The sequence below is a fragment of the bacterium genome, from assembly GCA_035295165.1.
Taxonomy (GTDB): Bacteria; Sysuimicrobiota; Sysuimicrobiia; order Sysuimicrobiales; family Segetimicrobiaceae; genus JAJPIA01.
The window spans coordinates 1-57,278 of record DATGJN010000117.1 but is presented as its reverse complement, the minus strand read 5'-3'; the positions used below and the strand labels follow the sequence as shown (position 1 = coordinate 57,278).

53 protein-coding genes and 1 tRNA gene (1 of these 54 running past the window's edge) are annotated in these 57,278 nt (G+C 69.8%); 44 read left to right on the top strand and 10 right to left on the bottom strand.

The window, feature by feature from the left end; translation table 11 throughout:
* From VKZ50_21420 to VKZ50_21410, 3 genes are all read left to right on the top strand, one after another.
* Positions 1 to 56 (top strand) — tRNA-Ile (locus VKZ50_21420) (it extends 21 nt beyond the left edge of the window).
* Between the two features lie 709 nt (positions 57 to 765).
* Complete coding sequence (locus tag VKZ50_21415) at positions 766 to 1,287, top strand: hypothetical protein (protein ID HLJ62289.1); 522 nt, start codon at positions 766 to 768, stop codon at positions 1,285 to 1,287.
* A gap of 310 nt (positions 1,288 to 1,597) precedes the next feature.
* Entirely contained in the window at positions 1,598 to 1,918 is a 321-nt protein-coding gene (locus tag VKZ50_21410; GenBank protein ID HLJ62288.1) for a GYD domain-containing protein, read from the top strand.
* Between the two features lie 45 nt (positions 1,919 to 1,963).
* Here VKZ50_21410 and VKZ50_21405 read toward each other — a convergent pair whose 3' ends face one another.
* The 4 genes from VKZ50_21405 to VKZ50_21390 form a co-directional block, all read right to left on the bottom strand.
* Complete coding sequence (locus VKZ50_21405; GenBank protein ID HLJ62287.1) at positions 1,964 to 3,454, bottom strand: glycosyl hydrolase family 79 C-terminal domain-containing protein; 1,491 nt, start codon at positions 3,452 to 3,454, stop codon at positions 1,964 to 1,966.
* A gap of 442 nt (positions 3,455 to 3,896) precedes the next feature.
* The gene (locus VKZ50_21400) at positions 3,897 to 7,640 is read right to left on the bottom strand and encodes an error-prone DNA polymerase (GenBank protein ID HLJ62286.1); all 3,744 of its coding nucleotides are present in this window, start codon (positions 7,638 to 7,640) and stop codon (positions 3,897 to 3,899) included.
* A gap of 4 nt (positions 7,641 to 7,644) precedes the next feature.
* On the bottom strand, positions 7,645 to 9,153 hold the full coding sequence (locus VKZ50_21395) for a DNA polymerase Y family protein (GenBank protein HLJ62285.1): 1,509 nt from the start codon (positions 9,151 to 9,153) through the stop codon (positions 7,645 to 7,647).
* Positions 9,131 to 9,754, bottom strand: a complete 624-nt coding sequence (locus VKZ50_21390) for a recombinase A (GenBank protein ID HLJ62284.1) — start codon at positions 9,752 to 9,754, stop codon at positions 9,131 to 9,133. The genes VKZ50_21395 and VKZ50_21390 overlap by 23 nt, the downstream gene beginning before the upstream one ends.
* Before the next feature lie 307 nt (positions 9,755 to 10,061).
* Here VKZ50_21390 and VKZ50_21385 point away from each other — a divergent pair, with 307 nt between their 5' ends.
* From VKZ50_21385 to VKZ50_21315, 15 genes are all read left to right on the top strand, one after another.
* Complete coding sequence (locus VKZ50_21385) at positions 10,062 to 11,414, top strand: extracellular solute-binding protein (protein HLJ62283.1); 1,353 nt, start codon at positions 10,062 to 10,064, stop codon at positions 11,412 to 11,414.
* A gap of 60 nt (positions 11,415 to 11,474) precedes the next feature.
* Positions 11,475 to 12,404 (top strand): sugar ABC transporter permease, encoded by a 930-nt coding sequence (locus VKZ50_21380; GenBank protein HLJ62282.1) that lies wholly within the window; start codon positions 11,475 to 11,477, stop codon positions 12,402 to 12,404.
* Positions 12,401 to 13,303, top strand: coding sequence for a carbohydrate ABC transporter permease (locus VKZ50_21375; protein ID HLJ62281.1), 903 nt, complete (start codon positions 12,401 to 12,403; stop codon positions 13,301 to 13,303). The genes VKZ50_21380 and VKZ50_21375 overlap by 4 nt, the downstream gene beginning before the upstream one ends.
* Positions 13,304 to 13,437: 134 nt before the next feature.
* Positions 13,438 to 14,382, top strand: a complete 945-nt coding sequence (locus tag VKZ50_21370; protein HLJ62280.1) for a sugar ABC transporter permease — start codon at positions 13,438 to 13,440, stop codon at positions 14,380 to 14,382.
* Positions 14,379 to 15,245: a carbohydrate ABC transporter permease gene (locus VKZ50_21365; GenBank protein ID HLJ62279.1), complete on the top strand. Its 867-nt coding sequence runs from the start codon at positions 14,379 to 14,381 to the stop codon at positions 15,243 to 15,245. Before VKZ50_21370 ends, VKZ50_21365 begins: the two co-directional genes overlap by 4 nt.
* A 92-nt stretch (positions 15,246 to 15,337) precedes the next feature.
* Positions 15,338 to 15,847 carry a fasciclin domain-containing protein gene (locus tag VKZ50_21360; GenBank protein ID HLJ62278.1) on the top strand — a complete coding sequence of 170 codons (510 nt, stop codon included), beginning with the start codon at positions 15,338 to 15,340 and terminating at the stop codon, positions 15,845 to 15,847.
* Positions 15,848 to 15,877: 30 nt separating this feature from the next.
* Positions 15,878 to 16,531 (top strand): hypothetical protein, encoded by a 654-nt coding sequence (locus tag VKZ50_21355; GenBank protein ID HLJ62277.1) that lies wholly within the window; start codon positions 15,878 to 15,880, stop codon positions 16,529 to 16,531.
* 214 nt (positions 16,532 to 16,745) lie between these two features.
* The gene (locus tag VKZ50_21350) at positions 16,746 to 19,202 is read left to right on the top strand and encodes a PBP1A family penicillin-binding protein (protein ID HLJ62276.1); all 2,457 of its coding nucleotides are present in this window, start codon (positions 16,746 to 16,748) and stop codon (positions 19,200 to 19,202) included.
* Positions 19,203 to 19,346: 144 nt separating this feature from the next.
* On the top strand, positions 19,347 to 20,087 hold the full coding sequence (locus tag VKZ50_21345; protein HLJ62275.1) for a YebC/PmpR family DNA-binding transcriptional regulator: 741 nt from the start codon (positions 19,347 to 19,349) through the stop codon (positions 20,085 to 20,087).
* 14 nt (positions 20,088 to 20,101) lie between these two features.
* Positions 20,102 to 20,563, top strand: coding sequence for a DinB family protein (locus tag VKZ50_21340; protein ID HLJ62274.1), 462 nt, complete (start codon positions 20,102 to 20,104; stop codon positions 20,561 to 20,563).
* Between the two features lie 107 nt (positions 20,564 to 20,670).
* The gene (gene ruvC / locus VKZ50_21335; protein HLJ62273.1) at positions 20,671 to 21,180 is read left to right on the top strand and encodes a crossover junction endodeoxyribonuclease RuvC; all 510 of its coding nucleotides are present in this window, start codon (positions 20,671 to 20,673) and stop codon (positions 21,178 to 21,180) included.
* Positions 21,177 to 21,812, top strand: a complete 636-nt coding sequence (gene ruvA / locus VKZ50_21330) for a Holliday junction branch migration protein RuvA (protein ID HLJ62272.1) — start codon at positions 21,177 to 21,179, stop codon at positions 21,810 to 21,812. Before ruvC ends, ruvA begins: the two co-directional genes overlap by 4 nt.
* A 23-nt stretch (positions 21,813 to 21,835) precedes the next feature.
* Positions 21,836 to 22,888 carry a Holliday junction branch migration DNA helicase RuvB gene (ruvB, locus tag VKZ50_21325; protein ID HLJ62271.1) on the top strand — a complete coding sequence of 351 codons (1,053 nt, stop codon included), beginning with the start codon at positions 21,836 to 21,838 and terminating at the stop codon, positions 22,886 to 22,888.
* Positions 22,889 to 22,890: 2 nt separating this feature from the next.
* Complete coding sequence (locus VKZ50_21320; protein ID HLJ62270.1) at positions 22,891 to 23,100, top strand: DUF2905 domain-containing protein; 210 nt, start codon at positions 22,891 to 22,893, stop codon at positions 23,098 to 23,100.
* Entirely contained in the window at positions 23,097 to 24,242 is a 1,146-nt protein-coding gene (locus VKZ50_21315; protein HLJ62269.1) for a SpoIID/LytB domain-containing protein, read from the top strand. The genes VKZ50_21320 and VKZ50_21315 overlap by 4 nt, the downstream gene beginning before the upstream one ends.
* Here the strand turns inward: VKZ50_21315 and VKZ50_21310 are convergent.
* Positions 24,236 to 24,835 (bottom strand): methylated-DNA--[protein]-cysteine S-methyltransferase, encoded by a 600-nt coding sequence (locus VKZ50_21310; GenBank protein HLJ62268.1) that lies wholly within the window; start codon positions 24,833 to 24,835, stop codon positions 24,236 to 24,238. The genes VKZ50_21315 and VKZ50_21310 overlap by 7 nt on opposite strands.
* Positions 24,747 to 26,321 (bottom strand): AlkA N-terminal domain-containing protein, encoded by a 1,575-nt coding sequence (locus VKZ50_21305; GenBank protein ID HLJ62267.1) that lies wholly within the window; start codon positions 26,319 to 26,321, stop codon positions 24,747 to 24,749. Before VKZ50_21305 ends, VKZ50_21310 begins: the two co-directional genes overlap by 89 nt.
* A gap of 116 nt (positions 26,322 to 26,437) precedes the next feature.
* Here VKZ50_21305 and VKZ50_21300 point away from each other — a divergent pair, with 116 nt between their 5' ends.
* A complete protein-coding gene (locus VKZ50_21300) occupies positions 26,438 to 27,463 on the top strand; it encodes a DMT family transporter (GenBank protein ID HLJ62266.1) in 1,026 nt (341 codons plus the stop codon).
* Here VKZ50_21300 and VKZ50_21295 read toward each other — a convergent pair whose 3' ends face one another.
* Positions 27,464 to 28,405: a ring-cleaving dioxygenase gene (locus VKZ50_21295; GenBank protein HLJ62265.1), complete on the bottom strand. Its 942-nt coding sequence runs from the start codon at positions 28,403 to 28,405 to the stop codon at positions 27,464 to 27,466.
* A gap of 73 nt (positions 28,406 to 28,478) precedes the next feature.
* Positions 28,479 to 29,405 (bottom strand): LysR family transcriptional regulator, encoded by a 927-nt coding sequence (locus tag VKZ50_21290; GenBank protein ID HLJ62264.1) that lies wholly within the window; start codon positions 29,403 to 29,405, stop codon positions 28,479 to 28,481.
* 107 nt (positions 29,406 to 29,512) lie between these two features.
* On the opposite strand from VKZ50_21290, the gene VKZ50_21285 reads away from it, so the two are divergent.
* Positions 29,513 to 31,789: an aconitate hydratase gene (locus tag VKZ50_21285; GenBank protein ID HLJ62263.1), complete on the top strand. Its 2,277-nt coding sequence runs from the start codon at positions 29,513 to 29,515 to the stop codon at positions 31,787 to 31,789.
* A 44-nt stretch (positions 31,790 to 31,833) separates the two neighbouring features.
* The gene (gene queA / locus VKZ50_21280) at positions 31,834 to 32,856 is read left to right on the top strand and encodes a tRNA preQ1(34) S-adenosylmethionine ribosyltransferase-isomerase QueA (protein HLJ62262.1); all 1,023 of its coding nucleotides are present in this window, start codon (positions 31,834 to 31,836) and stop codon (positions 32,854 to 32,856) included.
* 4 nt (positions 32,857 to 32,860) lie between these two features.
* Here queA and VKZ50_21275 read toward each other — a convergent pair whose 3' ends face one another.
* A complete protein-coding gene (locus VKZ50_21275) occupies positions 32,861 to 33,382 on the bottom strand; it encodes a hypothetical protein (protein ID HLJ62261.1) in 522 nt (173 codons plus the stop codon).
* Positions 33,383 to 33,474: 92 nt separating this feature from the next.
* Between VKZ50_21275 and tgt the strand changes: the two genes are divergently transcribed.
* The 13 genes from tgt to VKZ50_21210 all read left to right on the top strand — a co-directional run bounded on the left by tgt (position 33,475) and on the right by VKZ50_21210 (position 46,761).
* Positions 33,475 to 34,590 (top strand): tRNA guanosine(34) transglycosylase Tgt, encoded by a 1,116-nt coding sequence (gene tgt / locus VKZ50_21270; GenBank protein ID HLJ62260.1) that lies wholly within the window; start codon positions 33,475 to 33,477, stop codon positions 34,588 to 34,590.
* A gap of 111 nt (positions 34,591 to 34,701) precedes the next feature.
* On the top strand, positions 34,702 to 34,992 hold the full coding sequence (gene yajC, locus VKZ50_21265; GenBank protein HLJ62259.1) for a preprotein translocase subunit YajC: 291 nt from the start codon (positions 34,702 to 34,704) through the stop codon (positions 34,990 to 34,992).
* Positions 34,993 to 35,007: 15 nt separating this feature from the next.
* Positions 35,008 to 35,724, top strand: a complete 717-nt coding sequence (locus VKZ50_21260; GenBank protein HLJ62258.1) for an HD domain-containing protein — start codon at positions 35,008 to 35,010, stop codon at positions 35,722 to 35,724.
* A gap of 455 nt (positions 35,725 to 36,179) precedes the next feature.
* Positions 36,180 to 37,394 (top strand): Xaa-Pro peptidase family protein, encoded by a 1,215-nt coding sequence (locus tag VKZ50_21255; protein ID HLJ62257.1) that lies wholly within the window; start codon positions 36,180 to 36,182, stop codon positions 37,392 to 37,394.
* 62 nt (positions 37,395 to 37,456) lie between these two features.
* Positions 37,457 to 38,236, top strand: coding sequence for an alpha/beta fold hydrolase (locus VKZ50_21250; GenBank protein ID HLJ62256.1), 780 nt, complete (start codon positions 37,457 to 37,459; stop codon positions 38,234 to 38,236).
* Positions 38,217 to 39,401, top strand: a complete 1,185-nt coding sequence (locus tag VKZ50_21245) for a Xaa-Pro peptidase family protein (protein HLJ62255.1) — start codon at positions 38,217 to 38,219, stop codon at positions 39,399 to 39,401. Before VKZ50_21250 ends, VKZ50_21245 begins: the two co-directional genes overlap by 20 nt.
* 19 nt (positions 39,402 to 39,420) lie before the next feature.
* Positions 39,421 to 40,659, top strand: a complete 1,239-nt coding sequence (locus VKZ50_21240) for a Xaa-Pro peptidase family protein (GenBank protein HLJ62254.1) — start codon at positions 39,421 to 39,423, stop codon at positions 40,657 to 40,659.
* Between the two features lie 16 nt (positions 40,660 to 40,675).
* Entirely contained in the window at positions 40,676 to 41,398 is a 723-nt protein-coding gene (locus tag VKZ50_21235) for an isochorismatase family protein (protein ID HLJ62253.1), read from the top strand.
* A gap of 93 nt (positions 41,399 to 41,491) precedes the next feature.
* Positions 41,492 to 43,087: a peptide ABC transporter substrate-binding protein gene (locus VKZ50_21230; GenBank protein ID HLJ62252.1), complete on the top strand. Its 1,596-nt coding sequence runs from the start codon at positions 41,492 to 41,494 to the stop codon at positions 43,085 to 43,087.
* A gap of 52 nt (positions 43,088 to 43,139) precedes the next feature.
* Positions 43,140 to 44,060: an ABC transporter permease gene (locus tag VKZ50_21225; GenBank protein ID HLJ62251.1), complete on the top strand. Its 921-nt coding sequence runs from the start codon at positions 43,140 to 43,142 to the stop codon at positions 44,058 to 44,060.
* Positions 44,029 to 44,937: an ABC transporter permease gene (locus VKZ50_21220; GenBank protein HLJ62250.1), complete on the top strand. Its 909-nt coding sequence runs from the start codon at positions 44,029 to 44,031 to the stop codon at positions 44,935 to 44,937. The genes VKZ50_21225 and VKZ50_21220 overlap by 32 nt, the downstream gene beginning before the upstream one ends.
* Positions 44,934 to 45,929: a hypothetical protein gene (locus tag VKZ50_21215; protein ID HLJ62249.1), complete on the top strand. Its 996-nt coding sequence runs from the start codon at positions 44,934 to 44,936 to the stop codon at positions 45,927 to 45,929. Before VKZ50_21220 ends, VKZ50_21215 begins: the two co-directional genes overlap by 4 nt.
* Positions 45,930 to 45,933: 4 nt before the next feature.
* Complete coding sequence (locus VKZ50_21210; GenBank protein ID HLJ62248.1) at positions 45,934 to 46,761, top strand: creatininase family protein; 828 nt, start codon at positions 45,934 to 45,936, stop codon at positions 46,759 to 46,761.
* Positions 46,762 to 46,781: 20 nt separating this feature from the next.
* Here the strand turns inward: VKZ50_21210 and VKZ50_21205 are convergent, their stop codons facing one another.
* Complete coding sequence (locus tag VKZ50_21205) at positions 46,782 to 47,534, bottom strand: creatininase family protein (protein HLJ62247.1); 753 nt, start codon at positions 47,532 to 47,534, stop codon at positions 46,782 to 46,784.
* A 184-nt stretch (positions 47,535 to 47,718) separates the two neighbouring features.
* Here VKZ50_21205 and VKZ50_21200 point away from each other — a divergent pair, with 184 nt between their 5' ends.
* The 10 genes from VKZ50_21200 to VKZ50_21155 all read left to right on the top strand — a co-directional run.
* Positions 47,719 to 48,336 carry a helix-turn-helix domain-containing protein gene (locus VKZ50_21200; protein HLJ62246.1) on the top strand — a complete coding sequence of 206 codons (618 nt, stop codon included), beginning with the start codon at positions 47,719 to 47,721 and terminating at the stop codon, positions 48,334 to 48,336.
* 109 nt (positions 48,337 to 48,445) lie between these two features.
* Positions 48,446 to 49,687, top strand: a complete 1,242-nt coding sequence (gene hemA, locus VKZ50_21195; protein ID HLJ62245.1) for a glutamyl-tRNA reductase — start codon at positions 48,446 to 48,448, stop codon at positions 49,685 to 49,687.
* On the top strand, positions 49,684 to 50,646 hold the full coding sequence (gene hemC / locus VKZ50_21190; GenBank protein ID HLJ62244.1) for a hydroxymethylbilane synthase: 963 nt from the start codon (positions 49,684 to 49,686) through the stop codon (positions 50,644 to 50,646). The genes hemA and hemC overlap by 4 nt, the downstream gene beginning before the upstream one ends.
* The gene (locus VKZ50_21185) at positions 50,643 to 51,476 is read left to right on the top strand and encodes a uroporphyrinogen-III synthase (GenBank protein HLJ62243.1); all 834 of its coding nucleotides are present in this window, start codon (positions 50,643 to 50,645) and stop codon (positions 51,474 to 51,476) included. Before hemC ends, VKZ50_21185 begins: the two co-directional genes overlap by 4 nt.
* A gap of 83 nt (positions 51,477 to 51,559) precedes the next feature.
* Positions 51,560 to 52,540, top strand: coding sequence for a porphobilinogen synthase (hemB, locus tag VKZ50_21180; GenBank protein HLJ62242.1), 981 nt, complete (start codon positions 51,560 to 51,562; stop codon positions 52,538 to 52,540).
* Positions 52,537 to 53,907 carry a glutamate-1-semialdehyde 2,1-aminomutase gene (gene hemL / locus VKZ50_21175; GenBank protein HLJ62241.1) on the top strand — a complete coding sequence of 457 codons (1,371 nt, stop codon included), beginning with the start codon at positions 52,537 to 52,539 and terminating at the stop codon, positions 53,905 to 53,907. Before hemB ends, hemL begins: the two co-directional genes overlap by 4 nt.
* Before the next feature lie 96 nt (positions 53,908 to 54,003).
* Positions 54,004 to 54,711: a glycosyltransferase family 2 protein gene (locus VKZ50_21170; GenBank protein ID HLJ62240.1), complete on the top strand. Its 708-nt coding sequence runs from the start codon at positions 54,004 to 54,006 to the stop codon at positions 54,709 to 54,711.
* Positions 54,693 to 55,376, top strand: coding sequence for a bacillithiol biosynthesis deacetylase BshB1 (gene bshB1, locus VKZ50_21165; protein HLJ62239.1), 684 nt, complete (start codon positions 54,693 to 54,695; stop codon positions 55,374 to 55,376). Before VKZ50_21170 ends, bshB1 begins: the two co-directional genes overlap by 19 nt.
* Positions 55,373 to 56,938 (top strand): hypothetical protein, encoded by a 1,566-nt coding sequence (locus VKZ50_21160; GenBank protein HLJ62238.1) that lies wholly within the window; start codon positions 55,373 to 55,375, stop codon positions 56,936 to 56,938. Before bshB1 ends, VKZ50_21160 begins: the two co-directional genes overlap by 4 nt.
* A 9-nt stretch (positions 56,939 to 56,947) precedes the next feature.
* Positions 56,948 to 57,278, top strand: a 331-nt coding sequence (locus VKZ50_21155) for an ATP-binding cassette domain-containing protein (GenBank protein ID HLJ62237.1), incomplete at its 3' end; no start/stop codon positions are given.

Sequence of the window (57,278 nt, the reverse complement as noted above, 5' to 3'; positions counted from 1 at the left end):
AGAGCGCACCCCTGATAAGGGTGAGGTCCGTGGTTCGAGTCCACGAGGGCCCACCATCTTGGTAGCGTGCACTACATACACTGCGGCTCCCATTCCCGGTACCACGGGAACCGTGAACGCGGCCACCGCGCCGACCACGTGAGGGACACTGAACACGGCGTGGCACAGCGTGGCGACAAGCGGTGCACATCCGATCATCCAAACCGGCCACACCAGCATGAGTAGACCGACTCTTCCCGCTGTCGCGAGCGTATGTCGCATGTCGTCGCCCTCCAATCGTCCTGGCGCGTTCGATCGTAGCGGGCGACGGTATCGACAACAATGAACCCGTTCACCACGCCATCGTGACGTGGATCACATGGAGGGCTGCGCGGTCCGGCGCAGGGCCGCGACCGGCGGGATCGCTTGGAGATCGCTCGCGACATCCCGCGTCACCGCTCGATACCGTTCCTAGTTCTGTGGACAACTGAGACAAGTGCAGGTGTCCACGACGTCAGCCGAACAGTGCTGCTGACGGTTCGCGTGCCGGGATCCCACCGGCAGCGGGCGAACTGATCACACACCGGGCCGGGTGTGCTGCCGGCGAGGATCGGGCCGCGTGAGGAATCGGGGAAAGCACGTGTGGTCGTTCTCGCGCCAGGTCGCACGGCGGGAAGCGGCGCTTACAGCGCGCGGTGCGGCCGGGCCCCGAACCCCTCGTTACGGGAAGGGTACGGTCCTCGGGTGTGCGAAAGATGGGCACGAGTTCGAAGAGGGGATCCGTTGATGAAGCTCGTGGCGATCGTATGCGCCGCAATGCTGTTTGCCGAAGTAGGAATCGGCGTCGCGCAGCAATCTGCACCGGCGGGCTTCCTCATCTTTCCCGGCCAGAGCATCGGTCCGCTCCACATCGGGATGGCCATCGCCGACGCGATCAAGGTGATGGGGATGCCCAAGAGTACCGAACCGTCCGGGCAGGGCGGGGTCGTCGTATTTCGATGGTACGACGCGAATCCGAGTGCGACCGCGCCGCAAGCCGGCGGACTGTATGTCGCCGCAGATTTCTCGGGCCAGATCCTCCGAGTGACCGCACACAATGATCCGCGGAGTGTCACGCCGAACGGGGTGCACGACGGCATGACGGAACCCCAAGTCAAAGCCGCCATGGGTGCGCCCACGAGCATCGAACCGATTGGCAAGACCGCCCACGATCTCGTCTACGCATCCGGGATCCGCTTCACGGTCGTGGACGACGCAAACATCGAGGGGTACCGGACCGTCACCGAAATCACCGTGTTCGCCCCGTAACCGTCAAATCGCGTAGCCGGCGCGCTGCGGCACCCCTCCTCAGACCGTAGCCTGGCCGCCGCGTTCTCGGTTCGACCCCATGGTGGGATGCGAGGAGAGCGTCAGGCCGTCGGTCGCAAACACCGGGGATCGATGCGGTCTGCTGCCGCCCGTGCGAATCTGCCCGCACCGCAGGTGGGTCGAGCGCACCCTGGACACGGGACACGGACGTATCGATCTGTTCGACGGAGGATCCGCGACAGTCGACGGGAAGTTTTCCCGCGAGCCGAACGCGCTCGGCCCAAGAAAGTGCATCCACGGGAGGTGTGAGATGCCTAAGTACCTCATCGAAGCGGCATACACATCACGAGGCGCCACCGGGATCGTGTCGGGCGGAGCCACCGCGCGCCGGAAGGCCGTGCACGAAATGATGCAAGGCCTCGGTGGATCCGTCGAGGCGTTGTACTATGGGATCGGCGGCGTGGAGGCCTACGTGATCGTGGATGCACCCGACAACGTGAGCATGGCGGCGGTGTCCTTGGCGGTTAGCAGTGCCGGCGGGGCCACCCTGCGGACCATCCCGCTCCTGACCGTGGACGAGATGGATGAGGCCGCCAAGAAAGTGGTCGTGTATCGCGCTCCCGGCGAATAGGAGACACTCGGCTCGGCCGCTCGCTTGCGTCTCCTGGGCGCCCGGTTACTTTGACAGCGTGAGCACCGCGGCACTTGCGCCGGGGAGGTCGAGTCGCGCCACCCCACCGGCGAACGCCACCGGTTCCGGCGGGTCCATGGTCAACGTCCCGTCTGCGGCCACGACGCTGCCGCCGAGGGTCACGCCTTCCGTGGCGTCGAGCGACGGACCGAGCAGGCGGATGAGGGACCCCGAACTGTCGGCGGCCGCGTCGATGACGCGGATCCGGACCGTCGCCACCTGGACGCCGAAGTTGACGACGGTGATCCGGGTCAGGCCGTCGGCGCCCCGGGTGGCGTACGCGGTCACGCGCGCGTTCGGGGCGACTTTCGTCGGGATGAACCGGCCCTGCGCGGCCACATGGAACAGCAGCAGCGCGTAATAGTTGGGCTGGACGTGGAACCGGTCCGCCTGTGCATCGGCGCGCGTCGGCGCACAGATCGGTGTATAGCCGCCGCACCGGTCGAGCGTCGCGTGCAGGTTGATGCCGATCACGCCGAGCTGGGCGATGCGGAACATGTAGTCCACCGTCCACAGGGCGCCGGCGACTGTGTCGCTGACGCCGTGCTTGCCCCCGCCGAATACGGAGTTGGTCTCGGTCAGACGGAGCGACTGGCCGACCTCCGTGACGGTCCGCACCCACCCCCCGATTTCCTCGACCTCCCGCGCCCGGAGCGCGGGCGAGACCAGATTGGAAATGCTCGCGTACGCGGGCGAATGGAGATCGGTGATCGGTGCCCCCAACGGGTAGTGATGCGATGTGGCGAACTCGATCTCGTTGTGTTCTGCCTCGGCGAGCTGCCGCAGGATCTCGACGCCGCCCGCCGTGCCGGCGATGCTCGGGCCGACCACCCGCGCGTTCGGCACGCGGCGCCGCACCGCCCGGAGGTACTCCTGCCACTCACGCAGGTACTCCGGCACGCCGTACGAGGATGGACGCAGGGCCCCGGCGTAGGTGCGGACGTACAGGTCGGGCTCGTTGCCGAACTCAAAGGCGTCCAGCGACCCGGCCCCGAGGAGCGTGGCCGTCGCCGCTTCGTCGGCCGCGGCCTCGGGATCGTAGTGGCCGAGGTCCAGGCCGAGCAACACCTTCCAGCCGGTTTGCCGAGTGAAGTCAAACATGCGCTGCAGATCGGCCGGGGTCACGGTCGACGTGGCGCCCTCAAAGACGCCGGCGGGTGTCCAGGCCGACTGGTCGAGCGTGTTGCCGCCAAATCGGGCGACGCCCGTGCCGAGATTGGCGAACAGTCGAATCAGTACCGGGCGATCCGCGGCGAACTCGTCATCGTCCAGGGCGGTCGTCTCGAAGCTCAAGCCGAGGAACTCGTCTGGCACCTCCGCGCCGAGCGGGATCCCGCTCACGAGCACCGAGATGTCGCCCCGTCCGCCGGCCTCCGACGGATCGCCCGTCGCGGGCGATGGGCTGCCGCTGAGACACACCACAAACACCACGGCGATCGCGGCCGCCAGGTATCGAAGCCTTCCGCTCGCACACATTGCGTTTCGCCCCCCGGTGGCCGGCCCGCCGCTCCGCCGGGGCCGGATCTGTTTCCGCGTGATCGGGTGGATCGCCGATCCAGATCGTACCATGCCGTCGGCCGGAACGGCACGGGCGGCGACAGGAAGTGTGGCGCCCGACAGGGTAACGGAACGCAGCGCGGGTTGCATCCCGGCCGCGTGAACGGGTGGCGACGAGGCGCGCGTGTGGATGTCACGCCTGGGGAGGACGTGAGTGCCGCGTCTGAGTGCTGACGCACCGGATCGTCACGCCGCGCGCCGCGACGTGAGCCGCGCGAAGCGTCGCGGAATGCAGGTGTCCGGCCGCTCGGTCCGCGTGCTTGCGCGGCTCACCGGCCGTCGCCGGCCGTCCAAGAACGCGCGCCCGGCCCGTAAGTGAGATCCGCGCCGCTACGTCGAGCCGAGCGCTCGTCCGGCCCCGCTAGTGAAAATCCCGGCTTCGGAGCATGGGCGGGCGGTGGTGGACCGACGGCGTCCACAGCGTCCGGGCGACAATGTGGACGACCTCGTGTTCTCGCTGGATCGTTCCCGAGACGCCGAGGAACACGGCGGTTTTAGCCAACGTCACGAACCGCTCGAAGACGCGTTCCCAGACGACGAGATTGACGAAGCCGGTCTCGTCCTCGAGCGTCATGAAGGTCACGCCCGACGCAGTACCGGGCGTCTGCCGGCAGATGACGAGCCCCGCGTACCGGACGGCGCGGCCGTTGGGGAGTGTGCCGACAGTGCGCGCGTCAGGTAGGCCTGCAGACCGAAGGTCTTCCCGGAGTGCTTCCAGAGGGTGTCCTCGGGTGCTGTGGGCGGCGACTCGATAGTCCCAGGCGATCTGCTCGCGGAGGCTCAGGGGGGTGAGCGCCGGCGCAGGTTCGGGCACGCTGATCGGCAGCGCGATTTCTCGCCGGCGCGCCAGGCCGTGCACCTCCCACAACGCCGCTCGACGGTTGTCGTCGAAGCGCTCGAATGCCCCCGCCTCCGCGAGGGCGGCGAGCGCACCCCGGTCGAGCCCGGCCCGCCGCACGCAGTCGTCGAGCGATGCGAACGGCGCCTCGTCGCGGACGCGTACCAGGCGCGTGCCGGCATCCTCGCCGAGCCCGTGGACGTAGCGCAGCCCCATGCGCACGGCCATTCCGCCGGCGCGCGCGCACGGTTCGAGCGTGCAGTCCCACGCACTCTGCCGGACGTCCACCGGCCGGACGACGATATCGTGGCGTTTGGCGTCCTCGACGATCGTGGCCGCGCTGTAGAAGCCCATCGGCTGCGCGTTGAGGAGCGCGCACGTAAACTCCGCGGGGAAGTGGCACTTGAGATACGCGGTCGCGTAGGCGATCAGGGCGAAGCTGGCGGCGTGCGAGTTGTGGATCACGAGATCGTTGGCGAGGAAGTTGTGGTCGCCTTCCACGTGCAGGTCGTACGTGTCCCGCATACCGAGCGGCTGGATCATCGTGACGCGGTCCCAATAAACGTCGGCAGTGGCGAGTTGGGGACGATCCGAGGATCGACGCTCGCGCCCAGCGCGGGCCACAGACCAGCGCAGTACATCACCGGGTTGCGCCTCGTGCAGACGCAAGCTGGTGGGGGGAGTGCGTTGCTGCCGGGCGTCGGGGCGTCGAGCGACCTCGCGGTCGACGATTTCTCTCACGCCCACCGGGACGACCTCGCGTGACGTCATCCCGTCCTGATGGATTCCATTGGTGGGCTTTGGAGCTGTGGCCCTGCGCGCGGCGGCGATGCGATCTCCCGGCCGCAGGGCACCGAGCGGAACCCATCCCTCCGGGGTCAGGATCGGATGCTCAATCGTGGCGGCGACGGATCGTCCGAGCGCCGTGACCACTCGAAAGACCGGTCGGGGCCCGCTCGATGTCACCCCTGTCACGCGGCGTTTGCGAAGACGGAGATTCGCGTCGCACGCGAGCGTGGTCCGCAACCGCACGCGTCCGTGCGCCACGTCTTTGATCATGACCCAGCGGCCCGTCGAGGCATCAAGGACCCAGGTCTCACCCACGCAACACTGCGGGAAGCCGTATTCCCCAAACCCGCAGATCTGCTTGAACACCCGCTCGGCGAACTCGGGCGCGATTCCCTTGGCCTGCATGCGCGAGATTAGCCGGTCGCGGTGGCGCTCGATGCGGCCGGTGCGGCGCCAGGCCGCCATGTCGCGACGCAGTTGGTCGGCCTCGCCCGGCGTGTAGTCTGCGGCGACGACCGCGAGCCGCATCACCTGTTCCTGAAAGAGGGGAACGCCGAGGGTCCCTTCGAGGACCGGGATGAGCGACGGATGAGGATACTCGACCTTCTCCTCGCCGTTCCGGCGGCGCAGATAGGGATGCACCATCCCTCCCGTGATCGGGCCCGGGCGCACGATGCTGATCTCGACGACCAGATCATGGAAGCTGCGCGGCCGCAGGCGCGGGAGCATCGCCATCTGGGCGCGGCTTTCGATCTGGAACACGCCGACCGTGTCGGCGCGGGATGCCATCGCAAACGTCGCCTGATCGTCCGCCGGGATCGTCGCCATGGAGTGCGCGACGCCCCGGTGGCCCCGGAGCAACTGGAACGCCAGGTCGAGATGTGTGAGCGCGCCGAGCCCAAGCAAATCCACCTTGAACAGCCCAAGGGTTTCGAGATCGTCCTTGTCCCATTGGATGACCGTCCGGTCGTCCATCGTGGCGTTCTCGATCGGGACGATCTCGTCCACCGGGTGATCGCCCAGCAAGAACCCACCGGGGTGGATCGACAGGTGGCGGGGGAGTCCCACCAGCTCGTTCGTGAGGCGCAGTAGGTGCCGGTGCGCCGGGGTCTCCGGATCCAGCCCCGCCGCCTGCAGCGTCTCCGGGGGGACCGCGCCGCCGTAGTCAAGGAGCCGGGCCAGGCGGTCGAGCCCGGTCTCCGGAATCCCCAGCGCCTTGCCGACGTCCCGCACGGCCGACCGCGGGCGGTAGCGGATGACGTTCGCGACCATCGCCGCGTGCGTGCGTCCGTATCGCGTGTAGACGAACTGGATGACCTCCTCGCGGCGATTGTGCTGGATGTCCAGATCTACGTCGGGCGGCTCGGCGCGCTCCCGGGAGAGGAAGCGCTCGAACAGCAGGTTCATCCGCACCGGATCCACCGCGGTGATCCCCAGACAGTAGCAGACGGCGGAGTTGGCGGCGGAGCCGCGTCCCTGACAGAGGATTCCTTCCCGGCGGCAAAACTGGACGATCTCCCACATCGTCAGGAAGTACCCTCCGTAGTCCAGCTCGGCGATCAGCGTCAGTTCCTTTTCGAGCTGCTGCGCGACGTCGGTCGGGACCGTGTCTGGATAGCGCTCCCGGGCGCCCTCGAACACGAGTCGGCGGAGCCAGGCTTCGGGGGTCGTGCCCACGGGGACCCGTTCCTCCGGATAGCGATAGCGGAGTTGATCGAGCGAGAAGACGCACCGTGCGGCGATCTCCTCGGTGCGGGCCACGGCGTCCGGATCGTCCTGGAACAGTGTTGCGAACGCGTACGGCGAGAGCACGGCGTGCTCGGCGTTGGGCTTAATCAGCCGCCCGGCGTCCGCGAGTTGGGTCCCGTGCCTGAGGCAGGTGAGGACATCCTGCAGCGGCCGGCGGGCGGGCGTGTGATAGAGGACCTCGACCGCGGCCGCGACGGGGAGGGCGTAGCGGGCGGCACGGTTGCGTACCCGCGCCTCCTGGCGAGGGTCGGTGCTCTGGCGGTGGCGGGTGACGAGTGCGTACACCGCGTCGCCGAACGCGTCCCGCACCGATCCGGCGACCGCGTCCGGGACGGACTCGCCAGCGAGCAGGCTCCGATCTCCGCCCCACAACGCGATGAGGCCGCGCGCATGCGCGCAGACCTCGGCCCAGGTGACGGTGCTGATGCCTTTGGGCGACCGGCGCCGCCCCAGCGTGAGCAGCCGGCAGAGGTTCGCGTAGCCGGTGCGGTCCTGCGCGAGGAGGACGGCCATCGAGCCGTCGGTGAGGGTGACCTCCGCGCCGGAGATCAGGCGGCATCCCGTCTCGCGTGCCGTCACGTGCGCGCGCACCACCCCGTACACGCCGTCGCGGTCCGTCAGCGCGATAGCCCGCAGGCCGAGGCGGTGCGCCTCGTCCACCAACTCCTCGGGGTGTGATGCGCCCTCCAAAAATGAGAACGCGCTCTTGCACCACAGCGGCGTGTACACGAGGTCACTCCACCTGGCCGTGCAGGAACCACCGCCGCCGCCGCCGATCGTGGTATACCCACAAGAGGTCGCCGCGCCTGGTCTGCGCAAAGTGGTAGGCGCGGTCCACCTCGCGGACCCACCAGCCGCCGGAGACGACGTAGGGACCGAGCAGGTCGTCCACCGCACCGTACGCCGTCCCGAGAATCAGCCATCCGTCGTGTTGCCGCGTCGTGGCCGTCGCGACCGGCACCGGATGCGTCCAGATGCGCCGGACGAGCGTCCGCTGCGGCACAAGGGTGGGGCGGGGGAGCGTGAGCGCGGCCACCGGCTCCCACGTGACGTGGGACTCGGGGAGGTGGCCGTCTCGAAGCCGCGCGCGGACCACCGCTTGCTCGCCGAGCTCGGCCCGGAGGCGGGCCAGCGCACGGTTGCCGGCGGCGAGATCGCGGTGCGGATGGACGCCAAAGAACCGGAGCTGCTCGTGGGTCGCGAGGACTGCCTCGGCCGTGAGTTCGATGTCGACGATCCCGGCTGCGGCCCGCTGCGCTTCCGCGGGCGCCTGGGAGAGCCGGACGGTCTCCAGGCGCAGTCGGACCAAATCCAGCACTTGAACGGAATCGAGCGTCGGGGCGGCCGGCCGGACATGGTCCGCCTGCCATCCGTGCCGGTCGAACTTGAGCCGGATCCCGAGCGCGGCGAGCGCCGCTCCCCGGGCGGCCAGGGTGGCCAGCATCGGGTCGAGCATCTGCTTGAACACGAAGAGGCATCGGGACAGATCGGTTTCCGGTGTGTCGAGTGTGCGCCGAGCGCGTACGGGGAGGGGCTCGGCGGACGGCCGCAACGCCGTCGACCGCGCACCGACCGCCTGATGCAACCGGTACGGCTCGACGCCGAACCGCTCGAGGAGTCCGGCCTCCGGCAACCGCACTAGGGCGCGCACGGTCGTCACGTCGAGCTTGGCGAGCGTATCCCGCAGCTCCGGGGCGAGCGCGAGACGGGCGAGCGGGACGTCCATCGCCGCCGTTCGTTCGTCGGCGGGATCGTGAAAGATCCGCGTGCCCTGGGAAATCTGCGCGACGGCGTAGGTGCCGAAGCGGGTGAACCCAATTACCACGGTCGCCTGCATCCCGGTCTCCTGGAGATCCGCGCGGATCGCATCGGCCCAGCGCTCCGGCGAGGGATAGAGGTGTTCGAGTCCGGTCAGGCCGACCCAGCACATCCCGGGTTCGTCCGCCGGTTCGATGTCCGGCGTGAACTTCCGGAGCCTGGCGATCAGGCGATCCTGTTCTTGCGCGATGTGGACGGGAGAGACACATCCCGTGTTGAGGGTTGGAGAAAGCGCTAGTGCGGCGGCAAACCGCATGCCGGGACGCACTCCTGCCCGGCGGGCGTGGTCGTTGACCCAGACAACCGGGCTCTGCGGTCGATCTTCCTCGAGGACGGCGGCGGGCGTCCCGCGCCACTCGGGGTGATCGCGGAGGAGGATCTGCATCGGAAACTCCGGGACGTTAACGCAGGCCAGCCGGTCCACGGCAGACTTCCTCGAACGTCCAGGGACCCCGACGCTTGTCCTTGACGATGCGCAGGGCGCACGTGAACGCGTCTGGTTCAAGACGCACGCGCGTCGTCGTGCCGTGCAACGCGATCAGCGATCCCAGCGATGCGGCGTCGGTGGATTTCTGCGTCACGAAGACGATCGCCGTGTGATGCTGTTGGGCCAGTCCCGCGAGCCGGGCGAGCGCGTGGGGCGGCAGCGTGTGGGATCCATGCAGATCCAGGATCAGCAGGCCGAAGGCCCCCGATCGCGTGAGCCGGTCGGCGCTGCGCGCCGCGGCGATCGCGTCGGGGATGCGCACCACCACCAGGGAGGCGAGATCCACGCCGCTCTCCGCGACGTCTGGGGGGAAGAAGGTCCGATCCACAGGAGTGATCCAGGCGGCGATCTCTCCTTGCTGTTGAGCGTCTAGCACCAACCGCGTTGCCATGGTGAGACCGGCCGTGGCTCCGAGCCCCGAGAACTCGCTCAACTGACCGGCCAGCGCGGCGAGCGTCGGCGCGCCGGGCGCGGCCGGCACGCTCGTGACTGGACGCCACGAGAGTCGGTTCAGCACATCACGCGCGGGGGTCGGCATAGTAGACGCACCGTCAGCATATATCGTACATATGTTCGGTATATAATTGCAAGTGGTTTTTGTGTTTTGAGGACGTCGCTCTAATAGACCAGCAATCCCATCCAGATTCCCAATGATTCAGAGAGGACTATTCCGGCTCAAAATTGAAAACCCGCGATCAAACCGTATCTAAACATATCTGCACGTATCTATAGATACTGTAACTTGGGAGGGAAATTCTAGGAACATTTCGGGCCCGCCCGCCGTAGCGTTGCGTAATAAGAAACTGCACGACGCAGTAGGCACGCCACGCCAAGGAGGGATACGGATGGCACGAAAGGCAGACCGACAGTCTCGTACACGTTCCGTCCGGCGGATCACCCGGCGTCAGCTTTTGACCGCCGCAGGAGCAGGTGTTGCAGGCGCGGCGCTCCTCCCGTTGGTGGCGCCCTGGAAGGCGGGGGCGGCCCCGGCGCAGATCAAGGGCAGTTCCCTGCGCATCCTCACCTGGAGCCACTTCGTCCCTGCCTACGACACCGCGTTCGACAAGTACGCGAACGACTGGGGCGTGGCGAACGACGTCACGGTGCGCGTGGACCACATCCCGATCGACCAGCTGCCCGCTCGAGTCGCTTCAGAACTCGCCGCGGGCGCCGGGCACGACATCTTCCAGCAGAACGGCGTCATCCAAACCACCCTGTACTATCAGCACATGGTCGACGTCTCCGACGTCTGCGAGAAACTCGGCGCTCAGGCCGGCGGCTGGATCCCGATGGCCAAGCAAGTGGGTTCCGTGAACGGCCACTGGTACGCGATGCCCGAGTTCTTCATTCCCCAGCCGATGCTGTGGCGCAGCGATCTCTTCAAGGAGTATGGCCTCGCGGGTCCCGACACATGGGATCATTGTCGCACGGCGGGGCGCATCGGGAAGTCCAAGGGACACCCCACGGGCATCCAGATCTCGCACTGCAACGACTCCAACCATGACTGGCGCGCGATCTTCTATGCCTTCGGGGTGAAGGAGGCGGACCCGTCGGGTAAAGAGGTGCTGTGGGACTCGAAAGAGCTCAGGGCGGCGATGCGGTTCGGGAAGGCGTTGTACGACGAGGCCATGACCCCGGAAGTGCTGTCGTGGGACAACGTCTCCGACAACCGGTATCTCGACTCCGGCGTGGCGATCTGGATCCACGACGCGATCTCGGCGATCCGGTCGATCCAGGACAGCAACCCCGACCTCTACGCCAAGGTCAACATCTCCGGCCCGTGGATCGAACCGATGGGGCCCGTGATGCGGGCGCCCGTCGTCGACCCGACGACGCTCGCGATCTGGTCGTTTTCCAAGAACCAGGCGGCGGCGAAGGCGTTCTTGGAGCAGTACGGCGGCGACGTGAAGTTCTCGCTCACCGCGAGCAAGGGCTACAACATGCCGTACCTCCAGAAGTGGTACACGAAGCCGATGCCGGCGCTGGGTGCCGATCCGAAGGTCGGCTACCTCCAGGAGTGGGGCAAGGCGGCGCTGTGGTTCGGGTACCCCGGCCCCGCGGCCGCGCCCGCGGCGGAGGTGTTGGCGACGTTCGTCGTACCGGATATGATGGCCCGCTACGTCCGCACCGGAGATCTGGAAGCCTCGGTCAAGTGGGGGGTCGGCCAGATCAAGGGCATCTACGCGAAGTACAAGTAGACCTCGGTCACATGGGGAGGGGTCCGAAGAGGACCCCTCCCCGGTGACGGTGCCTCCTCGATGGCACACGCCGACGTCGCGCTGACCGGCCCGCCGAAGATACGTCATCGCTCGTTTACGCGGGAGCGATTGCGGTTCGGCTATTCGCTTCTCGCACCGGCCATGCTGTACATGACGCTGCTGGTCGGGGTCCCGTTCTTCTTCTCGCTCTATCTCGCGCTCAGCGACGCGTCCGTCGGCAATCAGGTCGCCGGCTACGTCGGACTCGGCAACTTCTTCGCCATCTTCCAGGACGACACGTTTCGCCTGGCCCTCCGGAACACGCTCTCGTTCACGGTGATCGCCGCGATCTTCAAGATCGTCCTCGGCACGCTGATGGCGTTTCTCCTGCTCCAGGAGGTCCGTGGTCGGAAGCTCATCCGGTCGCTGGTGGTGCTTCCGTGGACGCTGCCGGTGGCGATCAGTGCGCTCGCCTGGAAGTGGATGTTCGATCCACAGTTCAGCGCGATCAACTACGTCGGCACGCACCTGCACCTCATCGGCGGCTGGCCGAACTGGCTCGGCGACCCCACGTTGGCGCGCGCGGCGGTGATCACGGTCAACGTGTGGCGCGGATTCCCGTTTGCGGCGATCGTGATCCTGGCGGGCTTTTCCGCGGTGCCGCCGGAACTGCTCGACGCGGGGAAGGTTGACGGGGCGAACTTCCTGCTCCGGTACCGGTACATCGTGCTGCCGGTCATCACGCCGATTCTGTTCGTCGGCCTGTTGTTCGACACGGTGTTCACCCTGTCCGACCTCAGCATCGTCTACCTCCTGACCGGCGGCGGGCCGGAGAACTTCACCGAGATCCTGCCCACCCGCGCGCTAGAGATCGGGATCCAGGCGGGAGCGCTCGGTCGCGGCGCGGCGATCGCGCTGGTACTGTTCCCGTTGCTGTTGCCCGTGGTGTACGTGTTGCTCCGCAACCTTCGGAGACAGGGTGGCGTATGAACGCGGTCGAGGTGCTGCAGCGGGAGCACGTGCTCGTCGAGGAGGGCGCCCGACGGGCCAGATCGCGGGAGATCCGGCGGCACGTGCTCGTGTACCTGGGGTTGCTGCCGTTTGTGCTGATCACCGTGTTCCCCGTGTTCTGGATGGCGATCACGGCGTTCAAGACCGATAACGATCTCGTCAACCCCACCGTGTTCCCGTTCTGGTTTCACCAGGCACCGACGCTGCAGCACTTCGCGTATCTGTTCCAGCACACGTACTACGGCGATTGGGTCTTCAACACGGGGGCGATCGCCGTGGGCGTCTCGCTCATCACGCTGCTCGTGGGCGTGCCGGGGGGCTATGCGCTGGCCCGCTTGCAGCTGCCCGGGGCCGAGAACATGGGCATCGCGATCTTCCTCGGGTATCTGATTCCGCCGATCCTGCTCTTCATCCCGTTGTCCCGGATCGTCGCGATCACGCACCTGATCGATACGAAGTGGGCGCTCATCCTCGTGTACCCGACGTTCACAATTCCGTACTGCACCTGGTTGCTGAGCGGGTTCTTCAAAACGATCCCGCACGAAATCGAGGAGGCGGCCCTGGTGGACGGTTGCGGCCGCCTCGGCGCCCTCATCCGCACCGTGCTCCCCGTGAGCCTCGCGGGGATCCTGACGGCGGTGATCTTTGCGTTCACGCTGACGATGCAGGACTTCCTCTACTCGCTCGTGTTCGTGTCCGTGTCGGACCAAAAGCCGGTCCCGCTCGGGGTCGCGACGGATCTCATCCGCGGCGACGTCTATTTCTGGGGGTCGTTGATGGCGGGCGCGCTGCTCGTGGGCGTGCCGGTGGCTATCCTCTACAGTTTTTTCATGGACCAGTTCATCTCCGGGATCACGAGCGCGGCGGTGAAGTCGTAGGTGGGCCCGGCTCGGGTGCTGCGCTTGGCGTCCCGGTTGATTCGTGCGCTCTCGCGACAGCCCGAGCGCTCCGCATCCAACACCGACGCGTCATGACGACCCGCGACCGGGCGGGAATCTCGGCGTAGCCACCAATGGCGCAGGTCATGCTCGGCGCGTCGACCCCCGGGGTCGCGGCCCGGTCCCACCGCGGTCCGACGATGTCCCGGCGGCGCCGCGAAATCGGTTTGGCATACCTGCTGCTCGCGCCGGCCCTGGTGCTGGTGTTCGGGGTCCTCGTCTACCCGCTCGGCTGGCAGGTCTGGACCAGCCTCACGGATTGGTTCGCCGGGAACACCGTCGTCAGGTTCGTCGGGGTGGCGAACTACGCGGCGTTGCTTCGCGACGCGGATTTCTGGCGCGCCGCGGTCAACACGGTTGGCTACATCGCGATCACGACCGTGCTGAAGCTCGCCGTCGGCATCGGGATCGCGGTGCTGCTCGCGCGGCCCTTCCCCGGCCGGGCGTTGGCGTTCGTCGCCGCGTTCCTCCCGTGGGCCTACCCGGCGGGCCCGGCGGAGATGGGGTGGTTCTGGTTCCTGATGCCACCCGTCCACGCCTCCTACGGGGAGTTCATGGCACGCCTGCACTTCGCCGTGGACGACGCCCTCGGCGTAGGGACGTGGGGGTTCCTGAGCGTGATTCTTCTCAACGTCTGGCGGGGCGGCTCCTTTGTCGGCATCTTTCTTCTGGCCGCTCGCAACGGGATTCCGGACCAGTTGTTCGAGTACGCTGCGCTCGAGGCTCGGAATGCGTGGCAGATGTTCTGGCGGGTGACAGTGCCCATCATGCGCCCCTTCCTCGCGCTGGCGGCGTTCCTGTCGCTGACGAGCGCGGTGGCCGATCTCAGCAACATCTGGATGCAGTCCGGCCTGCGCGAAGTCTACCCGATCGTCTGGACGCAGGCGATGCACCTCGCCCTCAACGGCGGGCGGTGGGCGCTCGCGTCCGCGGAAACCCTCGCGGTGCTGCCTGTCCTGCTCGCGGTGTTGCTGCTGTGCTTCCGTCTGTTCGAGCCGCTGGAAGAGGATCCGTCATGACGGCGCGGCGCCAGTTCAATCGGGTCGTCCAGGGCGCGCTGTTGCTGCTGCTCGTGGCGTACAGCATTTTCCCGATTTACATGGTCACGATCGAGTCTGTGAAGCCGGAAGAGGAAGATGTGTTCGGCAGCCCGCTGTACGTGGCGCACCCGACCCTCGACTGGTACCGGGGGCTGTTCGACGACGAGGAGTGGTTTGTCGCCGGAGGCGTGACCCGGCGCACGGTGCCGTTCGTGCTGTGGGCCGGCAACACGGCGCTCGTGTTCGGGACCGCCCTCGTGCTGATCCTGGCCACCAGCGTGGCGGCCGCGTACGGTCTCGCACGCCTCCGGCCCCCGGGGTGGCGGTGGTGGCGGCGCGCGCTGCTGGCGATGTTCCTCGTGCCGCAGACGCTGCTGTTCCTGCCGCTGTACCAAGTCGTGTTCCGAGTTCACCTCGACGACAACCTGCTTTCCCTCGTGCTGACGTATCCGATGCTGGCGATCCCGTTCTGCGTGTGGCTCCTCTCAGCGTGCTTCCAGCGGCTCGCGCCTGAGATCGAGGAGTCCGCGTACATCGAGGGCGCTGGCCGGCTGACGGCGTTTCTTCGGATCGTCCTGCCGATGACATGGCCGGTGCTCGTGGCGGCGGGGCTGTTCGCGCTCGGCGTGATGAGCAACGACTTCATGTTCGCCGGGGTGTTCCTGCCGAACCAGTGGCACCAGACGATCGCCGCGGGCATGTCCACGATGGACGTGAGCCTGGAAGACTTGACCGTCGTGGCGGGCGTGACCGCCGGCAGCCTGCCCGTGGTGCTGATCGCCGCGCTGCTGGCTGGCACCTATACGCGTGGCCTCACGGCCGCGATGCTCGAAGGGGCGTAGCCCCGTGCGACAGGGAGCCCCGCGCCCCGAACAGAACACTGGCGCACCGATCGTCGCTCGCCCAGGGGAGGGGTCCCCGACAAGGAGAGGGCATGCGTAGGGGTCGACGCACGATCGCCTCAGCGCTCCTGGTTGCGGGTCTGGTGCTCGTGCCGACCTCGCCAATGCCGCGCGGGCAGGCCCAGGAGTGCGCGAGCGTGATGGAGGCGCTGAGCGGCTCGAGCACCTACAACTTCACGCGGACCGTGCGGGCGGTGCAGGCCGCCGGGTTTACGGATGCGCTGACCCAACCCGGCGCGTTTACGATGTTCGCCCCCGACGAGCAGGCGTTCGACCGCATCCCTGCCTGGCAGGTCAACTACGCGATGAATCACAAGGGCCTGCTCACCAACCTTCTCAAGTACCATATCGTCAGCGGCGCCGCCATCTCCGCGACGCAACTTGGGCGCGTGCAGTCGCTCCAGACCCTGCTCGGCAAGATGCTGCCCGTGACCGTGCAGAACGGCACGATCGTGCTCGACGGCGTGGCGAAGGTGCTGAACTCCGGCACGACCTGTGCGAACGGCATCGTCTATGCGATCGACCGGGTCTTGAGGCCGTAGCGCTCGATCTTCCCTCTCCTCGACCGCCCGGTGCAGGCCCCCTGGGACCACCCCGACTGGTACGACCTCCACGACACGACGTGGACGGCGGGGCCGGAGCGCGAGCCCGAGCACTATCGGGAGTTCGTGCTCGCCCTTCCGCCGCTGGACCGGGACGACCATCTGATCGACGTCGGGACCGGCACGGGCAAGCTCGCCTGCCTGATCGCACGCGGCTATCCCCGGCTCGGCCGGGTGACCCTGATCGAACCGAACGTGTCCAAGCTCGAACGGGCGCGGGCCAGAGTGGCCGACCTGCTTCCCGCTGCACACATTCGCGCCCTCCCGGGTGCGCTCGGTGACGACCGCACCCTGCCCCGCGGCGAGGCGACGATCGTCACGGTCGGCAGCGTGCTCATGCCGGTCATGGAGCTCCGAGGAGGCACACTGGCCGCGGGGCTCGCGTGGCTCAGAGCGGCGGTGCGGGAGCTCGCGACGATGTTGGCGCCAGGCGCGTGGCTCTACGACCTCGAAACACTGGCGGCGGCATGGGCGCAGGGCGCGTTGACCGACCCGGTCCGGCGTCTGTCGATGGGCGAGCTCTGCGGCGAACTCTCCGCCGGCGACTTCGAGGCCGTCGAGTGCGCTTATCGTGTTCGGGACCGTGTCATCCTCCGGGCGAGGCGCCCGGGGCCCGGCTCCTAGATGCGCGGTGCGCCTTGCTGCTGCGGAGCCGAGCAGGGTATACTTGGATCTGGCATGATCCGCTCTCAGGCGGTTCGCCGGGCGGGGATGCCCGAGCCGTCGCTCCCAGGATCGCAGCCGGTCGCGCTGTAGCAGAGAGAGGCCGCAGATGACGAAACCACGACGTCCCACTGGGTCCCGGGCCACCTCCGGCCCTCGGCAGCGGGCGGGGGGGATGTCCCCCGCGACCTGGCGGATGCTGGGCCGGGCGTTCCTCCTCGCCGCCGTGGGCGGCGGCGTCCTCGCGCTGCTGGTGATCGGTGTCCTGGCCGGGGCGGCCGTCGCGATCAGCTCTCACCTGCCTCCGGTGGACGCCCTCTACGCGGCCCCGAACGAGGCGACCCGCATCTACGCCGCCGATGGCGAGTTGATCGCCAGTCTCTACCAGGAGAACCGCGACAGTATTCCTCTGTCCAGCGTACCCCGGACGCTCCAGCGGGCTGTTGTGGACACCGAGGACGCCGACTTCTATCACAACCGCGGGATCTCCATCCGCGGGATCCTGCGAGCCGGCGTGCGGAACGCCTTGGAGGGCGGCTACGCCGAGGGCGGCAGCACGATCACGCAGCAGCTGGCGCGGAATCTGTTCCTCACGCCCCAGAAGTCGCTGACCCGCAAGATCGCCGAGATGCTGCTGGCCGTGCAGATCGAGCGTCGGCTGACCAAGGACGAGATCCTCCAGCGGTACTTGAACCAGGTCTATCTCGGCGAAGGCGCCTACGGCGTCGAGACGGCCGCGGGCGTGTACTTCGGCGAGTCGGCGAGGACCCTGACGCTCGCGCAATCCGCGATGCTCGCCGGCTTGATCCGCGCGCCATCGTCGTACTCGCCGTACGAACATCCCGCCCGCGCGCACCAGCGCATGGCGGAGGTGCTGCAGCGCATGGTCGACGTGGGCGATCTGACCCCGGCGCAGATGCGCGCCGCGCTGGCCGCGCCGCTTGGGTTGGCGGCGAAGGGCAACGGCGGGCTGATCGGCATCCGCGCCCCGTACTTCGTCGCGTACATCCTACCGGGACTGCTTCAGCGCTACGGTGAGGACACGCTGTACAAGGGCGGGCTGCGCATCTTCACGACGCTCGACCTCACGATCCAGGCGCAGGCCACCGCAGCGCTCCGTCAGGGCATCGACGCCGCGCTGGCGCAGCACCTGAATGTGCACCAGGGCGCGGTCGTGGTGATGGACCCGCGCACCGGCGCGATCCGCGCGATGGTCGGCGGCTATGACTTTCGCACGAGCCAGTTCGACCGGGCGTGGCAGGCCCACCGCCAGCCTGGCTCGGCGTTCAAGCCGTTCACCTACACCGTCGCGGTGATGCGCGGCATCCCGCCGACGCGCCTGCTGCTCGACGCGCCGCTCGAGTTCCAGTTGCCGGACGGGAAGGTCTGGAAGCCGCAGGATTTCGACCACACCTGGCACGGGTGGATCACCGCGCGGTACGCGCTCGAGAACTCCATCAACGCCGCCACGATCCGGCTCGAGCAGCAACTGGGGCCGTCCTCGATCGTGGATCTCGCGCACCGAATGGGCATCCAGAGCGCGCTGTCGCCGACCCTCGCGTTGACGCTCGGTGCGTCCGACGTGACTCCGTTGGAGCTGGTGACGGCGTACGGCGTCTTCGCGGACAACGGTGTCCGCGCGGATCCGATGGCGGTCACCAAGGTGACGGACTGGGGGGGTAAGGTGCTGGAGGAGCACACGCCGCAGCGCACGGTCGTGCTCAGCCCTGAGGTCGCGTACGTGATGACGGACATGCTGAAGGGCAACGTCCTCCGGGGCACCGGCGTCGCGGCGAACATCGGAATCCCGCAGGCAGGAAAGACCGGCACCACCGATGACTATCGGGACGCCTGGTACATTGGATACACGCCGTACCTTGTCACCGGCGTGTGGGTGGGGAACGACGACAACTCGCCGATGAACAAGGTGACCGGGGGCAGCGTCCCGGCGGGTATCTGGGCGGTCCTGATGAAGCAGGTGACCGCGAAAATGCCGCACGACGACTGGACGGCACCGGACGGCGTGGTCCAGGAGACGGTGTGCGGCACGTCGGGGCTCCTCGCAGCGCCCGGGTGCCCGGATCCGCGGCCGGAGGTGTTCATCCGCGGCACGGAACCGGACGCGTCCACGGCCCCGAGCGGGACGTCCGGCGGCGGCACGGCCGTGACCGGGCAGCCGGTGCCGGCCAGCACGTCACAGGATGTGGGCGGACAACCGGCTCCGCGCTCGAGCTCGCCCTCGCCGGAAGCGACCCCTGGCCAGCCGGGCTCGGGACCGCCGCCGGCCGGTCAGCCCGCCTCTGCACCGGCAACGCCGCCAGGCGAACCTACGCTCGCGGGGACGGTGCCGGTCGCGGTGGGCAACCCGCGAGAAGGGAGTCAGGTCGACGTCCCGTTTCTCGTCCAGGGCGCGACACGGCCGAACGCGACGGTGCACATCACCGTGGAGAGTCAGACCGCGTTGCTACGGACGCAGGTGGTGGACGTCTACGTGCGCGCCGACGACAGCGGCGGGTTCGCGTACATGGTGACGCCGTGGTTCCGGCCCGCAGGGGCGACGTACGTGGTGACCGTGACCGCGTCCACCGGATCTCAGAGCGGGTCTGCGACGGTGCACGTGCAGGTGCGGTAGTCCGCGCGAAGCGGCCGGCCGCCCTGCGCCCGTCCGGATCCCGGCCGCGCGCTTGCGCGCCTGAGGGCCTCCGGCTTATAGTAAAAGGTACGCTCCGCGCGGCGGACGTGGGGTCCGCTCGGTCGCGGGGAGAGGGGGTTCGACGTGTCCGGACATTCCAAGTGGCACAATATCAAGATCAAGAAGTCCAAAGTGGACCAGCAGCGGGGCAAGTTGTTCAGCAAGCTGGCGCGCGAGATCATCATCGCCGCGAAAGACGGCGGCGGCGACCCCGGCGGCAACATGCGCCTCCGCGCGGCGATCGACCGCGCCCGCGAGGCGAGCATGCCGAACGACAATATCCAGCGCGCGATCGCCCGAGGCACCGGCGGTGCCGAGGGCGCGAACTACGAGGAGGTCACCTACGAGGGCATGGGGCCCGCGAGCGTCGCCGTGCTGGTCGAGGTGCAGACCGATAACCGGAACCGGACCGCGTCGGAGATCCGGAACATCCTGACCAAAGCCGGCGGCTCGATGGGGGCCTCGGTGGCGTGGATGTTCGACAAGAAGGGCGTGATCACGGTTCCGCGTTCGGCGGCCTCAGAGGACGAGATCCTGGGACGGGCGGTGGACGCCGGTGCGGAGGACGTGAAGACCGGCGAGGACGAGTACGAGATTACGACGGCGCCCGAGGATTTCGCCGCCGTGCGGAAGGCGCTCGAAGAGGCCGGATACAAGTTGAACTCGGCCGAGGTCACCATGATGCCGAAATCGACCGTCCCGCTCTCGGGCAAGGAGGCACAACAAGTGTTGCGCCTCATGGAGGCGCTCGAGGACCACGATGACGTGCAGCATGTGTACGCGAACTTCGACATTCCCGACGAGATTCTGCAACAGGTTGGCTAATCTGGGAGGCGCGTATGGGGGTTCGTGAGGGTGTGCAGGCGGGGTTTCAGTTGATCTGGAACACCGTCCAGAAGAACGTCGAGGCGATGCCCGAGGCCGGGATGGAGTTCACGCCGGCCGGGCTGGACACGCGTTCGTTTCGGGCGATTGCCGTCCACATGGCGAACGCCACCACGACCTTCGGCCAGAACATCGGCAAGGACGTGTGGGAGCGCGCCATCCCGTATCCGATGGACGCGCCGATGTCGAAATCGCAGGTTCTTGCCGCGATGCGCGAAGCCGGGCAGCGGTTTCTGGCTGGGGTGGCCCGTCTCACGGACGAAGAGGCCAACCGCGTCGTCCGCACGCCGTGGGGGATGGAGATGCCGCAGGGGATCGTCGTCCAGGGCGGGGTCACGCACATGTTCTACCACAACGGTCAGCTGTCGATTTACCTCCGGATGCAGGGCGTGAAACCCCTGTTCCTGGCTCGCTAGCCTCGACGGCCCGCCTCCGGGCGGAGGAGAGTTGGGGCCAATGGCGAACATTGGTTCGTTGTTGATCGAGACGCAGCAGCGGCCCATGCCGAGTCGGAGCAGTGTTCATGCGGATTCTTGGGATCGACCCGGGACTGCGGTTGACCGGGTATGGTCTCGTCGAAGTGACGGGGGCCAGGGTCGCGTTCGTGGAGGCCGGCGTGATCCGCACCAGCCTTCGCGCCACGCTCCCGATCCGACTTCACGAGTTGCACGTGGGCGTACACGAGATTCTCGCGGCCGGCCGGCCGGCCGCGATCGCCCTTGAGGATGTCTTTGCCCATCCCGGCTTTCCCAGAACGGCCATCATCATGGGGCATGTCTGCGGGGTGATCGGGCTCGCGGCGGCCCAGGCCCGGGTGCCGGTGGACACGATCGCGCCGGCCGCGGTGAAGCGGGCCATGGTCGCGTCCGGTCAGGCCGACAAGCGCCAGATCCAGCGGATGGTGCGCATCTTGTTGAACCTCGCTGAGGAGCCGGGTTCGCACGCGGCGGACGCGCTGGCACTCGCCCTCGTTGCAGCCTCCCGGCGGGGGGCCGCGCTGCAGATCGGCGCCGGCGCCCGGGCGCCGGCGTGATCGCGTTTTTGCGCGGGCGCGTCATCCGCCACGCCGACGACATGCTGGTGATCGAGTGTGGCGGCGTCGGGTACGAGGTGCGGCTGCCGGGGTTTCTCCGGGACCTCCTGCGGGGGGAGCCGGGCCGGATCCGCGAAGCCGAACTTGAACTGCACATCTCCTATCATGTGTCGACGAACCAGCCCAGGCCGCTGCTCGTTGGGTTTCTTCGAGAGATCGAGCAGGAGTTCTTTGAGCGGTTCATCACCGTCGACGGGTTGGGGCCGACGAAGGCGATGAAAGCGATCGTGCACCCGGTCGAGCAGGTCGCGGACGCGATCGAGCGCAAAGACGTGGCGTTTCTGCGCCGGCTGCCGGGGATCGGCGCGCGCACCGCGGAGAAGATCGTGGCCTCCCTCCACGGCAAGATGGGCAAGTACGCGCTGCTCCGGTCCGAGACACCGGTACCGCCGGAGGTCGCGGCGGAGGACTTCCGCGCGGAGGTGATCGAGGTGCTGACCGGACAGTTGGGGCACCGCGGCGCGGAGGCCCGGCGGATGGTGGAGGACGCCTTCCGGCGGAACCCCGCGATCGCGTCCGCAGAAGATCTGTTCCAGGAAGTGTACCGCGCCGAGCGGGGAGCGCCCGCGTGACCCGCGAGCGGCTCGTCGGCGGCATGTCCGACCCGCGGCCGGGGCCCGCGCCCGCGGCGGGGCCCGCGCCCAGCGGGGTCGAGGACGAGCAGCTCATCCGCAGCCTGCGTCCGAAGCGACTCGACGAGTGTATCGGGCAGACCCGCGTCACCAGCGCGCTCAAGATCAGCCTGCAGGCCGCGCGCGAGCGCGGCGAGGCGCTCGATCACGTGCTCCTGCACGGGCCGCCGGGGCTCGGCAAGACGACGTTCGCAAACGTGGTCGCCGCCGAGATGGGGACGAGCATCGTGACCACGTCGGGGCCGGCCCTCGAGCGCGGCGGGGATCTGATGGGGATCCTCACCAACCTCAGCAAGGGCGACGTGCTCTTCATCGATGAGATCCACCGCCTGCCGCGCACGGTGGAGGAGTTCCTCTACCCGGCGATGGAGGACTTCTGCGTCAACTTCGTCATCGAGAAGGGCGCGCACGCGCGGACGCTGCGGTACACGCTGCGGCCGTTCACGCTCGTCGGGGCCACGACCCGGGCCGGCCTGCTGTCGTCCCCGCTCAGGGAGCGGTTCGGGATCACGCAGCATCTCGACTTCTACCCCGTCGACGAGCTGACGCTGGTCGTGCGGCGCTCGGCTTCGATCCTCGGGGTGTCGATCACGGACGACGGCGCCGCGGAGATCGCGCGACGCGCCCGGGGCACCCCGCGGATCGCGAACCGGCTGCTGCGCCGCGTGCGTGACTTCGCGCAGGTTCGCGCGGACGGCGCGATCACGGTGGAGGTCGCGCGCGATGGCCTCGAGTTCGAGGGCGTGGATCCGCTCGGGCTCGACGTGCAGGATCGGGAGCTGCTGCGCACGGTGATCGAGGTGTACGGCGGCGGGCCGGTCGGGGTCGAGGCGCTCGCCGCGACGCTCAACGAGGAGGTGGACAGCCTCGTCGAGATGGTCGAGCCGTTCCTGTTGAAGATCGGGTTCCTGACCCGCACCCAATCCGGGCGTCGTGTGACCGCCCAGGCCTGCGACCACCTGGGTCTGGCCGTGCCGGATCGGGGCGGGCGCGGGCAGGGGACGCTGTTCTCGTAGCCATGCCGCAGATCGGCCGATTCCTGATTACCATGGGCGTGCTGCTGATCATTCTGGGCGGACTCGTCCTCGTGCTGGGCGGGCTGCCGAGGCTGCCGGGGGACATCTACGTGCAGCGCCGGGGCTTCTCGTTGTACGTGCCGGTGGTCGGGAGCTTGCTGTTGAGCATCGTGCTCACGATTCTGCTGAACCTGTTCTTCGCGCGGCGATGATCCGCCCCGTGCTGCTGGTCGCGGCGGTGGCGGCGCTTGCGGGAGCGTGGCCGAGCGCCCCCGCGCCTGCCGGCGCCACCGAGCCGCTGATCGTGCGCGTGGGCATCCAGGTCGATCGCCCCGCGCTACACCTCGCGGCCGACGGGCCCGTGCAGGCCGTGCAACCGGACACGGGGGCCGTTGCCACGCTGCCCGGCGCCCCGTGGACCGTGCAGGCGACCGCAGAGGGGCTCGGCATGGCTGGTACCGTGTTCGGTGCGGTCGTGCGTCTCTCGGCGCAAAGCGGCACGATGCGGGTCGAGGGTCGGTTGTATCGGGGCACGATCGAAGTGCACCGGACACCCGCCGGCCGCGTCACCGCGATCGACGAGCTGCCGCTCGAGCAGTACCTGTACGGCGTCATTAAGGGCGAGATCGACCCGCACTGGCCGTCCGAGGCGGTGAAGGCGCAGGCCGTCGCGGCGCGGACGCTCGCCGTCGAACGCATCGAGGAGGCCCACGCGGCGGTCACCGGGTACGATCTCGCGGCCACCACCGATGCGCAAGTCTACCTCGGCGTGGCGGGGGAGGATCCGGCCGCAATCGAGGCGGTGGACGCGACGCGCGGGTTGCTGGTGACCTACGACGGGCGGCCGATCTTTGCCGCCTACCACTCCAACTCCGGAGGGCACACCGAGGACAGTGAAAACGTCTGGGGCACCGCGTACCCCTACCTCCGGGGCGTGGCCGATCCCTACGCGATGAGCGCGCCGGGGGTGTCTTGGACCGCGGCGGTGCCGCTCGGCACGCTCGCCGCCTCGCTCACGCGCGGCGGCGTCCCGGTGTCATCGCTCGACGGGGTGGAGCCGGGGCGGGTGACGCCGTGGGGACGAGCGATCACGGTCCGCGTGCTCGGCGACGGCGGGACGGCTCAGGAGATCTCGGCCAACCGCTTCCGGCTGTTGGTCGGCGCCGGCGTCGTCAAGAGCACGATGTTCACGGCGTCGCGACGCGGCGCGGACGCCGTCTTCAACGGGCGCGGGTCCGGGCACGGCGTGGGGCTCGACCAGTGGGGCGCTCGTGCGATGGCGGCCCAGGGATCGACGTTCCAGCAGATCCTTCAGTTCTACTATACGGGCGTGTCGATCGGGCAGGTCTACTGACGGGTTCGCGTCACCGCTCCGACCGCGAGACGGACGGCGCCGGCGTGGGTTCGGCGCGTTGTACGCGCGGGCGCGGCGCGGCCTCGGGACGGCGTGGGGCCGGCGCCCTCGTGCGCCAGGAGCCAGCGCTTGCGATCGAGGCCGCCGGCGTAGCCGGTGAGCGTTCCGTTGGCGCCGATCACGCGGTGGCACGGGACGACGATGGCCACCGGGTTCAGCGACACCGCGCGCCCCACCGCCCGGCTCGCGGCGGGGATCCCAAGCCGCCTGGCGAGCGCGCCGTACGTCAGTGTCTGCCCCGCCGGGATCCTCCGCAGCGCCGACCAGACGCGTCGTTGGAACGGCGTGCCGCCCGTGTCGACCGGGACGTCGTCAATGGCGCGGTGCGTTCCGGCGAGATACGCGCGGACGCGGCGGCTGAGTCCCGCCGGGTTGCGCGTCGGGTGCAGCCGGATCTCGCCGTACCGCGCCCGCAGGAGCCGCCGCATCCGCCGCTCGTACCCGCTATAGTCGAGCGCGCACAGGCGCGCGCCGTCGGAGACGACGAGAATGGTTCCGATCGCCGAGTCGATGCGATCGATCAGCAGGTTCATGTGGGCTCCTCCTCCCGGTGACCGCGGCCGTATCCTTCAGCCACAGGTGCATGACCGCGTAGGCGCGCCACGGCCGCCATGCAGCGGCGATGTCCGAAACCCGTGCCGGCGTCACCCGCACCGTCGGGCTGGCCATCGCGCGCAGGACGCCGAGGTCCGTGGCAGGAAAGGCGTCAGGCTGATGCAGCGCCCGCATCGCAATGTACTGCGCCGTCCACTCGCCGATGCCCGGTACGCGGCGCAACCGGTCGACCGTCGCGTCCAGGCCGTCGGTCGGCTGGAGCAGGTCCGCGTCTGCCACGGCGGCCGCGGCCAGCGCAGCGACCGCTGCCGCGCGCGCGCGGGGCAGGCCGATCGGCGTCAGATCGGCGCCGGCGAGCGCGTCGGGCCGCGGAAACAACACGCGGAGGTCGGCGGCTGTGCGCGGCGTTTCTTCCGCGGGAAGCCTCTCCCCGTACGCGGCGGCCAGCCGGCCGGCGAGCGTCGTTGCGGCCGCGACGCTGATTTGCTGGCCGAGAATCGCGCGGACCGCGAGCTCGAAACCGTCCCAGGCGCCCGGGACGCGGAGGCCGGGCCGGGCCGCGATGCACGTGGCGAGCCGGGGGTCGTGCCGGAGATACGCCTCGATCGCGGTGATGTCGGCGTCCAGGTCAAAGAGCCGCCGGAGGCGCCCGACGATCGCGCCGAGCGCCGTGACGCGCGTCACGCGAATCGTCGCGAGGAGGTGCGACTCGCGGTCGGCCGGGCGTACCTCGATGATCCCCCTGGCGTCGTCGACCGAGATGGCGCGACGATAGTCGTCCTCGCCCACGGCTTCGACGCCGGGAATGGCCCGCGGCCTCAGGAACGATAGCATCGCCGCCCAGTTGTACGGCGCGCGGAACGGGAGCTTCAGCGTGATCCCGCACGCGCGGGACGCCGCGGCGGGAGCGGCCCGTCTGAGTTCACGCGGCGCCCGCCCGTACGTCCGGCGCATCGCGTCGTTGAACCGGCGCACGCTGCCGAACCCCGACGCGTAGGCGACGTCCGCCATCGACATCGCGGTGTCGCCGATCAACTGCTTGGCGAAGAGGATGCGGTGCGCCTGAGCGACCGTGATCGGCGACGCGCCGAGGTGCTTGTCGAACAACCGTCGCAGTTGACGCGCGGTGATGCCGAGGCGCCCTGCGAGCGCCTCGACGCCGCTGTCCTCAAGCGTGCTCTCGGCGATCAAGTCCAAGGCGTGCGAGACCGTGCGCTCGGTGCCGCCCCATCCCGCGACGCCGGGGGCGAGTTCGGGCCGGCACCGCAGGCAGGGACGGAAGCCGGCCTGGTGCGCCGCCGCCGCGCTCGGCAGGAACAGGCAATGTTCGATCTTCGGCGGGCGCGCCGGGCAGATCGACCGGCAGTAGATCCCGGTCGTCAGGACCGCCGTGTAGAAGCGTCCGTCGAACCGCGCGTCGCGCGCCCGGATCGCTCGGTAGCATGCGTCCCGGTCAAGGTCCATGACCCTAGTATAGCGCCGGCATCATCAATTTCTGGCCGTTTTCGGACATGATAGTCCGGCCCATGAGGTCCGAAAACGGCCAGACGACTCCCGGCGGCTCCCGTTAGCGTGGGCGCATGAGCCGGAGCCCAGGTTGCGGCGGTGGCCCGGCGCGGCGCGCACGGTTCGATCTCGGCGACGGCGCGGCGCTTCTCGTCACGACGATCTGGGGGGTGAACTTCGCGTTCGTGAAAGCCACGCTCATGCAGTTCGACGTCCGCGCGTTCACGTTTCTTCGGTTCGTCGGCATGGTCGCGCTGGCCTGGATCGTGCTCGCGTCGGCACGGCGGATGCGGCGAGGGTCGCAGGGGGGTGTCGCGCCGTCACGCGCCGACCTCGGGCGCCTCGTCATCGCCGGCGTTGTCGGGCACGGCGCGTATCAGCTGCTGTTCGTCTTTGGCCTTCAGTCCACCACCGCGTTCTCCACGGCGCTGCTGCTCAACACCACGCCGGCGTTCACGTCGCTGTTGCTCTGGGGGCTCCGCCTGGAGGCGGTCGCGACCGTGCAGTGGGCGGCGACGGCGGTGTCATTTCTCGGCGTGCTCGTGTTTGTCTACGACAAACTCCGCGTCGGATTGGCGTCCGCGGGGATGGGGGATCTGTTGAGCGTGCTCGCGGCGCTGTGCTTTGCGGTCTACAACGTGGTCAACAAACCGCTGCTCTCCCGCTACCCCGCCACGGCGCTGACGACCTACACGCTCACGATCGGCGCGGTGCCGTTGCTGGCGGTCTCGCTGCCGGGTGTGGTCGTGCAGGACTGGGGCCGGGTGTCCGGCCTCGGCTGGGCCGGCCTGCTGTGGTCGGTGGTCGTCCCGGTGTACGTAGCGTGGACGCTCTGGACGTGGGTCTCGTCTCGCCTCGGCGTCGCGCGCACCGCCACGTTCATCTACGTGGTACCGATTGTCAGCGCGATGGCGTCGTGGGTGCTGCTCGGAGAGCGGTTTGGAGCGCTCAAAGTGGCGGGCGCCCTGATGGTTCTCGGCGGTCTCGTCATCGCCCGCGCGAGCGCGCCTGCGGCGGTCCCGCCTCGGGATCCCGGACCCGCGCCGCGTGCCGTGCGGGCCGCCGTCTCCGCCGCGTCCGACGGTTCGGGCGGCGGCTGATCAGCGACTGTCGCGGCCGGCCGATGTGCGCGCCCACGGCCGCGGGGACGGCAGCGGCGTGAGCACGCGCTCCAGTTCTGTCCGCAGCGGCTCGAACTTCGGCGGGAGCGACAGCGACTCGCCGAGATGCTCCGGGCTTTCGTCGGTGGCGAACCCGGGTCCGAGCGTCGCGATCTCGAACAGAACCCCGCTTGGCTCGCGGAAGTAGATCGAGCGGAAGTAGAAGCGATCGATGACCGGCGTGACGTGGGCGCCGGCTCGCGCGAGGCGCTCCCGCCACGCCGCGTGCTCGGCCATCTCACACGACCAGGCGACGTGGTGGACCGTGCCCGCGCCCGCCACGCCGCGGCCGGGCGCTGGGTCGTATGCGTACAGTCCGCCGCGGCGCGGCCCGCGGATCTCGAACTGCCCGCGTGCGATCGGCGCGAACCCCAGCGTGTCCTCGAGGAACGGCTGGCTGCGTTCCGGGTTGACGGCGTACGCGCGCACGCCGTCGAATCCCCGGAGCGCGACCGCCGCCGGGATCTCCGGGTGCGCGCCCGTAAGCGGCGCGTCGCCGACCTCGGAGATGCGCAGTTCCAGGCCCAGGCCCTCGGGATCCTCGAACCGGACGCCGCCGGCCTCCCGCGCCGTCTCGACGCCCGCGTCGCGGAGCCGCGACGCCCAGAACTCGAGCGCGTCGCCGGACCCCACGCGCCAGGCGATCCGATGCACCATCCCGGCGCCGGCCCGCCCGCGCGGGGTGCCCGGGTACTCGAAGAACGTCAGGTCGGCCCCCGGGCTACCGGCCTCGTCGGCGTAGAACAAATGGTACACGGTCGGATCGTCCTGATTCACCGTCTTCTTGACCAGACGCAACCCGAGCACGCCCGTGTAGAATTCCACGTTGCGTCTCGCGTCGGCCGTCACGGCGGTGATGTGATGGATCCCGTCGAGCCGCATCGCGAACCTCCACAGCTCATCGTTCGAGCACTCGAACCCGGGTGCGCCCGGAACTACGCCCCGCCGGCGGGTTTCATTCCCGCGCCCGCCGGCTGCCGCGCCGGAGGCGGTCGACGAGGTCGATGAACCGCCGAGCAGCGGCGGAATGCTCGTCTCGTCGAGACGCGAGATGAATCGGCGCCCGCAGTCGCGGCCGGGCCCCGATGCGCCGGTAGACGACACCGTCCATGCGCTGGCGACGGAGTGACGCGGGGACGATTGAGACCCCGAGCCCGGCGGCCACGAGATTGAGCGTGGACACGATCAGCGGCGCCTCTTGACCGATGTTCGGGCTGAAGCCCGCGCGGCGACACGCCGAGATGATCGCGTCGTGGAGACCTGGTCCGCTCGGCCGACGATACAGGATGAAAGTCTCCGCGGCGAGCGCTCGGAGCGGCAGCGCCGCCTCGTCGCGGTCGGCCGCGCGCGCCAGACGGTGCGCCGTCGGCAGCGCGACGATCATGGCTTCGTCGAGGAGCGCTCGCACGACCAAATCCGGCGCGTCCGCGATCGGGGAGCGGATGAACGCCGCGTCGACGCGGCCGCTGCGCAGGTCCTGCACGAGATCGGCGGTCCCGTTCTCCTCCAGCGTCAACGACACATCCGGGCACGCCTCGCGAAACGCGCGAATGACGCGCGGCACAAACGGATTGAACGGCGCGGAACTGGTGAAGCCGACAGCGACACGACCGCGCAGGCCCGCCGCGGTCTGCCGGACGGCGGCAGCCGCGCGATCGACGAGCGCGAGAATCGCGCGTGCGTCGGCGAGGAGGGCATGGCCGGCGTCCGTCAGTTCGACCCCTCGCGGCTGTCGATGAAACAGCTGCGCGCCAAGGTCCCGCTCGAGCGCCCGGATCTGCTGGCTGAGCGGAGGTTGCTGGATCCCGAGCCGCGCCGCGGCGCGGGTGACGTGCCGCTCCTCGGCGACGGCGATGAAATAGCGCAGATGTCGCAGCTCCACAGATCAATATATATCATATATGATAACCAGGCGTTCCATATATTGGACATGATCCGCTCTGGAGCGCTAGGGTGGGGGTATCGCGGTCCGGTGAGGAGGCTGTCGACATGAGCACGCTCGCATCGAGCCCAGAGATGGCGGCTCGCGTCTACGCGACCATGGCGCAACGGCTGGCGGTGGTGCGCCGACGGTTGGGGCGCCCGCTGACGCTCGCGGACAAGATTCTGCTCGGCCACCTCGACGATCCGGCCGGGCAGGACGTGGTGCCCGGCGAAAGCTACCTGCGACTCCGGCCGGATCGCGTCGTCCTGCAGGACGTGCTCGGGCAGACCGCGATGCTCCAGTTCATGCAAACTCGGCGCACCGCCGTCGCAGTGCCCACCACGATCCACTGCGACCACCTGATCCAGGCGAGGGTGGAGGGGCAGGCCGACCTGCGCGCCTCCGTGGACGAGAACCGGGAGGTCTATGACTTTCTGCGGTCGGCGGCCGCCCGGTACGGGGCCGGCTTCTGGGGCCCCGGCGCCGGCATCATCCACCAGGTGGTGCTCGAGCACTACGCCTTCCCGGGCGAACTCATCATCGGCACCGATTCACACACGCCGAACGCGGGCGGCCTTGGGGCGTGCGCGGTCGGGGTCGGCGGCGCGGACGCGGTCGAAGTGATGGCCGGGCTTCCCTGGGAGGTGCTCTGCCCGAGGCACATCGCCGTGTACCTGACCGGCAGGCTGCGCGGATGGGCGGCGCCGAAAGACGTCATCCTGTGCGTTGCGGACCGACTCACAGTCGCCGGAGCCACGAACGCGATCGTCGAGTACATCGGCCCCGGTGCGGGGACGATCAGCGCCACTGGCAAGGCCACGATCGCGAACATGGGAGCCGAGCTCGGAGCGACCACCTCGATGTTCCCGCACGACGACCGGATGGTCAGGTACCTGCGGGCCACGGACCGGGGCGATCTGGTGCCGCTGGCCGAACGCTACCGCGATCTCCTGGTGCCGGACGCCGAGGTGGAGGCGGCCCCGGAGCGGTACTACGATCGCGTCATCGCGCTCGACTTGTCTCGGCTGGAGCCGCACGTCGTCGGTCCGCACACGCCGGACCGCGCGCGTCCGATCTCCGCGCTCGCCGCCGAAGTGCACGACCCGCGCAACGGCTTCATCGACCGCGTTTCGGCCGCGCTGATCGGCAGCTGCACAAACTCCTCGTACGAGGACCTGAGTCGAGCGGCGGACGTGGCCGCGCAGGCGCGCGCCCACGGGATCGCGGCATCGGTGCCGTTCTTCGTCACGCCGGGCTCCGAGCAGGTCCGCGCGACCACGGAGCGTGACGGACAGATGCGCGTGCTTCGGGACGTCGGCGCCGTCGTGCTCGCGAACGCGTGCGGCCCGTGCATCGGGCAGTGGCGGAGGGCCGACGCGGGGGCGGGGGCCCCGAACACGATCGTGACCTCGTACAACCGCAACTTCCCGCGACGCAACGACGGGCACGCCGCGACGATGAACTTCATCGGTAGCCCGGAGCTCGTGACCGCGATCGCGCTGGCGGGCCGCTTGTCGTTCAACCCGCTCACCGATCCGCTGATCGGTGCCGATGGCCGCCCCTTCATGCTGGCCGCTCCCGCGGTGGCGCCCGAGGTGCCGCCGCGCCGATTCGAACTCGGCCGCACCGTCTACGTGGCGCCGCCCGACGACGGAGGCGGCGTGGCGCTCGAGGTGGACCCAGGCAGCGAACGGCTGCAGGTGATGGCACCGTGGCCGGCGTGGGACGGCCGGGACTTCACGGACCTGCCGGTGCTGATCAAGACGAAAGGCAAGACCACGACGGATCACATCTCCCCGGCGGGCGTGTGGCTGCGCTACCGCGGGCACCTCGATCGGTTCAGTGACAACATGTTCATGGGCGCGACCAACGCGTTCACCGGCGAGGCCGGCACGGGCAAGAACGTGCTGACGGGAGCGACCGGAGACCCTGTCTCCACGATTGCGCGAGCGTACAAGGCCAGCGGGGTGCGGTGGGTGGCGGTCGGCGACCACAACTACGGCGAGGGGAGCAGCCGCGAGCACGCCGCCCTGTCGCCGCGCCTGCTCGGGTGCGCGGCCGTCATCGCCCGGAGTTTCGCGCGCATCCACGAGACAAACTTGAAGAAACAGGGGCTGCTGGCGTTGACCTTCCGCGACCCCGGCGACTACGACCGCATCCGTGAGGACGATCGCCTCAGTCTCGTGGGGCTGGCAGAGATGCGGCCCGGCGCGCCGGTCGAGTGCGTCGTCGCGCACGCCGACGGCACGGCCGACACGCTGTGGCTCGGTCACTCCTTCGGCGCGGCGCAGCTGGCGTGGTTCCGCGCCGGGTCGGCGGTCAACGCGCTGGCGACTCGCTGACACGGGCCGCGTCGCCCGCGACGGGCTGCTACGATAGAGCCAAGGTGAAGCTCTCGGACTTCGACTACACGCTTCCGCATGAGCGGATCGCGCAGGCGCCGGCGAGGCCCCGTGACCGCGCCCGAATGCTCGTGCTCGCCCGCAGGGATGGGTCGCTCGCGCACCGCACGTTTCGGGATCTGCCGGGTTATCTGCGCCCCGGTGACGTGCTGGTCCTCAACGACACGCGGGTGCTGCCGGCGCGGTTGCGAGGCCGGCGGGCGGGCGGGGGCGCCGTCGAGGTCCTCCTGCTGCGGCCGGACGGGCGCGGCGCGTGGGAGGCCCTGGTGCGGCCGAGCCGCCGCGTGCGGGAGGGCGCCCGCCTCGTCTTTGGGGACGGTACGCTCGAGGCCGTCGCGGGCCCGCGAACGGACTCGGGCACGCGCCTGGTGACGCTCTCGTGTCGCGGCGATCTTCGGGCGGTGCTCGACGAGGTGGGAGAAATGCCGGTGCCGCCATACATCGAGCGCCCGCTCGACGATCCTGACGACTACCAGACCGTGTACGCCGAGCGGGAGGGCGCCGTGGCCGCGCCGACCGCAGGGCTGCACTTCACGGACGGCTTGCTCGCCGTGCTGCGGACGCAGGGGGTGGACGTGGTGTTCCTGACGCTCCACGTCGGCATCGGCACGTTTCGTGCCGTCGAGGCGGAGGACGTCGCGGCGCACCGCATGGACGCCGAATGGTACGACGTGACTCCACAGACCGCACGCGCCATCAACACGGCGCGCGCCCGGGGTGCGCGCGTGGTGGTCGTCGGCACGACGAGCGTCCGGACGCTGGAGTCCGTGGCGCAGGACGACGGCACCGTGGCGGCGGGAAACGGGTGGACCGACCTGTTCATCACCCCGGGATTTCGGTTCCGCGTGACGGATGCGCTGATCACGAACTTCCATCTGCCGAGAACGACGCTGCTCATGCTCGTGAGCGCGTTCGCGGGGCGCGACCGCGTGCTGGGCGCGTACGAGGCGGCCGTGCGGGAAGGGTACCGGTTCTACAGCTTCGGGGACGCGATGTTGATCGTCTGACCCGCTACCGGACGCGCGTCCACCCGCGGGCTTCCGGGACCCACTCGGCAAGCGGGCGGCCCAGGTAGTCCTTGCCGTCGATCTCGTATCCGGCGGACCGCAACCGGCGTACGCCCTCGGCGTAGTAGCGATAGTCGAGTTGCCACACGCCCCGCAGCGGGTTCTTGTACAGCCCGAGGCCGCCCAGGATCTTGACGACATTGGGTTCCTCGCCCGCGGCACACGTGATCTCCACCGCTTGGGTGAGCGTCCCGAACGCCTCCACCTTCGGTTCCTTGGGAGCGACGACCGGGGCGCCACCGGGGTTCTTCGAGGCTACGAGCGGCTTGAATCCGCCTGCGGCGGCCGGGACGGTCGCGGGCCGGGGCGGGGTCGCGCCTGGGGCCGCAGCCGCGCCGCCGGCGGCGGCGCGTTCCGCCCTCAGTGCTTCGGCCCTGGCCTTGGCCGCGGCGATCTTCTCCTCGCGGCTCTGCCCGCCGCTCGATGGTGTCGGCGCGTTCGGTGAAGCCGGTTTGTCTTCGGTCATCCCCGTCCCCTCGCATCGGTCTCTCGCGTCGTCATTCTACCCGACGGCTCGGCACCGGTCCAGTCGCGGAGGCTTCGTGCTATACTCCAGCCGTGGCGCTCCGCTTCGCGCTGACGCACGTTGATCGGGATACCGGCGCCCGGGCCGGCGTGCTGGACACGCCCCACGGTTCGATCGAAACCCCGGCGTTCATGCCCGTGGGGACGCACGGGACGGTTCGCGCGCTCACGCCCGAGGAGGTGCGGGGCGCCGGCGCGCAGATCGTGCTCGCCAACACGTTCCATCTCATGCTGCGTCCCGGGGCCGAACTGATCGGGCGCGCGGGCGGCCTGCACCGGTTCATGCACTGGGACGGGCCGATCCTGACCGACAGCGGGGGGTTTCAGGTCTTCAGCCTGCCCCACCTGCGGCGGGTGACGGACGACGGCGTGCTGTTCAGGTCGCCGATCGAGGGCAGCGAGGTCCGCCTCACTCCCGAGCGCGTCACCGAGATCGAGGAACTTCTCGGCGCCGACATCATCATGCCGCTCGATGTGTGCCTCGGGTTTCCCACGGACCGTCAGGCTGCCGAAGAGGCGCACCGGCGCACCGCGGTCTGGGCGGAGCGCGCGCGGCGGGCGCAGCGGCGGCCGGACCAGTGTTTGTTCGCGATCGTGCAAGGCGGGTTTGAGCCGGACCTGCGGCGCCGTGCCGCCGACGAGATGGCCGCGCTCGAGTTCCCCGGGTACGCGGTCGGGGGGCTGTCCGTGGGCGAGCCTCGGACGATGACCTACGAACTGCTCGCGGAGGTGACCGCGCGTCTGCCCGAGGCCAAGCCGCGTTACCTTATGGGGGTGGGCGTACCGCCGAGCGTCATCGAGGCGGTCCGGCGGGGCGCGGACATGTTCGACTGTGTGTTGCCGACCCGCGTCGGCCGCACCGGCGTCGCGTTGACGCCGGACGGGCGGCTGAACCTGAAACACGCGGCGCACACCGACGACCTCGGGCCCCTCGAGGACGGGTGTCCGTGTGCCGCCTGCCGGGGGTACTCGCGGGCCTACCTGCGATACCTGTTCAAGGCCGGTGAGATGCTCGGCCCGCGCCTCGTGAGCCTGCATAACCTGACGTTCATGGCCCGCCTCGCCCGGGATATGCGCGCGGCCATTCTCGAGGATCGGTTCGCGGCGTGGAGCGGTGAGCTGCTGGCCCGTTACCGGACCGCGTGGTAGGCTTCGCCGCCAGCCGCGCCGTGCCGGAAACGCTTGTCAATCAAGGGGCGGCAGGGAATCGTTTTCGAACCGCAGAACACCATGCCCGATGTCGCGCCTGGAGGCTCGTGCGTGAATGCCCAGCAAGTCCAGCAGGTTGCCCCGGTGCTGCTGTGGGTGGCGATCTTTGTGGTGTTCTATTTCATGCTGATCCGGCCGCAGCAGATGCAGCAGCGACGCTATCGCGAGATGCTGGGGAAGCTCAAGAAGGGCGACCGGGTGTTGACGAAGGGCGGGCTGTACGCCGTGGTGCTCGAGATTAAGGACAATCAACTCACGCTTGAACTGGCGCAGAACCTGCGCGTGCGCGCGGAGCGAAGCGCCGTGCAGACCGTGGTGAACAAGGGAGGGACCGGCGCGTAGCGGCGGCCGGCGCGCATGACCACCGGAGGCCCCGAAAGTGCCGGCCGGACGGCGCCGGACGCTGTCACCCGGGTGCTCGTCCTCGACGAGATCAAGCGGGACCGCGAAGTCGAGGCGTACATCGCGAAGGCGGACGAGTACACCGCGGCGATCGGATACACGGAGCACGGGTTGCGCCACGCGAACCTGGTGGCGAGCATCGCGGCGAACGTACTCCGCCACCTCGGCCGCGAGGAGCGGGACGTGCAACTCGCGGCGATCGCGGGCTACTTGCACGACATCGGCAACGTCGTCGGGCGGGTGAGTCACGAGCACACGGGGGCGCTGTTGGCTGTTCGCATCCTGGGCCGGCTCGGCATGGACGCGGTCGAGATGGCGGTCGTGATGGGCGCGATCGGCAACCACGAGGAACAGACGGGGGAGCCGGTAAGCCCGGTCAGCGCGGCGCTGATCATCGGTGACAAGTCCGACGTGCACCGGACGCGCGTGCGGAACCCGGAGCCAACCTCGTTCGACATCCACGACCGCGTGAACTACGCGGTCGAACACTCGTTCTTGCGGGTGGATGAGCGCGCGCGCACGATCACGCTCGAGTTGACGATCAACACGACGATGTCGCAGGTCATGGAGTATTTTGAGATCTTCCTGCCCCGCATGGTCATGTGCCGGCGCGCTGCGACGCTGCTGGGGTGCCAGTTCAAGCTGCAGATCAACGGGACAAAGTTGCTGTAAGACGACGCGAAGGAGGACGGTATGGCGATTGTTCAGTACCAGTGCCTGTCGTGTGGCGGAGTGCACGAGACGTCGGTGCGTCCGGGCGGGGCGGTATATCTCCGGTGCGCCGTGACGCGTCAGTGGGCGTGGCACGACCCGTCCCGCTTCGTGAGCGCCACGGCGCCTGCGCGCGCGAGCGCTGCTCGCCGCGTCGGGGCGAGCGGCCCCCGGACCTCGGTCCGGCGCGCGGGTGCCCGCAAGGCGGGGGCGCAAGCGACCGCCTCCCGGAAGCCGGCCCGCAAGCCCGCGGGACGCAGGCCGGCGGCCCGGAAACCCGGCGGCGCGAGAGCGGCCGGGGCGAAGCGCCGCAAGCGATAACACGGTCGGACGCGGATCCGCACAGCGGCGACACCGCCGGGCGGCCCGCGCGGCCGCGTCGTTGTGCCTCCTGATGCCGGCCTCCGGAGGGGCTCATGCCGACGTACCATGCGATCGTGCCATACGGACCGGAGGAGCGCCGCCCCTGGACGACGCTGCCGTTTCCCCGCGAAGAATACGAGCGGCGCGTCGACGCGGTGCGCTCCCGGCTCGCGGCCGACGGGCTCGCGGCGGTCGTCACATTTTCTGACCGCGGGGAGCCCGGGCACGCCCGGTACCTCGCGAACTTCGAGGCCGGGCCCGGCGAGACATGTGTCGTGGTTCCCGCCCAAGGCGAGCCCATGCTCACCACCAACTGGCTGATGCACGGCGAACCGATGCACACGATGATCTGGACGACGTGGCTGTGCGACGTCCGGCCGGCCGACCGCGCAGGGTTCGCGAATGAGGTCGAGGCGACCGTGGCCGGCCACATCGCCGACCGGCTGCGCGAGGCGGGCGTGCGCCGAGACCGTGTCGGCATCGCCGGCGGTGCGATCCTGCCTCACCACGTGATGATGGAACTCGCGGGGCGCCTTCCCGACGTCACGTTCGTGCCGGCGGACGACACCGTGCTTGCGGTGCGCGCGAAGAAGTCCGCTGCCGAGATCGAGACGATGCGACGCGCCGCCCAAATTTCCGGACGGATGCACGCCACCGCGCTCGAGACGATCGCGCCGGGCGTCACCGAGCGGGCCGTCATGGTCGCGGCCCACGCCGCAGGGTTCGCCGCGGGGGCGGACGCGCTCGCGTTCGACAGCGCCGTGGCGAGCGGGCCGCGCGCCGGCCTAAAGCACTGTGCGCCTACGGATCGCGTGATGCAGACCGGCGATCTGGTGTTCCTCGACATGGGGGCCGTGTACCACGGGTACTGTGCGGACGTCTCGCGGACGACGGCGGTGGCCCGGCCGACCGACGAGGGCCGTCGGTTTCTCGATGCCGGCCTGGCCATGTTCGAGGCGGTGATGGCGAAGGCCAAACCCGGGGTGGCCGTCGTGGATCTGATCGCGACCGCGCGCGATGTCGCCGAGCGCGCGGGATTTGCCGAAGACTACATGCCGAGGGGATTCGGGCACGGCCTCGGGTGCTCGTTGTTCGAGCAGCCGTCGCTGCGGCCGATCAGCACCGCGGTGCTCGAGCCTGGCCACACGTTTGCGTTGGAGCCGATGCTGATCCGCCTGAACTTCGGGACCGCCTGCGTCGAGGAAACCGTGCTGATTACGCCGCGCGGGGCCGAGACGCTGTCGGGCTGTCCGTACCGGGCGTGGTAGGGCCGGATCCCGGCGCGGACGCGCCCGTACGATCGTCTTTGCATCCTGGGGAGCGACTCGGCGTGCCGAGCGCGGGCCGCGAGCTGATCGCCCACTGCTACCGGCCCGCCGGACGGGGGCCGCATCCAGCCCTGGTCATCAACCACGGCAGCGGCCTGGAGCAAGATAGCCATCCGGGCGTCGCGCGGGCGCTCACGGACGCGGGGTATCTGGTGCTCGTCCCGTGGCGACGGGGTTACGGCGGTTCCCCCGGACCGTCCCGCCTCGACGACGTGACGGCGCCCGTGGGTGCGCCGGAGCACGGCGCACAGGTCTGCGCCCGCCTGCTTGCGGAATCGGACGATGTGCTCGCCGCGCTGCGGTTCGTGCGCGGCCAGCCGGACGTCGATCCCGGCCGCACCGCGGTGATGGGCGCATCCTACGGCGGGATCAACTCGCTCCTGGCCGCCGCCCGTGATCCCGCCGTTCGTGCGTGCGTGGCCTTCGGCGCCGCGGCCATGTCCTGGGGACCGGTTCCGGAACTGCGCGAGGTCTTGGGGCAGCATGTGGAGATGATTCGGTGTCCGGTGCAGCTGCTGCAGGCGGGGAACGACTTCGATCTCCGGCCGTCGGACGTTCTGGCCGAGCGCTGCCGCGCACACGGCGGGATGTGCGAGCGGCACGTGCTTCCGCCGTTCGGCGCGACGCACTTGGAGGCACACCGCATCTGGATCTACGCGCCGCACGTCTGGGCACCGGTGGTGCTGCCGTTTCTCGCGCGTCACCTGCACGCGGGACCGGAGGTGCGGGTCCACCCGAACGCGACGCGGAGGAGTGGCCGGAATGGCCCGAATCCCCTTTGACTTGGAGGCCCGGCGGCCGTACCTCGTGCCGGCGTTCAGCGACGCGGAGTACGATCGCCGCCTGGCCGCGGTCCGCGGCGAGATGGCGCGCGAGGGGCTCGACGCGCTCTGCGTGTTCGGAAACGCGTCGGCGCCGTCCGCCGTTGCGTACCTCACGAACTTTGCGCCGGCGTTCGGCAGCGCGTTCGTGGTGGTTCGCCAGGACGGCGGGGTGACGGTGACCACGGACGCGGTGCTCCACGGCGAGCCAATGCACTCCATGATCTGGATGTGCCGCGTGCCAGACGTGCGGGTCGCACTCGGCCCGGTCTACGGCGGCGCGGCCGACGAGGTCGCCCGGCTCGCCGCCGACTGTCTGGACCCGAGCGCACGTGTCGGGCTCGTTGGCACGACCTCTGTTCCGCTGCACCTGCACGCGGCGCTCGCGGCGCGGCTGTCCGTCCTGCGCCCGGCCGATCACGTGCTTGCATCCGTGCGCGCGGTGAAGAGTGACGAGGAGATCGCGAAGCTGCGGGGCGCCGGGTGGGTCGCCGATGAGGCGATGGCGGCGGCGTTCCGGACGCTGGACGTGGGGGTCGAGGAGACCGCGGTCGCCGCCGCCATCGTCCACCGCATCCACGCGCTCGGCGCGCGGGAGGCGTTCGCAACGTGCGTCGTCGGTGGGGCGCAGGCCGGTCTCAAACACGGCGTGCCACGCCGTCGCGCGCTCGAGGACGGGGACATGGTGTTTCTCGACCTCGGCGCGTCGCGGGACGGGTACCTGTCCGACACCAGCCGGTGTGCCGTCGTCGGGCGGCCGCGCCCGGAGGCGCTCGACCTGCTTCGCGTCGGCCGCGACCTGTACGAGGCGGGGCTCCCCGAGATCCGTCCCGGCGCGACGATCGACGACGTCGCGCGGGCGCTGTCGCGCGTCGTCGCGGGCACCCGGTACGAGCCGTACTACTGCCCGGGGGGGTTCGGCCACGGCATCGGGACCGCGGTGCTCGAGCCGCCGGGCCTGTTCGCCGGAAACACGACGGTGCTGCGCCCGCGCATGGCCGTGGCCTACGAACCGATGGTCGTCGTCGAGGGGCTCGGCACCGCCGTGGTCGAAGATACGCTGCTGATCACCGAGATGGGCTACGAGCGTCTGACGCACTACCCGGTCGTGACCTGGCCGACCTGACCACACTGCGGAGGACACCGTGACCGCGAAGGATCGGCCCGCGATGCCGTACGGGTGGGGGCGGGTGCCGTACACACCCGAAGACCGCGCACCGTGGATGAATCTCCCGTTTCCGATCGACGAGTACCGCGACCGGCTCCGGCGCCTCGGGCGCCTGATGCGCCAGGACGGGTTCGACTGCGTCGTGGTGATCGGGAACCGCGCCGACGCGACGAACATTCGCTACCTGACCAACTTCGAGGACTTCTACGGCGGCGACACGATGCTGGTCGTGCCCGCGGACGGTGCGCCGGGGTTCACGACGAACGCGGTGATGCACGGCGAGCCGATGCATTCCGGCATCCAGGACTGCTGGATCGACGACGTCCGGTGTGCAGCAGCGCCGCGGACGGTCACCGGGAGCGCCAGCCCGGCGACGGTGTACGACCACGTCGAGGATTTCGTCCGCGAGCGCGGGTGCGAGCGCGGGGCCATCGGCGTTGTAGGCGATGTGGGCGCCGACCGCGTCGCGGCGTTTCTGCAACAGACGTTTCCCGCGGCGCGTGTGACCGCGGCGGCGGCGATGCTGCGCGAGATGCGTGCGATCAAGAGCCCGCGGGAGATCGACGTGATGCGGAAGGCGTGCCGCCTCGCGGACGAAGCCGCGCGCGCCGCGATGGACGCCGTCCGACCGGGCGTGACCGAGTTCGACCTCGCCGCCGAAGCGTACCGTGCGATGTTCCGAGCCGGCGCGGAGCATCCGGGGTTCGCGATCTCGCTGTGCGCCGGCGCGCGCGCGGGCTTCAAGCACATGGCGCCGACGGCGTACCGTGTCCAGGCGGGCGACATGGTGTACATCGACGTCGGCGGCCGCTACATGGGCTACTACAGTGACACGTCGCGCGCACGCGTCTGCGGCGATCCCACGCCGGAGCAGCGCCGGTTTTTGGAAACCCAGATCCGCATCGTCGAACATGTCATGGGCGCGGTCCGGCCCGGCGCGGTGATCGGACAGCTCGCCACGATCGCGGAGCGCCTCGCGCGCGACGCCGGGTACGGCGACTACCTCTATTTCCGTGGGCACGGCGTCGGCTGCGCGGTGCAGGACCTCCCGGCGTTCGCGCCGGGCAGCCCCGCGTCCCTCGAGGAGAACATGGTGTTCGCGTTCGAGCCGATGCTCGTCCGCCGAGGGTTCGGCACCGCGTGCTGGGAGGATGTGTGGCGCGTGACCGCGAGCGGCGCGGAACGGCTGAACGAGTGTCCGGTGCGCTGGTGGTAACGCCCGGACGCCGGGCATGCCGGGGCGGAGCGTCGAGAAACGGGGGTGCGTCGTGGCGATCTGGGACGACGTCGTACCGAAGGCGGAGCAGGAGATCTACGAGCGGGGCGGCTGGGGCGGCCGCGTCGGCTTCGGGCGCCGTCCGGCGCTGATCGTGGTGGACATGTACACCGCGTTCGTCGACCCCGCCTATCCGTTCAGCAGCCTGGACGCGCCCGCGACCGTGCGGGCGATTCGGCCGCTCCTCGCGGCCGCGCGCGAGGCGGGGTGTCCCGTGTTCTTCTCGAAGGCCCGCGCGCGCACGATTCCCGCGGAGCGGGGTCGATGGAAGGTGACCGCCGGCCAACGTCCCGTGATGGCCAATCCTGCCGCGTACGAGATCGTACCGGAGCTGCGGCCGCTCCCCACCGAGTCGGTCGTCGTCAAGACGGCCCCGAGCGCGTTCGCGGGCACCGATCTCGCAAGCTACCTCATCTACCACGCGATCGACACGGTGATCGTCACGGGCACGGTGACGAGCGGGTGCGTCCGCGACACGGCGCTCGACGCGTTCAGCCTGAACTTCCGCGTTATCGTTCCGGAAGACGCGGTGTGCGACCGCGGCCCGACATCGCACAAGGTCGCGCTGTTCGACATCCACATGAAGTACGGCGACGTGCTGCCGTCGGCGGAGGTCCTGACGTATCTGGCCACGGTCCGCAACGGGGAGTGCGCGCCGGGCGGTGTTCAGCGCGCGTAAACCCACCGCGGCCGAAATCGAGCAGGGAGCGCGGGCCGGGGATTCGAAACCGGTGCAGTGCTGAAGCACACTGGAAGCAGAGGGGGAGTCGGGATGTTCCGGCGGTTGATGGCAGTGGGGTTGGTCGTGCTCGTCGCGGCGGTGATCGCCGGCCCGTGGTCGGCCCCGGCAGGGGGCCAAGCGCCGGCCGTGTTCCGCACGCCGCTCACCGGCGAGCCACCGACGCTGGATCCGTACAACGCGGTCGACTCGGCGTCCGCGCCGATCGTGTTCCTGATGTATAACACGCTCGTCTCGCTCGACAGCAGCGGCCGCCTGCTGCCTCAGGCCGCGAAGAGCTGGGATATCTCCCCGAACGGACTCATCTACACCTTCCACCTGCGGGACGACATGTACTTCCACAGCGGCCGGAAGGTGACGGCGGCGGACTGGAAGTGGTCGTTCGAGCGGATGGGCAGCCCGTCGTTGAAGACGGCGGTCGGCACGTTCGTCGTCACCGGCATTCAAGGGTACGACGCGTTCCAGACCGGCGCGCCCGGAATCGCCGGCATCGCGGCCCCGGACGCGCTCACCCTGCAGATCACGCTGAACCCGTCGCACCGCGGCGGATTCCTCAACCGGCTCGCGTACTACGCCGCGGTCGTCGTGGACAAGGACGTGATCCAGCGCGGCGGCACCGGCTGGTTTACGACGCAGGACGCCGGGTCGGGGCCGTTTATGTTCAAGGAGTGGGCGCACAACGACCACGTGGCGCTGACGAGCTTCCCGAAATACTACGCGGGCGCGCCGAAGATCGCGGGCGTGAGCGTGCCGATCGTCACGGAGAGCCAGACGCAGCTGTCCGAGTACCTGGCCGGGCAACTCGATTTCATCCCGGTGCCGCTTGGAGACTACCAGCGCATCGCGGCCGATCCGACGCTCAGCAAGCAGCTCCTGGTGTACCCGCGGGCTCAGGTCCTCTTCCTTGGCCTGAACCCCCGCGTGTACGCGCCGTTCAAGGACGTGCGGGTGCGCCGCGCGTTCGCGATGTCGATCGACAAGGTGAAGATCAGCAAGACGGTGTTCTTCGGGTTCTTCACGCCCGCGAACTCGATCGTGCCGCCGGGGATCCCCGGATTCTACTCGGGGTACAAGGGGCTGCCGTACGATCCCGCGGGGGCGAAGAAGCTGTTGGACGAAGCCGGGATGACTGGCAAGCTGCCTCCGTTCCAGATCGCGATGAACCCGTTCGGCCCGGTGTCGCAGATGATGGCGGAGCCGGTGGCGGCGATGCTCAAGCAGAACCTCGGGGTGGATGCGCAGCTCCAGAAGACCGAGTTCTCGAACTTCATCGCCAATGAGAACAAGCGGACCGTGTACCAGTCGTTCATGACGGGCTGGTCCGCCGACTACCTCGACTACAGCGACTACCTCGACGTCTTGCTCTACAGCACCTCGCCGATCAACCGGCAGAGCTACGACAGCGCGGACTTCGACAAGTTGGTCGACCAGGCCAACGCGGCGCCGAACGACGCGCAGCGCCTCGCGATCTACCACAAGGCCGAAGCGCTCGCGGTCGAGGACGCGCCGATGGTCCCAATGCTGTTCAGCCAGTTCGCGTACCTAAAGAAGCCCTACGTCCAGGGCCTGCAGACCACGCCCGCCGTCAACGGGTGGCTGCCGTTCAGCGGGGTCCGCATCGTGAAGTAGGGGGCGTGCCGGTCGGGGCGCGCGCCCCGGCCGGCGGCCGCGCTCTTCCCGCATGGCGCGCTACGTGCTCTACCGCATCGGCATGGCGATCCCGCTGTTCTTGGGGGCCGCGCTGTTGATCTTTGTCGCCGGTCATCTCGCCCCCGGCGACCCTGTGCAAACGGTGCTGGGTGAGCACTACACGCCGGCCGCGGGAGCCGTCCTGCGCCACCAGCTCGGGTTGGACCGGCCGCTCGCCGTGCAGTTCGCGCGCTACATCGGCGACCTGGCGCGGCTCGACTTCGGTACCTCGTACGTGAACCCCGGTCTGCGCGTCGACGATCTCGTCGGCCACGCCCTGCCGATCAGCCTCAAGCTCGCCGGCCTCGCGGTGCTGGTGGCGGCGCTGGTCGGGACGATCCTCGGCGTTGGCGCGGCGACCGCCCACCGGACGGTGCTCGACTCCCTGATCCAGGTCGGCGTCGTGCTTGGGCTGTCCGTGCCGAGCTTCGTCACCGCCGCGGTGCTCGTGTACCTGTTCGCGCTACGGTGGCCGGTGCTGCCCGTGGCGGGATGGGGACTGCCGGAGAACTACGTGCTGCCGGTCGCGGTGCTGGCGATCTCGCCGGTCGCGTTCATCGCGCGGATCGCCCGCTCCAGCGTCGGCCAGGTGCTGCTGGAGGACTACGTCCGCACCGCCCGGAGCAAGGGGCTCCACGCGCGCCGCGTGCTCTTCCGCCACGTGCTCCGGAACGCGGCGTTGCCGGTGGTGACGACGATCGGCCTCGCGTTCGGCAACGCGATCGTCGGTGCGTTCGTCGTGGAGGTGCTCTTCAACATCCCCGGGATCGCTCGGGTGGCGATCAACGCGATCCTGCAGCGCGACTACACCGTCCTGCAGGCCACGGTGCTTGTGTACACCGCGTTGTTCTCGTTCGTCAACCTCGTCGTCGACGTCTCCTATGCATACCTCAATCCGCGCATCCGATACTGAGGGCGCGCGGGGCGCGGCCGCGCAACCCGAGGGCTGGGGCGCCGCCCTGGTGCGTTTCGCGCGCAGCGATCGGCTCGCCGCACTCGCGGCGGCGTTTCTGCTGGTGCTCGTGTTCCTCGCGCTCGCGGGGCCGGTCGTCACCCGCTACACGTACGATCACGAAGATCTCGACGCGCTGTTTCAGCCTCCCAGCGCCGCCCACTGGCTCGGTACCGACCAGTTCGGGCGTGACCTGCTCACACGCGTGCTCTACGGGGCCCGTATCTCGCTTGCGGTCGGGGTGTCCGCGGTGGTCGGGGAATCGCTCATCGGGGTCACGTGGGGCACGGTCGCCGGATTCTACGGCGGCGCGATCGATCAGGCGCTGATGCGGGTCGTGGACCTGCTGATCGGGTTTCCGACGATCCTGCTCGCCATCCTAGTGACGGGGATCTTCGGCCCGAGCCTCGTCAACATCGTGATCGCGCTCGTGCTGACGGCGTGGCCGGCGACGGCGCGGCTGATCCGCAGCGAGGTCGTGTCGATCCGACAGCGCGAGTACGTCGACGGCGCGCGCGCGGTCGGCGCGTCGGTCCCGCGGATCCTGCTCCGCCACGTCGTGCCGAACGTCGTGCACCTGCTGATCGTACGGGCCACGCTCGACGTCAGCTTCCTCGTGCTCGCGGAGGCCACGCTGTCGTTCATCGGCATCGGCGTGCAGCCGCCCCGGCCCAGTTGGGGCCAGATGATCTACGAGAGCTTTCAATACCTCCGAAGCCACCCGGTGCTCGTCGTCATCCCGGCGACCGCGCTGTCGCTCACGGTGATCTCGTTCAACTTGGTCGGGGAATCGCTCGCCGCGCTCCTGGACCCGCGGTACCGTCGAGGGCGCGCGTGAGCGCGTCCGGGGATGCGACGATGCCGCGGGTCACGCTTGCGCTTGAGCCCTACGATCGGACGCAGCCGCTGCTCGACGGGCGGGTCGCCCTCCCGGACGTCGTGCCGGTGGTCGTCGGCTCCGGACCCCGCCACGAGCGGATGCTGCTCGAGCAGGCGTACGATGCGGCGGAGCTGTCGATGTCGTCGTACGTCCTCGCGCGGGCCCGCGGGGCGCCGCTCGTCGCCATTCCGGTGTTTCCGCGGCGTCTGTTCAGCCCGTCGTGCGTGTACGTGCGGCGCGGGATCGCCGGTCCCGCCGACCTGCGCGGCGGCGCGATCGGCGTCTACAGCCTGCAGTTTACGATGTCGGTCGTGGCGCGCGGAGACCTGCACCACCATCTCGGCGTGCCGATGGACGCCGTGACCTGGGTGCGAGCCGGCCGCGAGATCGTCCCGCATGCGTCGCGGCTGCCGGTCGAGGACCGGCCGGGGGCCGACCTGTGGGCGCTGCTCGCCGCGGGACGGCTCGACGCGGTGATCTCGCCGGACGTGCCCGCGGCGCTTGAGGACGGTCGGGTCGCTCGGCTCTACCCCGCGTTCGAGGCGGTCGAGCGGGATCTGTACGCGACCACCGGTGTGTATCCGATTATGCACGTCGTGGCGATCTCGCGCGCGGCCGTCGGCCGGCGGCCATCGCTGCCGCGGGAGCTGTACGAGGCGTTTGCGCGGGCGAAGCGCCTGGCCTGGCAGGCGCTCCGGCAGCCGCACGCCACGGGGCTGGTGTGGGGGCGCGCCGCCCTCGAGGCTCAGGAGCGGCTGTTCGGAGACGCGTTTCCGTACGATCTCGGGGACGCGAACCGCCGCGCGCTTGCGCTGCTGATGCGGTACCAGATCGAGCAAGGGTTCCTGGAGCGACCCCAGGATCTCGACGCGCTGTTCGTTCCGGTCGGGCCGGCCCGGGCGTCGGATACGCCGGGGCCCGGCTCGCCGGACACATCGAAAGGGGAGTGACGCGATGTGTGATCGCAACGAGACGAAAGACGCATACTACCTGCCGCACCTGACCTGGCCCGAAGTGGACGCGCTGCGGCAGCGCACCGATACGGCGATCTTGCCGTTCGGCGCGATCGAGCAGCACGGGCCGGCGTTGCCGCTCGGCACGGACACGCTCGGCGTGATCGCGGTCTCCCGCGCGGCAGCACGCGAAGCGCAGGTGCTCTGTGCGCCGATCCTGTTCCCGGCGCTGTCGGCGCACCACATGCACTTCCCGGGGACGATCACCCTCACCGAAGACACGTTCTGCCGGGTCGTGATGGAGGCCGCGACGTCGCTGATCACGCACGGCTTCCGGCGGATTTTGCTCGCGAACGGACATGGCGGCAACGAGGCGACGCTGAGCTATCTCGCGCACCGGCTCACCCGCGAGACCGACGGCAGCGCCCTCGTGTTCGGTATCGCCGAGCTGCGGAAGATCTACCTCACCGCCGAGATCGACAAGCTCGACATCCACGCCGGGATCGGCGAGACGTCGAGCATGCTCTACCAGCAACCGGAGCTCGTTCGATCCGACCGGCTTCAGCGCCCCACGATGACCCTCGACGGGTGGCGCGAGGCGCTGCTGACGCGGGTTCGCGAGGACCCGTCGCTGCTGCGCTATATCACGCTCGGGCTCCCGCCCGTGCACCAGATCTCGTCGAACGGGTGCATCACGTACGGGGATCCGGCGACGGGCACCGTCGCGCGGGGCAAGGAGCTGTTCGACGCCTACGTCAAGGCCATGGTCGCGTTCATTCGGGCGTGGCATACGGCGACGGGGTCGTCGTCCGAGCGCGTCGGCGTCTGAGCGCCGCGTCCTCGCGGTCGCTACTCGAGGCACTGCGTCCGCAGCGTCTCCGCGGCCGTCGTGAGTGCGTCGACCAGTGCGGCGGCGATGCGCTCGCCCTTCTCCCGCGTGGCGAGCGTCGCGTCGCCATAGACGCCGGTCGCCGAGGACCCCGGCCCGGGGGCGCGGCGGAACGTCGACGGCACGAACACGCCGGGCAGCGCGGGGCGCTGGGGGATCTCCCGCACCGCCCGCTCCATCCGGACGGCGTCCGGGGCGATCGCGAGCAGGAGGGACGTCTCGTATTCGTCCGCGTGACTGCCGGCTGGCTGGCTCAGCAGGGACGCGAGCTGCCGGCCGCCGAGCTCTTCGATGCGCGTGACGGCGACGAGCAGGCCGTGCGTGTGATTCAAGTCGCGCGCCACGATCTCGAGCACCGGGGTCGTGGAGATGCCGGTGTTGAGCACGAGGAAACGCCTGGGCCCGTGCCGGTGCAAAGACAGCACGACCGCGCGCGCGAGCGCCCCGAACGTTGCTGCGTCCAGGTGCGTGCTCCCGGGAAACTCGGTGAACGACGGGTAGTAGCCATACGTCAACGTCGGTAAAACGATGACGGGCACACGCTCCGCGAGCCGCGCCGCGAGGTAGTCGGCGATGAGCCGGTCGGTCCCGAGGGGGAGGTGGGGCCCATGCTCTTTGGCGGCGCTGCCCACCGGGAGGACGACGAGCGGGTCCGCGCGCAGCCTTGCCTCGGCCTCGAGCCACGTGAGTCGTTCCAAGAACACACCGCTCATTCGCGTTCCCCCCGTGCCTGCGTCATCGGGCCGGGACGCCCCGGCCGCAACCTTGGGCTCGGGCCGCGACCCTGTACCCGCCACCTGGCCCATGTTCTGAGCGCCTGCCGAAGAGCCCTCCCTGTCAAACCGGACGCTCGGGAGTTGGAGGATTCCATATGTTTTCACAGAATTTCAGAGATTTGTGAGCGGCGCAGAGGCCCGAGACCGGGCCGAGACCGAGTGGTTGACTCTCGGGGAGGCCGCCCGCGTGCTGGGCGTTGACGAGACGACGCTCCGGGGCTGGGCGGACGCCGGAAAGGTGCGCGTTTTTCGGACTCCAGGCGGGCACCGACGGTTCAACGCGTTGGACCTGGACGCGCTGGTCGGTGCGCGGCCGAAAGGCGAGGAGACGACGCTCGCGGCGCGGGCGGAGGGGGAATCGCCGCAGCACTGGTTCGCGTCGAGACCGTGGTTCACCGGCATCGACGACGAGGCCCGCGGCCGCGCGCGGGCGCAATGTGCGCGGCTGATGGAGACGCTCGCGGCCTACCTCGACAGCGACGACGCCACCCGGGCGCACGATCTCGAAGCGGCGCGCCAAATCGGTGCCGATCTCGGCCGCGAGGTCGCGCGGTGGGGGCTGACGCCGGCGCAATCAACGGAGGTGTTCTTGCACTTCAAGCGCGGGGTGTTTGACATGTTGACCGCGGCGCGCGGCGCCCCGGCCGGGCAGATTCGCTCGCTCCGGAACGCGGACGCGTTCCTGGGCGACGCGCTGCAGGCCATGATCGAGGCCTTCGAGGAGCAGCGTCCCGCGTAACCCGAAGCCCCGCGGCGCCTCGGTGCGCGGCGTTCACGCGGGCGAACACACGGCCGGCCGGGCCGACGTGCGCGCTCCGGCGGCTTGGAAAGGATAGGACCCAAGAATCGTGAGCGCTCAGGCTCGTGAATACGTCGTGGTTGGCCTGAACCATCGGATGGCACCGGTCGCCCAGCGGGAGCGATTCGCCGTGGAACCCGCCGGGTTGGCGGCCGCGCTCGGCGCGATGCGCGGCGCGGGCGTTGAGGAGGCCGTGCTGCTCTCCACCTGCAATCGGGTCGAGTGGTACCTCGCCAGCCACGAGCCCGAGGCGGCCGTCTCGGCCGCCTCGGCGTTCTTCGGCGATGGGGTGCCCATCCGCGCGCAGGTCGGGCCCGGCGCAGTGCGCCACGTCTTCCGCGTGACGGGTGGACTCGACTCCATGATCCTCGGAGAGTCCCAGATACTCGGACAGGTGCGCGTGGCGTTCGCGGCGGGGCAGGGCGCCGGCACGGTCGGGCCGTTCTTGGATGCGCTGTTCCGCGCCGCGCTGGCCGCCGGCCGGCGCGTGCGGCGCGAAACCGACATCGTCGGTGTCACGGCGTCGGTGCCGTCTGCGGCCGTGGTCCACGCGGCGCGCCTCCTCGGGTCGCTCCGCGGGAGCCGCGTGCTCGTGATCGGCGCAGGCAAGATGGGGGAGGCGACGGCGCGCGCGATGGTGGAGGCGGGCGCCCGCGCCGTGGTCGTCGCAAATCGGACGGTGGAGGCCGCGCGCGAGATCGCGGCGCCGTTCGGGGGGGCGGTGGTGCCGCTCGATCGGGTCGGTGCCGAACTCGCCCGCGCAGACGTGGCGATCGTGGGCACGGGCGCGCCCGGCGTGATCCTGGATGCGGCGGCGGTCGCCGCCGCGTGCTCGGCTCGCGCGACCGCGCTTGTGGTGATCGACATCGCCGTCCCGCGCAACGTGGACCCAGCGGCCGGCCGGCTTCCGGGCGTGCACCTGTACGACATCGATGACCTAATCGCGATTCCAAGCGAGCGGGGCGCCGGGACCGCGGGAGTGCAGCGGGCGGAGGCCCTCATCGAAGATGACGCGCAGCGGTTTCTCCGCGAGCGGGCGGGTCGGGGCGCGGCCGCGCTGATTGCGGAGGCGCGCGCGGACGCCGACGCGATCCTCGCGTGCGAGTGGGACCGGGCCCGCGCGCGGCTCGCGGCGCTCAGCGCGGACGAAGAGGCTGTGGTGCGGGCCGTGCTCCACCGTGTCGTCAACAAGTTGTTGCACCGACCGATCGCGGCGTTGGTGGCCGCCGCGGAGTCCGGTCGTGTCGCGCCCGAGGCGCCGGGCGCCGAGAGCGCGGGGGAGGGGCGATGATCGCTCGGCGGCTGCGCGTCGGCACACGCGGGAGCCGGTTGAGCCTGCGACAGACCCAGCTCGTCGTCGATGCGCTCACGCAGGTGCACCCGGCGGTCACCGTGGAGACGGTGATCGTCAAGACGGCCGGCGATCGCGCGCCGGACGTGCCGCTGGAACGGTTCGACGGTGTCGGCTTCTTCGCAAAGGAGCTCGAGGCGGCGCTGGCCGAGGGGCGGTGCGATCTCGCGGTGCACAGTGCGAAAGATCTTCCGACGGAGCTCCACCCGGCGCTGGTGCTCGGTGCGGTGCTGCGCCGGACCGAGCCACGTGACGTGCTGATCTCCAGAAGCGGCGCCGGCCTGGCCGACCTCCCCGCGGGTGCGCGGATTGCGACGAGCAGTCCCCGGCGTACGGCGCAGATCCTGGCGTACCGCCCGGATCTCGTGCTGGTGCCGATCCGGGGAAACGTCGACACCCGGCTGACCAAGATGGCGCGGGGCGAGTGCGATGCGATCTGCCTCGCGGGTGCGGGACTGGTCCGGCTGGGCTGGCAGGATCGCATCACCGAGTGGCTGCCGCCAGAGGTGATGCTGCCCGCGCCGGCGCAGGGCGCGCTCGCCGTGGAAACCCGGCGGGACGATGGGGCGCTCCGCGGACTGCTCGCCGTCCTCGACGATGCGGACACTCACGAGGCGATCACGGCGGAGCGGGCCTTCTTGGCGCGACTCGAAACCGGCTGCCGCGCGCCTGCGGGAGCGCTCGCCCGGGTGCGAGACGGGCGCATCGCGCTGGAGGGGCTCATCGCGCGCGAGGACGGGAGCGCGGTCCGGCGACACATCGCCAGCGGTCCGGTGGGCGCCGCCCAATGGCTGGGGACGGCGGTCGCGGACCAGTTGCTGGCCGGCGCGGCGGGCGTGCTGAACGCGCGCGCAGACGGGGAATCGGCCGTGCTCTCCGGTCCGGGGCGCGTGCCGTGATCGAGGCGTCCCGCCCGCTCGCCGGGCGACGCATCGTTGTCACCCGGGCGCGTGCGCAGGCCGGGACGCTTCGCGCGATGCTCGAGGCTGAGGGGGCGGAAGTAGTGGAGTTCCCGACGATCCGGATCGTTCCGCCAGACGACTTCGCGCCGCTGGACGGGGCGATCGCACGATTGGCGGAGTACGGCTGGATCGTGTTCACGAGCCGGAACGGCGTCGCGGCATTGTGCGATCGGATGCGCGCGCTCGGGCGCGACCCGGGCGCGCTCCGCGGCGCGCGGCTGGCATCCATCGGACCCGGGACGGCGGACGCGTTGCAGTCCGCGGGGCTGGCCGTCGATCTGGCGCCGGCGGAATTCCGCGCCGAGGCGCTGGTGGAGGCGTTGACCGGGGTGGACCTTCGCGGCGTCCGGGTGCTGCTGCCGCGTGCGGCGGTCGCGCGCGACGCGCTGCCCGACGGGCTGCGCGCCCGCGGCGCGCTCGTGGATGTCGTGCCGGCATATCGCACCGAGGTCGAGCGCGAACACGCGCTCGAAGTGCGCCGGCGGCTCGTCGCGGAGCGGGTGGATGCGGTGACGTTCACGAGCTCCTCGACTGTGCGGAACTTCGTCGAGTTGTTGGGAGCGGACGCCGGTCGCGTCTTGGACGCGACATTGGTCGCGTGCATCGGCCCGGTGACCGCGGCGAGCGCGCGGTCGTGCGGGTTCCGGATCGGGCTCGTCGCCGACCACTACACGATGATGGGGCTCGTCGCCGCCCTGCGGGCCACGCTCGGCGGTGTCTCCCGCGGCGGCGGCAACGGGCCGGCGCGGTCCGCCCCGGCCGACTAGCGGGGGAGGCGCCGGAGCGGCCCCGACCGGGGTGTCCACGTTCGAACAGTCACAGCACGAGCGAGGGAAGGAGCCTGATCGTCATGACGTTTCCGCTCCACCGCATGCGCCGGCTTCGCCGGACCGCGATCCTGCGCGACATGGTGCGCGAGACCGTCCTCGGCCCGACCGATTTGATCGCGCCCCTCTTTGTCAAGGAGGGGCTGTCGCGCCCCGCGGCACTGGAGGCGATGCCGGGACAGTGGCAGCATACGTTGTCGAGTCTTGTGGAAGAGTGCGGGCGGCTGTCCGAGATCGGCATCCCGGCCGTGATGCTCTTCGGCATCCCCGCGCACAAGGACGAGACCGGCTCGGGCGCGTGGGACCCCGACGGCGTGGTGCAGCAGGCATGTCGTCGGGTGCGCGCGGAGGTCGGGGACCGGCTCGTGCTGGTGGGTGACGTGTGCCTGTGCGAGTACACCGCCCACGGACACTGCGGCGTGCTGCGGGGCGAGACGGTCGACAACGACGCCACGGTGGACGCCTACACGCGGATCGCGCTATCCTACGCGGACGCCGGCGCCGATGTCGTCGCGCCGTCGGGCATGATGGACGGGCAGGTCGGCGCGATTCGCCGCGCGCTCGACGGCCGGGGCCATCACGACGTGGTCGTGCTCGCGTATGCGGCGAAGTACGCGTCCGCGTTCTTCGAGCCGTTTCGCCATGCGGCGGAGTCGGCGCCGCGGTTCGGGGACCGCCGAGGATACCAGCTGGATCCCGCGAACGTGGAAGAGGCGGTACGGGAAGCGCGGCTCGACATCGAGGAGGGTGCGGATCTCGTGATGGTCAAGCCGGCGCTGCCGTACTTGGACGTGCTGGCACGCGTCAAGGCCGAGTTCGGCCTGCCGACCGCCGCGTACCACGTGAGCGGTGAGTACGCGATGCTCAAGGCCGCCGCCGCACGCGGGTGGCTCGACGAGGAGCGCGCGATGCTGGAGGTGCTCACGGCGATTCGGCGCGCGGGGGCGGATCTCATCCTGACCTACTACGCGGGGGCTGCCGCGGAGCGGCTGCGCCGGGGATGAGCGGGGCGGCCCGGACGCCGGACGGGACCAGAAGCGGCGTGCCGGACCGCGCCCCTGCGACGCGCTCCGAGACGCTCTACGCCGAGGCCTGCCGGTTGATGCCGGGCGGCGTGAACAGTCCGGTGCGCGCCTACCGCGCGGTGGGCGGCGTGCCGCCGTTCCTCGTGCGGGGCGCCGGCGCGCGCGTGTGGGATACGGACGGTCGCGAGTATGTGGACTACGTGGCGTCCTGGGGTCCGTTGATCGCCGGCCACGCGCATCCCGCGGTGGTGCGCGGTGTCGTCGAGACGACGGCGTTCGGAAGCAGCTTCGGCGCACCGACTCCGCTTGAGCTGGCGATGGCGCGCGCCGTCACCGAGGCGATCCCGTCGATCGAGATGGTGCGCATGGTCAGTTCCGGCACCGAGGCGACGATGAGCGCGCTCCGCGTGGCGCGCGCCGCGACGGGCCGCCGCTATGTGGTGAAGTTTGACGGATGCTACCACGGGCACGCGGACGCGCTGCTGGTGAAGGCGGGCTCCGGGATGATGACGCTTGCGCACGCATCGTCGGCGTCCGGGGGCTCGGCCGACGGGAGCGTGCCGGCGAGCGCGGGCGTGCCCGAGGAGCTGGCCGCGCTCACCCTGGTGCTGCCGTTCAACGACGCAGAAGCGGCGCGCGCGGCGTTCCAGCGTCACGGCGCCGAGATCGCCGGGGTGATCGTCGAGCCAGTCGCGGGGAACATGGGCGTCGTGCCGCCGGCCCCGGGTTTCCTCGAATCGCTTCGCGATCTGTGCCGGTCGACGGGCGCGGTCTTGATCTTTGACGAGGTGATCACCGGATTCCGGGTCGCCCGCGGCGGAGCGCAGGCGCGCTATCATCTGCGCGCCGACCTCACCTGCCTCGGCAAAGTGATCGGCGGCGGCTTTCCGGTCGGCGCGTACGGGGGTCGGCGGGACGTTATGCAGGTGGTGGCGCCGCTCGGGCCCGCGTATCAAGCGGGCACGCTGTCCGGCAACCCGGTGGCCATGCGCGCCGGGCTCGAGACGCTCCAACTCCTCGACGACGCGGCGTATCGGCGCCTCGACGGACTCGGCGCGGCCCTGGCCGACGGGCTCTCCGCCGCCGCTCGCCGTGCCGGCGTCCCGCTCGTCGTGAACCGGGTCGGCTCGATGCTCACGCCGTTCTGCGCCGACGCCCCGGTCACCGACGCCGCCTCCGCGCAGCGCGCCGACACCGCACGGTACGCCCGGTTGTTTCACGGGCTCCTCGCCCGCGGCATCATGGTGCCACCCTCGCAGTTCGAGGCATGGTTCGTGTCGCTCGCCCACACGGTCGACGACGTGCGCCGCACCGCAGACGCTGCCGCGGCGGCGTTCGCGGCGTAGGCGGAGCCCGCGCCCCGGCGGACGCCCCGGGGCGTCGCGGGGCATAGGTGAGAGACTTCGGGCGTTTTCCTCCTCAGTGCTTATCCGGAGAGGCCCATGCGGTCGGTGATCATCATGCCGCTCTACAACGAAGAGGAGACCCTCGCCCAGGTGCTGGACGAGGTGCGGCGTCACACCGACGCGCGGATCCTCGTCGTGGACGACGGCTCTACGGACGGTTCCCCGGCGATCCTGGCGGGGCACCGGGGGATCGAGGTGCTCACGCACGCGCAGAACGAGGGGTACGGGCAGTCCCTCATCGACGGCTTCAGGTACGCCATGGATCGCGGGTTCGACGCGGCAGTGACCATCGACTGCGATCTGCAGCACGAGCCACACATGATCCCGGGGTTTCTCGAGCAGGTCGCGCGGTTTGACATCGTGTCGGGCAGCCGGTACCATCCTGACACACCGGGTCGCCGCGACGACGCGCCGCCGGATCGCCGTCAGCTCAACGAAGAGATCACCCGGATCATCAACGAGTTGACGGGCTACCAATTGACGGACGCGTGGTGCGGCTTTAAGGCGTATCGGGTGCCGGGGCTCGCGCGCATGCGGCTCGACGAACGGAGCTACGGGTTGCCGCTGCAGGTGTGGCTCCAGGCGGCGCGGTTCGGGCTGACCGTGACCGAGATTCCGGTGCCCCGCATCTACAAGAATCCCAATCGCCGGTTCTGGGGCGGGCTCGACGATCCCGCCGCCCGGCGGACGTACTACCTGTCGACCATCGATCGTGAGGTGAGCCGATGGCGGAGTTTCTCGTGATCGGCGCTCATCCCGATGACGCCGAGATCGGGATGGGCGGCACGATAGCGGCGCTCGGACAGCAGGGGCACCACGTCACGCTCTTGGACTTGACGAACGGCGAACCGACGCCGATGGGCACGCCCGAACGGCGCCGCGAGGAAGGCGAGGCGGCCGCGCGCGCGCTCGGCGTCGCCCGCCGGATCACGCTTCCGCTGCCAAACCGTTACCTCGCCGACACCGTCGAGAACCGAATGGCCGTGGCCGAGGTGATCCGCGAGGTGCGTCCGGAGATCCTCTTCATCCCGTATTGGGTGGACGCGCACCCGGACCACGTCGCCGCTGAACACCTCGCCGAGGCGGCGCGGTTCTACGGGAAGTTGACGAAGACGGAGATGCGGGGCGAGCCGTTCTACGTGCCGCGGATCCTGCATTTCTTCTGTACGCACTACCGGCTCCACGTGGATCCCGCCTTCGTCCTCGACATCACCGACCAGATCGATCGTAAACTCGGCGCCATCGCGTGTTACCGAACGCAGTTCAACGAAGACCGCGGCAATCTTGGCGTCCTCGACGCCATCCGCACCGTGAACCACTATTGGGGCAGCCGCATTCGCCGACCCTACGGGGAGGCGTTCGCCAGCAAAGAGGCGATTGGGCTGCGCGGGCTGGGGGACCTGTTGTGACCGGCGAGCCGGCCACGGCGACGCTCGACTACACGATCCCCGAGCGCTCGGGCGAGGTGTTGATCGCGCCCGGACTCGATCGCGTCCCCAGCCTGCTCGCAGCATCGCACGCGGTAAGGTGGAACGGGGTCGAGGTGCTGGGCGTCCCGCTCGCCGAGTTCCGGCGGCGCGTGCGCGCGCGTGCGCTCCGGCTCGCGGCGGACTACACGGGTGGGGCCGCGCCCGACCCCGCGCAGGCGCTCGTCGTCATGGGCCACCAGCCCGTGCTGTTCCACCCCGGTGTCTGGGTCAAGTATTTCCTGCTGACGCGGATCGCGCGCGAGACCAGCGCGGCCGCGCTCCACCTGATTGTCGACACCGACGCGACGGGGCCGATCGGTGCCGACGTACCCGCGCAGCACGATCGGCTTGTACGCGTGCGTGAAACGCTCGTGGATCTTCCTGGCGACGTCCCGCTCGAGGCCGCGGCGGTCCCGGCCACTGCCGCCTGGGCGGGATTCCTCGGTCGCGTCCGGGGACATCTGGCGGCCGTGCCGGTGCCCGGGCTCCTCGCGCACTTGGACACGTGGGCGCAAGGGGTGCGGGAGGCCCGGACGTCGCACCACCTTGGGGAGTTCCTAGCGCGCCTCCGGCGGGGTTACGAGGCCGGCGCGGGCGCGCCGGCGTATCTCGAGCTGCCCATGTCCGTGCTCGCGGAGACCCCGGAGTTCCGCGCGTTCGCGCTGCATCTGCTGCGCGAGCCGGACGTGCTACGGCGTTCATACAACGCCCAGCTTGACGCCCACCGGCGGGCGCGTCGCCTGCGGTCGCCCGCGAACCCGTTCCCCAACCTCGCGGAGGACGGGGCGCTGATCGAGGCGCCGTTCTGGGTGGTGCGCGGGGGCAGGCGGAACGATCTCTACGTGTCGCGCGCGGGCGCCCGGCTCGAGCTCCGCACGTCGTCGGGCCCCATCGCGAGCGTTCCGGCGGACGCGTCCGGTGCGGACGCGCTGGCCGAAGCGGGCGTGGCGCTGCGGCCAAAGGCCATCACGCTGACGATGTTCGCGCGCCTGTGCCTCGGCGACCTGTTCATTCACGGGGTGGGCGGGGGGCGCTATGATCGCGTCACGGACGCGATCATAGCGGATCTGTTCGGATGCCGTCCCGTGCCGTACCTGGTCGCAACGGCGACGCTGCACCTGCCGTTGCCCGCGGAGGCCACGGGTGAGGAACGCCGTCGGCTCGAACGACTCCAGTCGGACTACCGACACAACCCGGACCGGCACCTCGAGGGCGCGACTGACGCGCAGCGGCGCCTCGTGGACGAGAAGTGGCGTCTCATCGGCGAGGTCGAGACGATGCGCCCGGGCCCGGACCGCCGGGCGGCGACGCGGCGGATCCGCGAGATCAACGTCGAGCTTGCTTCGTCCCTCGCGCCTGAACGTGCGCGCGTCGACGCGCGTCTGGCGGTACTTGACGGCGCCGACGCGGGAGGCGCGGCCGGATACCGCGACTATCCGTTCTTCCTGTTCGATCCGGTTGAGGTCGCCGCGCTCGCCGGGAGCCGGGAGCCGGCGAACTAGGACCGCCGCGTGGCCGAGCCCGCGGTTGCCGCGGACGACGTCTGGAGATCGTACGGGCGCGCGCGCGTGCTTCGGGGGACGACGCTCGACGTTCCGCCGGGCGGCGGGCTCGCGATCCTCGGGCCGAACGGCGCCGGGAAATCCACATTGCTGCGCGTGCTGGCTGCGTCCCTGCGGCCTTCCCGCGGGCGCGTCCGGATTCACGGACACGATCCCTGGGCCGAGCCGGCGGCGCGGGGCGCCGTCGGATTCGTCGGGCACGAACCCATGCTGTACGGCGGCCTCAGCGCGCTAGAGAATCTCCGGTTGTTCGCGGCGTTGTACGGGGTGCGGGACGTGC

Coding starts and splice junctions, on each gene's coding strand:
- VKZ50_21415 (HLJ62289.1), top strand. CDS start 766: ATGAAGCTCGTGGCGATCGTATGCGCCGCAATGCTGTTTGCCGAAGTA.
- VKZ50_21410 (HLJ62288.1), top strand. CDS start 1,598: ATGCCTAAGTACCTCATCGAAGCGGCATACACATCACGAGGCGCCACC.
- VKZ50_21405 (HLJ62287.1), bottom strand. CDS start 3,454: ATGTGTGCGAGCGGAAGGCTTCGATACCTGGCGGCCGCGATCGCCGTG.
- VKZ50_21390 (HLJ62284.1), bottom strand. CDS start 9,754: ATGCCGACCCCCGCGCGTGATGTGCTGAACCGACTCTCGTGGCGTCCA.
- VKZ50_21385 (HLJ62283.1), top strand. CDS start 10,062: ATGGCACGAAAGGCAGACCGACAGTCTCGTACACGTTCCGTCCGGCGG.
- VKZ50_21380 (HLJ62282.1), top strand. CDS start 11,475: ATGGCACACGCCGACGTCGCGCTGACCGGCCCGCCGAAGATACGTCAT.
- VKZ50_21375 (HLJ62281.1), top strand. CDS start 12,401: ATGAACGCGGTCGAGGTGCTGCAGCGGGAGCACGTGCTCGTCGAGGAG.
- VKZ50_21370 (HLJ62280.1), top strand. CDS start 13,438: ATGGCGCAGGTCATGCTCGGCGCGTCGACCCCCGGGGTCGCGGCCCGG.
- VKZ50_21365 (HLJ62279.1), top strand. CDS start 14,379: ATGACGGCGCGGCGCCAGTTCAATCGGGTCGTCCAGGGCGCGCTGTTG.
- VKZ50_21360 (HLJ62278.1), top strand. CDS start 15,338: ATGCGTAGGGGTCGACGCACGATCGCCTCAGCGCTCCTGGTTGCGGGT.
- VKZ50_21350 (HLJ62276.1), top strand. CDS start 16,746: ATGTCCCCCGCGACCTGGCGGATGCTGGGCCGGGCGTTCCTCCTCGCC.
- VKZ50_21340 (HLJ62274.1), top strand. CDS start 20,102: ATGGGGGTTCGTGAGGGTGTGCAGGCGGGGTTTCAGTTGATCTGGAAC.
- ruvC (HLJ62273.1), top strand. CDS start 20,671: ATGCGGATTCTTGGGATCGACCCGGGACTGCGGTTGACCGGGTATGGT.
- ruvB (HLJ62271.1), top strand. CDS start 21,836: ATGTCCGACCCGCGGCCGGGGCCCGCGCCCGCGGCGGGGCCCGCGCCC.
- VKZ50_21320 (HLJ62270.1), top strand. CDS start 22,891: ATGCCGCAGATCGGCCGATTCCTGATTACCATGGGCGTGCTGCTGATC.
- VKZ50_21315 (HLJ62269.1), top strand. CDS start 23,097: ATGATCCGCCCCGTGCTGCTGGTCGCGGCGGTGGCGGCGCTTGCGGGA.
- VKZ50_21310 (HLJ62268.1), bottom strand. CDS start 24,835: ATGAACCTGCTGATCGATCGCATCGACTCGGCGATCGGAACCATTCTC.
- VKZ50_21305 (HLJ62267.1), bottom strand. CDS start 26,321: ATGGACCTTGACCGGGACGCATGCTACCGAGCGATCCGGGCGCGCGAC.
- VKZ50_21300 (HLJ62266.1), top strand. CDS start 26,438: ATGAGCCGGAGCCCAGGTTGCGGCGGTGGCCCGGCGCGGCGCGCACGG.
- VKZ50_21295 (HLJ62265.1), bottom strand. CDS start 28,405: ATGCGGCTCGACGGGATCCATCACATCACCGCCGTGACGGCCGACGCG.
- VKZ50_21285 (HLJ62263.1), top strand. CDS start 29,513: ATGAGCACGCTCGCATCGAGCCCAGAGATGGCGGCTCGCGTCTACGCG.
- VKZ50_21275 (HLJ62261.1), bottom strand. CDS start 33,382: ATGACCGAAGACAAACCGGCTTCACCGAACGCGCCGACACCATCGAGC.
- VKZ50_21260 (HLJ62258.1), top strand. CDS start 35,008: ATGACCACCGGAGGCCCCGAAAGTGCCGGCCGGACGGCGCCGGACGCT.
- VKZ50_21255 (HLJ62257.1), top strand. CDS start 36,180: ATGCCGACGTACCATGCGATCGTGCCATACGGACCGGAGGAGCGCCGC.
- VKZ50_21245 (HLJ62255.1), top strand. CDS start 38,217: ATGGCCCGAATCCCCTTTGACTTGGAGGCCCGGCGGCCGTACCTCGTG.
- VKZ50_21235 (HLJ62253.1), top strand. CDS start 40,676: ATGCCGGGGCGGAGCGTCGAGAAACGGGGGTGCGTCGTGGCGATCTGG.
- VKZ50_21230 (HLJ62252.1), top strand. CDS start 41,492: ATGTTCCGGCGGTTGATGGCAGTGGGGTTGGTCGTGCTCGTCGCGGCG.
- VKZ50_21225 (HLJ62251.1), top strand. CDS start 43,140: ATGGCGCGCTACGTGCTCTACCGCATCGGCATGGCGATCCCGCTGTTC.
- VKZ50_21220 (HLJ62250.1), top strand. CDS start 44,029: ATGCATACCTCAATCCGCGCATCCGATACTGAGGGCGCGCGGGGCGCG.
- VKZ50_21210 (HLJ62248.1), top strand. CDS start 45,934: ATGTGTGATCGCAACGAGACGAAAGACGCATACTACCTGCCGCACCTG.
- VKZ50_21205 (HLJ62247.1), bottom strand. CDS start 47,534: ATGAGCGGTGTGTTCTTGGAACGACTCACGTGGCTCGAGGCCGAGGCA.
- hemC (HLJ62244.1), top strand. CDS start 49,684: ATGATCGCTCGGCGGCTGCGCGTCGGCACACGCGGGAGCCGGTTGAGC.
- hemB (HLJ62242.1), top strand. CDS start 51,560: ATGACGTTTCCGCTCCACCGCATGCGCCGGCTTCGCCGGACCGCGATC.
- hemL (HLJ62241.1), top strand. CDS start 52,537: ATGAGCGGGGCGGCCCGGACGCCGGACGGGACCAGAAGCGGCGTGCCG.
- VKZ50_21170 (HLJ62240.1), top strand. CDS start 54,004: ATGCGGTCGGTGATCATCATGCCGCTCTACAACGAAGAGGAGACCCTC.
- bshB1 (HLJ62239.1), top strand. CDS start 54,693: ATGGCGGAGTTTCTCGTGATCGGCGCTCATCCCGATGACGCCGAGATC.